We start from the raw sequence: 56,459 nt of genomic DNA, 5'->3' as shown, positions 1-56,459 counted from the left end.
GCGCCCGCAGGGCGGTGCGCAGCGCAGCGGAGCACGGGAGCGAAGCGCACCCCGGAGCAGCCCGACCCCGCGCGGTAAGGCCGCAAGGCCGGCGCACGGGGGCACGCCCTGAATTAAAAATTATTTGACTGTGGTAGGAATGTGATCGGGCATCAAAATTCAATGCGATATTGTAGGGTGAAGTTTCGCGGAGCTTCGGGGCGCACGAAGCGAATCATGTATTCGCGGTTTGTGAGGTTGTTTACGATAAAGGTAAACTGGCCATGACGGGGGGTGCGGTATCCGATACGCAGGTTGATGAAGTATTCGTTGCCGGTGTAGCCGGGTTTGTTGATCTGGTCGGCATAGCCGGGGAGAAAGGTGCGGAAGACTTCATCGATTCGCTCTACTTTGGAGAGGTAGCGGTAGTCGATGCCAAGGAGAAGGCCTCGCCAGGTGGCTTCGAGATCGAGTTTGATGAGGTGGCGGTTGCGGTATTTGAGCATGGCGTGGAGTAAGGGGTTTTCATTGGTGTAAAGGGAAGTAGCGAAGCGGCTGAAGTAACGGAAGGGATTTCGGAGGGTGCTATCCAGATTGACGTCGACAGGGAGGGAGTAGGTGTAGCCTGCAAGTGTGCGAATAAAGAGCTGGTCGGTCAGGTGGCCTTCGGATGTCCAGGAGAGTTCGAGGCCGGCATTTCGGGCGAAGGCGACGTTTTGGGCTTGAAATCCAAGGTAACTTACGATGGTATCAAGGGGTATCTGATTGGGGGGTACGGTATCCCATCTGGGTGGGAGATAAAGTCCAAAGGTGATTTCGACCAGGTCTTTGTATTCGAGCCAAAAGAGGGAGAAGTCGAAGTAATGACGCCAGGTATTGATGGTAAGTTGTTTTTTGAGACCGATTTCGGCATTCCAGCCGTATTCGGGGCGTAGGTTCAGGTTTGGAAAGATGGGAACGGCTTCGCGACCTGCAGTGGAGATGAAGATTTCGGTGATGGTGGGGAACCGGAAGCCCTGGCCAAAGTTGGCTCTGACGAAGAGCGTTGGGTCGACCTGATAATTGGCTCCTGCCCGAAATACAGGTATTCGGCGGCTTTCGATGCCTGAGATGGAGAAATATTCGTATCGAAACCCTGTATTTAAGGCCCATCGCCCACGGAGGTGGTCAAGCTGGGCGAAGGCGGAAGCGTTTCGGCCGGTGTGGTTGCCGATGTTGTAAATTTCGAAGACGTCGAAGTACTGATAGTTGAAGCCTGTGGTAAGGCGTGTATACAAAGTGATGGGGATGTCCAGGGAGTAGTCGATGTTAAAGAGATTGGTTTTGAGATTGTCGCGGTAATTTTTAAACTGGAGACGGTACCAACGTGTGGCCAGACGGTGGCGGATGCCCGAACGAGTCAGGTAAATGGCCTCTGGAGTAATATGCCACTGCTGGCGTACGATGCGTGTGGCGCCATCGGCGGAGGTAGCTGCAGGGTCAGCGCCGTTTAGGGGTACATAGAAGTTGGAATCGGCATCGTGCCATGCGAGGAAGTCTGCTTCGTCGGAGCCCATGATGGAGCTGTTCCATTGAAGAGTGAGACCTCGGCCATCGGGTCGGGTTCGATATCGGGTTTTGAAGGTGAGTCTGGACTGTGTCTGGTCGGTAAAGCGGATGAAGCCACGTGTGGTAAGCTGATTGATGCCTACTACATAGTCCAGTGGGCCTGAGGATTCGCCTGCTGTAGCAGAAATGCCCCATTCGCCAGGGCGCTGAGTCCACCACCATTTCTTACCGGGATCACGGGGGTTGTCTACCAGATTGTAAAAGGTTTGGATACGGGCTATGGGTTTTTCTTTTTCTGGCCAGAGGGTTTTGATATGGAGGGCACCGTTGAGGCCTCCGGCGCCATAGAGTACTGAAGCAGGGCCTTTGACCACTTCGAGGTTTTCGACCATTTCGATGGGGGCAAAATTCCAGCGCATATCTCCTCGGTCGGCGGTGAGGAGCGGCATTCCATCGACAATGACGAGCACACGGCTGCCTATGCCGTAGGCAAAGCCGCTGCCATTGCGGATGCTCATCTGACCGTCGATGACGGTAACTCCGGGCACTTTGTCAACGGCATCGTAAAGCCGGGTGGAGTTTACATTGAAGATCAATTCCTTTGGCAGTAGATCTACTTGTACGACTTCGCGTGTGATCGGTTTGCGTGCGCGGGTGGCCGTGATGGTGACATCGGGGAGATTTTCTATAAGTTGTTCAAGGGGTATAGTAATATATTGGACCGAGGTAGTTTGAAAACTGACGCGAACGCGACGGTTCTTAAAGCTTATATGATCAACAGAAAGAAGAAGTGATTTTTCAGGTGTGTGGTAGATATACTGACCTTTATCGTCGGTCATACCTGCGAGTCGACCATTAATTGTGATATCTGCCATACTTACTGGCTCACCAGACAGGGAGGAGAAGACTCGGATATGTAGGGTATTTTGCGCGAGGGTTGTCAAAAAGCTACAAAGGGAAAGATAGGTAAGTATAAGCAGTTGTTTCATTTGGATTGAATACACAAACAAATTTAATGGGTGGAATTTTAATTTTTGATTTCAAAAATTTTTATTTATTTTAGGTGTGCCTAACTTATTTTTGTTATCAAATTAAATTATGATTTTTTGAAAACGAAAACTATTCTTTTGTTATCGACTATATCAATTTTTATTGCTTATGCTCAGCCTGTTTTGGTAAACGGTTTAGTGACAGATGGAGCTTTACCGGTACAAGGAGCTGAAATTTCAATTGAAAAGCTGGGTTTAAAAGGCCAAAGTGACGCTAACGGGAAGTTTCAGCTACGGGTAAATGCAAGGGAATCTGACTTACAGATGACTGTTTCAAAACGGGGATATTTATCAGAAACTTTGATCTTTACTACACTTGAGCGTGATACGGTAGTAAATGTGACGCTTACCCGGTTAGGCGAGATGATTGATGAAGTGGTCGTCAGCGCAACGCTGCATCCAGTGAGCCGATCGAATGTAGTTGCTCCTGTAGAAGTAATTCACAGGAGATTGACTGAGCGAATTTCTACATCGCAGATTATGGATTTGTTGCCAGCACTACCGGGCATGAGGGTGCAATATAGTTGTAATGTATGTCAAGCTCCAGGACTTCAGCTGAATGGTTTGCCCGGGCCCTATACAATGTTGCTCATCGATGGACTGCCAATGATGGGTCCCTTGTCATCGACCTATGGTTTGTTTGCTCTTCCGACTTTTCTGATGAGCAGGGTAGAGGTTAGCAGAGGACCCGGGGCTGTGCTTTTTGGATCTGAAGCCATAGGTGGGCTTATCAACATTTTTACTCCTGATCCGGATGTGGCGCCCAGATTTCATTTGGAGCAGGAAGTAACTACTTGGGGGGAATTTTCCACACAGGCAATGGTTGCATACAGAAAAAATCGCTGGAGGATGCTAACTGGCGTCTCAACGCATTATTTTAACAACAGGGTAGACCACAATGGAGATGGTTTCATGGATCTTCCGTTGCAAAAGAGGCTATCAACTTTTTTCAAAGTAAAGTATTCGGACAGTTGGGATGGTTATTTTAGGTATTTTTATGAAGACAGGCTTGGTGGTCAGATGATCGGCCAACATCACAACAGAGTGGATGGGAAGGCCTATGTAGAGAGCATTTTCACTAACAGATTGGAATGGATAATGAAATACACATCTCCAAAGTACAAACCTCTATCAGTATGGTGGAGTGCTTCAACACATGATCAAAACAGTGTTTATGGAGACGAGGCTTTTCTGGCGAGACAATATCTTGCAAATGCGCAGCTACTATGGAGGGAGACAAAAGGCTTCATCAGCTACACTGGAGGGGCAGCTGCCAGATATCAATACTACAACGACAACACTACCGCCACCCTGCTATATACCGATGATAAAAAAGAGGAGGCTCCAGAAGTATTTCTTATGCCGGGATTGTTTGCAGATTTTAATTTTAAAAAGCAAATAACAGGATTAAATGCAGGGTTAAGGGCTGATTATCACCCAGTTCATGGTTTAATACCTACGTATCGAATGGGATTGATGGTAAAAGGTGGGAATCAATCATTCAGGGTTCAACATGGTACAGGTTTTAGGGTAGTCAATCTATTTGCAGAGGAACATGCTGCGCTGTCCGGGGCAAGGGAGGTGGTAGTAACATCGGCTCTAAAACCCGAACGCTCCATTGGTACTTCTGTGGAGTGGGAGTATGCAAAGCTGAATACTGATTATTCTGTTAGATTGACTACAGGGGCATTTTTCAATGTGTTTTCTAACAGGATATTACCAGACTACGATAGTGATCCTCAGAAGATTATTTTTGATAATCTCAGCGGAAGTTTTCATCAGGCGGGATTAAACATTAGATGTGAAACGAGCATAGGTAGTCATTGGTATTTGAGTGTGGGTGGTACGGTCCAGGATTTAGGAGTGATGGATGATGAGGAGGAGGAAGATGTGATTCCTCCTTTTGTGGAGAGGTATTCTATACAGACAATGACTGGATATAATAGCGGAAGGTGGAGGCTTGATGTGTCATCTTTTACCTATGGTCCTATGCGATTGCCCCTGGCCGGAGAATTGGATCCTAGGCCTGAATACTCTCCGGTATTTACTCACCTGAATGCCCAAATATCCTTCATAATCAATGATAGAAACCGCTTGACGATAGGAGGGCGAAATCTCTTGGACTTTGTTCCATGGCGAGGTTTGCCTTTTCTGATTTCTAGAGCCGATGATCCATTTGACAGCAGAGTGGTTTTTGACAATGATGGAAACCCACTGCCTACACCTGATAATCCTTATGCATTGACTTTTGATCCAGAATATGCATTTACTTCATTACAGGGTCGGAGGTTTTTTGTACAGTGGCACTACAGTTTTTGACCCGTTGGTAAAATTGTTTACCCCCATTGTCCTAAATCTGACATTTGTTCTACACGTATTTGTTTCTTCTGAAACGGGCAATAAAAACTCAAATGATAAGCGCGAAGCGCGATGACCGAATCTGACCTCACTACTTTTGATCCGTAAAGAGTATCCCCCCAGATAGGGTGACCGATATACGACAACTGTGCCCTAATCTGGTGGTATCGACCGGTAATTAGTTTTAATTCAAGGTCTGTGAAATCACGACCTCGACTTAAAACTTTATATGATAGTTTTATCTCAGCAGAGCCTTCAAAAGGTTGGGATGATATAATTGCTTTGAAATTCAAAGGATCTTTTCGGTGAAAATGGACCAAAACAGCCGAGGGAGTATGTATAATGCCTTCTACGCGGGCGCAATATTTTTTAGTGATGCGCCTTTTTTCGAAAAGTGGCTGTAAAATCCGGTGAGCATTCAGGCTTTTGGCCACCAGCAGCAATCCGGAAACAGGCCTGTCGAGACGATGGAGCGGATGTGGACCCCATTTTTTAAAAAATTCCGGTCTTTGCCGGCGTAACCAATCCATCAGACTTGGGTTTCCTCTGGAGTCGGGTTCGGTGTTGAGGCCGTGTTCCTTATCTATGATACAATAATGGTCGCATTCGTATACGATAGCGGGCATTTTAACGCTCTTTGGTAATGGAACGTATCCACTTGTACTCGGATAGGAACTCGCGCCCGATCACTCTGAACACTGAGTAGGCGGGCACTGCCACAATCATGCCGACAATACCAAACAGATTACCTGCAACCAGAATGACAAAAAAGATTTCCAGTGGATGTGCATTGACCGACTTGGAAAAAATAAGCGGTTGAAAAATAAAATTGTCGAGCAGCTGAACGACCGCAAACACCGATAGTACTTTGAGCAGGTGAAACTGCCAAACTTCTGCAGCCAGCAACCCCGGTGTAGTGCCGAAAGCGATCAATGTACCTATAGTGGCCCCAATTACCGGGCCTATGTATGGAATAATGTTGATCAAACCGGCAAAGAAGCCAATGATAAAGGCATTTTTGATATTGAAAACCGACATACCAAAGCTCACAATCAAGGTAATCAGGCTGATCTGCACGATGATGCCTATGAAATACCGGCGAAGCGAATATTTGATTTGAGCCAGTGCCCTGGACATTTTATCGCTGGAGCTATCGGGCGTAAATGCCAGGACAATACTGGAGGGTATATGCCTGTCTTTGAGAAGAAAAAAGGTGATAAAGGCAATGGAAAAAAGTGCGATCACTAGATTGCCCATGGCACTGACCAGCCCTGTGAGTGTGCCGGTTAGGTTTGTAATGTTGAAGTATTCTGAGAATTTTGACAGAATATACTCTCTGTTTGATTCATAGCCCACCGGTTTAATGCCAATTTCATCGGCCCAATTTTCAATGGTTTTGATTGGAGTTTCCAGGTTTTGGTAGATTTCAGCCATGCTGATATCGGAGATGGCATACAGCTCGGCGAGCAAAGGGGGTACGAAAATCAGAAACAACAAATAAAAGAAGAGAAAAACACTCAACAGACCGATAAGTGCCTTTAGCCAGTCGGGTAGGCTTTTTTGCCGGATTTTCACCCGGTCGAGAAATTCCATCAAAGGCGACAGTGCTATTGTAAGCGATACGGCTATGGCCAGATAGACCATCACCGGAAAGGAGAAGTACAGTACCAAAATCAAAATGAAGGCGAGAAGCCCCCCAATCAGTTGCTTGCGAGTAATTTTGGACATGGACTAGTCATTATTGGACCAAGAGTGAAAACAAAGCAAATAAAGGGACAAATCCCGATAAAAACCCTGCTATGACCTCTACGATGGTATGAGCGTTGATTTCCAAACGCGCCCATGCTATCAGTCCTATCGTCAATACCACAGATATCAGATACCAATGCGACCAACCGTAGAGCCTGGAGAGAACCAGTACTGCAGCCAACATGCCGGATAGAGCCGCCACGTGAGCACTGGCCTTGTAAAAGGGAATTTGTATGAGTAGAATCAGAATGACAATGCATGTCCCAATGAGAAAGAGGTATATGAGCTTGGCAGAGGAGACCCAGCGCACTGCTACAGCTGTGAAGTAATAAAAAACCGCTCCGATTACGTATGGTATTTTACGGTCTTCTCGTTTGTGCATGAAGAGGGAGCTGATTACTCCAAGCCGATAGAGTAAGACGGTCAATAGCCCGGGGAATATATACGTACCTGTGGCAATGGCTACCATCAGGTACATCGCCTGTGACCTTGTAATCGGTGCTGATGTTTGTGCAATTACAAGGGCTGCGAACAGCAAAGGGACCAATGCGGGATGCAGCACATAGGAAATCAGGTTGCCGAGGGTTTGTTTCAGTGATCGTGAGGTCATGGAGTACATCAAAGTTGTTTTCGGAGTCGGGCTACTGGTATACCGAGTTGCTCACGGTATTTGGCCACGGTGCGTCTGGCCAGGGGATATCCTTTTTCATTGAGGATTTTACAGAGCTGGTCGTCGGTATAGGGCTTTGATTTGTTTTCATCGGCGATGGCCTGCTCCATGATTTTTTTAATTTCTTTGGTTGATACTTCTTCTCCGTCGGAGGTGGTCATTCCTTCGCTGAAGAGTTCTTTGAGGAGAAAGGTGCCAAAGGGCGTCTGGACGTATTTGTTGCTGGCTACGCGGGAGATGGTGGAGATGTCGAGACCTACTTCGTCAGCTATATCTTTGAGTATCATCGGTCTGAGCTTGGTCCAGTCGCCAGTGAGAAAAAATTCCTTTTGATAGTTCATAATGGCAGACATGGTAATAAGGAGGGTCTGCTGGCGCTGCTGAATGGCGTCGATAAACCATTTGGCCGAGTCGAGTTTTTGCTTTACAAACATCAGAGCTTCCTTCTGGCTTTTATTGGTTTTGGCGCCCTCTTTATAGGCTTGAAGGAGTTCTTTGTATTCGCGGCTGATGTTGAGTTCGGGGGCATTTCGTTCGTTGAGGGTGAGCTCGAGCTTGTCGTTGTTGATGGTGATGATGAAATCGGGAATGATGCTGAGGTCCCGGTCGAGGGCGGTGTTGATTTGAAGTCCTGGTTTGGGGTTTAGCTGGCTGATTTCGGTGATGACGTCCTTGAGGGTGTCTTCATCGATGCCCAGGCGGTCGAGAAGTTTTTCGTAGTGTTTTTTGGCAAATTCGTCGAAGTGATTTTCCAGGATTTTGATGGCGAGCTTGACTTCCGGAGTTTGAGGCCGGCGCAAGAGTTGTAGGAGAAGGCATTCGCGAAGGTCTCTGGCGGCTATACCCGGTGGGTCGAGTTGTTGAACTTTTCGGAGTACCTGTTCGAGCTCAGAGGGTGAGATGCTTATGTTTTTGGTAAAGAGAAGATCGTCGCTGAGGCTTTCGAGATCGCGTCTGAGGTAGCCGTCGTCATCGAGATTGCCGATGATGTATTCGCCGGCTATCCGCCAGGTATCGGGAAGTCGGAGCATGCCGAGCTGATGGATGAGGTTTTCGTAAAAGGTTTCTGAGCTCACGACTGGTGCCTGATATTCTTCGTCGTCTGCGCTGTAGTTGTTGGCTTTTAGCTTGTAGTCGGGTGTGTCTTCGCTTAGCAGGGATTCGTATTCGTCGAAGTCTTCGATACTGGTGATTTCGGGCTGGTCGATCAGGACTCCGTCTTCATCGTATTCGTCTTCAGGGGATTCGTTGTCCGGTAGGTCTGCTTCATATATTTCCTCATTATTGTTGTTGGCTTCTTCGAGAGCGGGATTTTCTTCGATTTCCTGTTTGATGCGCTCTTCTAGCATGGCGACTGGCAGCTGAATCAGCTTCATGAGCTGAATCTGCTGTGGGGAAAGTTTTTGAAGGAGTTTCTGACTTAATCCCTGTTTGAGCACGTTTTTTAGGTTTTGTGGGCCAATTTACAATTGGGCGACGAATCGGATGGCTTGATATTTGCTTGTTGCGGGGCCTTTTTCAGGAATGAGCTGGTTTTTTACTTGTTGCCAATGCATTATTGTGTGGGGTGTGTGAGGAGGCTTTCTGTTAGAGGCTTTGGATGTGCATTTTGAGGCGGGTCTATTTCGGGGTATTTGAATCGGGCAGGGATGTGAATTTTCTGCAAAGGCTGTAGTGTGGTCTTTTTTCCGGATATGGCACGCCTGAATTTGCGTTTTCGGTCGTGTATCGAGGATGGTTTACAGATACGAATGGGCCGGAGGCGTGTGCACCTCCGGCCTTCGCGTGAGGGATGCGGAGGGCGCCCGAAAGGGCGGTGCGCAGCACGGGAGCGAAGCGTACCCCGCAGCAGCCCGACCCCGCGCGGTAAGGCCAGCCACAGATGGCCGGCGCGCGGGGGCACGCCCTGATGAAATTTTTTTTGGATTTGCCGCTGTGGACCTTGTCATCGGTGATTTCCTAAGGATTTGGGCCCAATAGCCGATACCTCCCGATGTGGGCGATGTGCGCGGACTTTCTGCCGAAGGTTTACAGAAGCAATGGTAGTCTGTGTGGCACTTGGCGCATCGGAAGTACCTTTACAGCCAGAAAAATCATCAACACCTGCTTACCTGAAGATGAGCGACGAGGAACTACTCAATGGCGAGCCTGATCCGCAGATGGAAGGCCACGTAGCCAAAGTCAGCAAAGTTTCCGGCATGTACCGGGAGTATTTTCTGGATTATGCCTCGTATGTGATTCTGGAGCGAGCCGTGCCGGCCATGTACGACGGCCTGAAACCGGTCCAACGTCGCATACTCCATTCCATGTACGAGATGCACGATGGCCGCTACCACAAGGTGGCAAACATCATCGGCAACACGATGAAATACCACCCCCATGGGGATGCCTCCATAGGCGATGCCCTGGTACAACTCGGTCAAAAAGACCTGCTCATCGACTGCCAGGGCAACTGGGGAAACATTCTGACCGGAGACTCAGCCGCAGCCCCGCGCTACATCGAAGCCCGGCTTACAAAATTTGCCCTGGATGTAGTCTTTTCGCCTAAAATCACGCAATGGCAGTCCAGCTACGACGGCCGGGCCAAAGAGCCGGTGTTCTTCCCGGTAAAATTTCCCCTCTTACTCGCACAGGGAGTCGAAGGCATCGCCGTAGGCCTGAGTACCAAAATCCTGCCCCACAACTTCAATGAGCTCATCGATGGCTGCATCCGCATACTCAACGGCCAGAACGTCACCATTTACCCGGATTTTCCCACGGGAGGTATAGCCGATGTAAGCAATTACAACGACGGCCAGCGGGGCGGACGCGTAAGGGTACGGGCCAAAATCAACGCTATCGACAAAAAGACACTGGTCATCTCAGAAATACCTTTTGGCACCACCACAGGCTCCCTGATCGACTCCATCCTCAAAGCCAACGACAAAGGCAAAATCAAAATCCGAAAAATAGAAGACAATACAGCCGAAAATGTAGAAATCGTCATCCACCTCCCCCCCGGCCTGTCGCCCGACAAAACCATCGATGCTCTCTATGCCTTTACCGACTGCGAGGTCAGCATCTCCCCGATCGCCTGTGTCATTTACCAGGACAAGCCTCTCTTTATGGGAGTCAGCGAGATGCTCCGGGAATCCGCGTTCCTGACCCGGGAATTGCTCAAAGCAGAGCTCAACGTAAAACTCAATGAACTGCGCGAAGCATGGCACTTTGCCTCCCTGGAGAAAATCTTTATCGAGCACAAAATCTATCGACTCATCGAAGATGCCGAAACCTGGGAGCAAGTCATCTCCAGCATCCGCATCGGGCTCAAACCACACATCGGCCACCTGCTCCGCCCCGTGACAGAAGAGGATATCGTACGTCTGACCGAAATCAAAATCAAACGCATCTCCAAATACGACTCCGACAAAGCCAACGACCACATCCAGGCCCTGGAAGGCCAAATCGCCGAAGTAGAGCAAAACCTGGCCAACCTGACCGACTACACCATCCGCTGGTTTGAGTACCTCAAAGAAAAATACGGAAAAGGACGCGAACGCAAAACCGAACTGCGCCTCTTCGACGAAATACAGGCACAAACCGTAGCCATTGCCAACGAAAAACTTTACATCAACCGCCAGGAAGGCTTCATCGGCACCAGCCTCAAAAAAGATGAATACATCTGCGATTGCTCCGATATCGACGACATCATCGTTTTCCGGCGCGACGGCAAGATGATGGTCGTCAAAGTCGACCAGAAAGTGTTTGTCGGACCGGACATCATCCACGCAGCCGTTTTCAAAAAAGGCGACCGACGCACGATCTACAACCTCATCTATCGCGACGGCTCCAAAGGTCCCTCCTATATGAAACGCTTCTATGTAGACTCCATCATCCGCGGCAACGAATACGACATCACACAAGGCAAACCAGGCAGCGAAATCCTCCACCTGACCGCCAACCCCAACGGCGAAGCTGAAGTCGTATCCGTATACCTCAAACCCATCTCCAAACTCAAAAAACTGCGCTTTGACATCGACTTTGCCACCCTCGCCATCAAAGGTCGCAACGCCCGCGGAAACCTTGTCACCAAATACCCCATCAAAAAAATCGAACTCAAAGAAAAAGGCCTCAGCACACTGGCACCCCGCAAAATCTGGCTCGACACCTCCATCATGCGACTCAATACCGAAGGCCGCGGCCAACTGCTCGGCACCTTCAAGGGCGACGACCTCATCATACAGGTCACCAAAACAGGTACCTACCGCCTCACTACCACCGACCTGAGCACCCACTTCGACGACGACGCACTTCACATCCGAAAATTCAACCCCCAGGAAATCATCACCTGCGTCTATTGGGACCACACCCGGAAGCGCTACTTCGTAAAACGCTTCCACCCCGAAAAATCCGATCGACGCGAATCCTTCATCCCCGAAGGCCATGGAAATCAGCCCGAACTCATCACCTTCCAGCCCAACCCCGTTGTACTTCTGGAATTCGATGAAGTAAAAGGCAATGCCCGTCCCCCCGAAGAAGTCAACCTCGCCGAATTCATCTCCGTAAAAGGCATGAAAACCATCGGCAACCAACTCACCACACACCCCGTCAGGCAAATCACCCTCCTCCACCCCCACGAACCGGCTCCCGAAGAAACAACCCCGGCAGACTTCACCGACATCGACATCGACCTATCCACAGAAGAAGCCCGGCAAATCACCCTCTTTGACCTGCTCGACCAAAATCCAGAAAAAGACAACCCCAACCAATAATGTAATTTTCTCTCATTGGGCGCCCCCTCGGCCGCTTGCGGCAAGCGGCCGGGGGCCGGTCTGCGGCTCCTATTCCCCTTGCAGGCAGGCGTGGCACATCGGGCTGCGGTGGCTTGCTACCGCTCCGCCTCCTCGCCCGTGAGCCACACGGCCCGCCTGCTGCGGCTCATATCCGCCTCCGCCCTGGCGCACAGCACCCCGGCGGAGTTGATCAGATCCCACCTGCTGCTCTAAAACCAATTGCTAAACTGACCAATCCGAACAAAAAGAAACATTTCACAGCGAAATCAGCCCCCCGTCACTTCTGAACCCGGGTCAGCCGCCTCAGCGCCTCCATTTGGTCTCTTTCAAGCTGTCGCCTGAGCGCATTCAGATCATTAAACTTTTTCTCAGGCCTGATTCTGCTTACAAATTCTATCCGAAGCACCTGATTGTAAATGTTGCCATGAAAATCAAAAATGTGCACCTCTATAGTTTTAAATCCTCCCGTCACTACAGTCGGGCGATGTCCTATATTGCACATACCCATCAGCTTAGTTCCCGGGTCCGATACAAAGGAAACCATCACAGCATATACTCCATCACCGGGGATAAGCTTATGTGGGTTTTCGTTGAGGATATTGGCCGTCGGAAAACCGATTTTCTCCCCTATCTGCCTGCCTTTCACCACCATGCCCGTAATGGCGTAGGGGTAGCCAAGCCATTGATTGGCAGTATCCACATCACCCTGAAGCAGAGTCTTTCGCACTTTGGTCGAGCTCACCACCACACCATGTATCGCTTGGGCAGAGAGGCTCTCCACCGAAAATCCATAGAGCTGTCCCAAATGCACCAGATGTTCATAGGAACCTTCCCTGTTGCGACCAAAGTGATGGTCATGGCCGATCACCAATGCACGGGCTTTGACTTTTTGCACCAGGTATTTGCGCACAAACTCCTCTCCACTCGTCTTTGAAAACTCTATCGAAAACGGATGAAAAATCAGATTCTGTAACCCGGCCTTTCGCAGCAGCTCGATTTTTTCGTCTTCGTCGTTGAGGAGCTTAATGTCAGCTTCCGGTTGCAGCACCAACCTGGGATGCGGCTTGAAGGTAATCAGCACACTTTCACCTCCTTCCGCCATAGCTGCAACCTCATTCAATCGGCTGATGATAGACCGGTGCCCGATGTGCACGCCATCAAAGGTGCCCATAGTCACCACCGGATACTGCGGAGCTGTAAACTCGTCAATGGAATAAAAAACCTTCAAACCCCGGTCTATTTAAACAAACCAAACAACTCAGCATTCACCCGATCCACAATTTCACCGAAATGCTCCTTGTTGTCGGCAAATTTATTTTTATCTACATCGATGATGAGCAGTTTGCCCTTGTTGTATCGGCTAATCCAGGCCTCATAGCGCTCATTCAATCTGCTCAGATAGTCGATGCGTATGTTGGTCTCATATTCGCGCCCACGTTTGTGGATTTGCTCTACCAACGTAGCTATCGAGGCCCTAAGGTAAATCAGCAGGTCCGGTGGCGCTATAAACTCCTCCATCAGCTGAAACAGCGACAGGTAGTTCTCAAAATCCCTTTTGGGCATCAGGCCCATGGCATGCAGATTGGGTGCGAAAATGTATGCATCTTCGTAGATGGTGCGATCCTGAATTACATGCTTGCCACTTTTGCGTATTTCGATGATTTGCCGGAAACGACTGTTGAGAAAGTAAATCTGAAGATTAAAGGACCACCGCTGCATTTCGTTGTAAAAATCCTCCAGATACGGATTGTCCTCCACATCTTCATAATGAGCCTCCCACCTGAAATGCCTGCTGAGCATTTGGGTCAGGGTGGTTTTGCCCGAACCAATATTTCCGGCTATTGCTATATGCATACTGTACGAATTCCAGACCGGACAAACCTAAACTATTTCATCCAATCCACTGCACACATTCCCCGTAAAGTTTGCCGTCTTTGGTCACTCCGTAGTACTTTGCGATTGAATGATTCTGACTCTCTGAATCATAGCGTCTATTTCCGAACGAAATTCCCGGTCATTGGTCATTTGCCTTGCCAGATTGAGCTGCACGATGGCCTGGTCGTATTCACGGGCCAAGGTAAGCGCTCCTGCCAGACCTATACGGGCATTCATATCATCCTTGATGCCTATCACCTCACGCATGATGCGAGCTGCGATCTGCCCCCATTCCGGCGTGTTGCGAGCTTCCAGCAGTTCATTGGCAGTAGCGACCAGTGCTTCTCGTCTGCTCTGAGCCGACGAATCCTTTAGCTCGGTCATTAGCGTTTCAAAAAATTTTTCCGGCTGATTGGTGTCAAAATAATACAGTTTGCGAATCTGAAGCCCCGTCTTTCGGGCTTGATTGTTGTCAGTGGCTACCAGCGGCACCAATTGCTCAATCAGCATGTCCACAACTTCCTCTGAACTATCTCTCACTGCCCTTCGCAAGCTCGCATTCAGCGAAGCTTCATAAAAAGACTGTCTGTCAAACAAACTGGTATCCAGCAGATTCCACTTGTTTCGTACTCTGGCAAAGAGCGGATCACTCAAATCAAGACCAAAGACACTGATCCACATTAGCCCAGCTGTATCGCTCAGCAATGTTTCACCGAATTTTCGCACGTAGTCATCAAAAATAGGCCGTGAAGCCTCCACTCCATGATTGTCCACTTCTATAAGGAGCAGCTCGTTAAAACCCTTTACCGACAGACCTCCGGCCACATAAGCACTCTGAAGCTGAGGATATAGCATTAGCCGTATGGCTGCCTTCTGTGCGGCATTGGCCATCGCCTCCCTGTCCTGAGCACCGTCCAGCCTCAGGAGCAGATTCTCATTGGCGCTCATAAACAAATGTACCGGATATCCGGGCAGATTGTAATGTCTGATCCACAATTGACCAAACTGCGAATCTCCATCGATTTGCACTGGAATAAACTGCTTGTTCAGTTCCCTTATCAGCGTCCTGTCGCGGAGCACTACCTGATTCATGTTTTGGCAGATCTGACTCCATTCGCTGCATACCTGCACAAAGATTCCCATACCACTGTTGCCGGCCATTCGCAACACATTTTCCCATTGATTGATGTTTCTCGCCCTGATCCAATCTAAGCGTTGGGCAGCCACAAAGACCACTTGACACACAAAAATCAATATAGTAGTCGCGATATGCCGGATAGAAATCATGGTGCTGAAATCATTAAGTCTTTAAACTGATACAATTCGGGTTTTTCACCAAATCGGTTTTCAAAATTTTTCAACCGAACATCCTCATCGGTTTCCATGCCCAAAGGTATTAACCGCGAATCAGGTTTGGTGATAAATTTTATCTCTTTTACTTTGTTTTCTGCAAAAAGTATCAGCAAATTGCTGCAATCAGCCCGGTTTACACCTATAAAAGTACCGTCCTCTTCCTTTACATAGTAGACCGTCTGCCCGTTGCCGATTACAAGGACTTTGCTGAGTTTTCTATCTTCAAAATTCCCTTTTAAATCCCTTCCTCTGATTTGATTGTAAAAAGTATCGCTTTCTATAGCCAGTATAAATGCATTTTCAAAGACAAAGAGCGAATCCGGCTGATTCCCACTCATGGTAATGCTGATTAGCCCACCGGTAATTTGCGTCGTATCGCTCCACAGTACCGGCCTTCCATACAAGTGAAAAGCACTATCTGCCGAAGTGTAGTAGAGCGAGTCGGCTTTGCCCTGCAAATCCTTTCTGTACAGCCTCATATCTCGATACACATACATCTGCCTATGGCCCGAGCTGTCCACCTTTACCGTCCTGATTGTATCCCCACTGATGTAGAGGGTATCCGGCTCCGAATAGCTGAGAAACAGTGGCCTACCCGTCACCGTCACCACTTCATCCCCTTTGCCTTTGTAGACCCCTTCCTGGCCGTACACGGTAAATTTTTCAGCCGTATCCGTAATTGCTATATTTCCCCTCGAATATCCAATCTCAAGTCTCTGATGGTAGTAGAGACTGTCCCCCCTTAGCTCTATGTTTTTTTGCTTTACTACCGCATTGTGGTTAAACATGGCCTCATCCGTCACAGTGTTGTAGCGGCCGTTTTCACAATATATCTGCCCGCTGTCCGAATAGATATGAGTAGGCCCGATAAAATGCGCCACCCTCGATGTAGTGAAGTATTGGAGCGTATCGCACTCCATACGGTAGCGCGGATTGAGCAGTTCCACATTTTTTTTAAACGAAAACATCCTCGGACCGGCATAGTACATACCGATTTGCGACTTTAGGACATTTTCGTCATTCGTAATGGTACCTCCCGTAGTATAGTAAGCAGTATTGATATTGCGGTCCAGTTCCAGGCGCTGGGTCGTAAGGGTCATCTCCGGATCGCGCAGCACCACATCGCCCTTTGCCCTGGCTACGCGCGTATTGCCATCGTATTCCATCGCATGGGCCGTCATCGTCAGCGTATCGCCCTGATTGAGCCGAATGTTTCCAAAAGCCTTGATTACATTGCTGTTGAGATACCTCACCGCACTGTCACAATACATCCTCGCCCCCTCGTGTTCGAAGACCACATTCCCCCCCAGATAGCTCACATCACGAGTGCCTGTCACCCGGTTCGAATTCACAATTCGTATCAACTTACCCGCCTGTGCCCTCAATTCACCCCCCATCGACCATAAAACCAAACACACAAACCCAAAACCCCGAAGCACCTTGCCCGCCCCCATCATCTGAAAATCCTGAAATGAATCCCCAATTCCACCAGCCACCCTCTCAGCATAGCCTCCGGAATATTCCGACCAAACGGATTATTCGACTTCACAAAATCCCTGAAAGGATACGACGACGACACAAAACTCACATCCAGAGCCAGCCGCACCTCACCGAAATTGTACCCCACCCCCACATACGGAGCATACAGCGGAATCAAAGGCCTGAACAAATCCTCCATAAAAAACACCAGATTATCCTTCTGATAGAAGAGCTCTCCGCTCATCGGTCTTTGATGACCTGCCGTACCCCCCGGAGCCCACACCACTGTCTCAGCATCTCCCTTAGGCGAGAAGAGCAAGGTCATCACTACACCAGCCCGCATATGCCATTCCGAAAACTCATACCCATACCCCACCCGTACAGGCAGTGCAAAAAATTTCGTCCTCGCCGTCAGCTCCACCCGCTCAGCTCCATCCCCAAAGTCGGCCCGATAACCAATAAACCAGTCACCAAGCCCCACAGTACCCTCCAGAAATCCAAAATTCAACCGGTGATACCGCACACCCCCCTCCAGCGTGTAGGCCAGCGTCCTCGACACAGGCTCCACATAATCCCCCAGCACTATCGGAGCAAACTCCGAAAAAAAATCAGGCCTCCCCGACATCGTACCCGGCTCCAGACCCCGGTGTGCATTTACAAAGTTGCCAAACGAAAAACCCAAATACGACTCCAGTAGCGATTTCTGGCCGTGCAATCCCAAAGCCCAGCCCAAAGCCCATATTAACAGTACTTTTCTTATCCTCATCAACTTAACTAACGAATTAAAACACCCAAAATTTTGGCAAATGTAGCACCACAGCTCCGAGGCCATCCATACGAGCCCCTTTCCACTTAATCCCAACCCCCTCCACAACCTTTTACATCATCAGGGCGTGCCCCCGCCCGTCGGCCACCTTGCGGTGGCCTTACCGTGCGGGGTCGGGCTGCTCCGGGGTACGCTTTGCTCCCGTGCTCCGCTGCGCTGCGCACCGCCCTGCGGGCGCCCTCCGCATCCCTCACGCAAAATACCCCCATCAAAATCCCAATCCCTAACCACCGGACAAACACTCCACCCCTCACATCCGCATCCATCTGATACCCTTCACCACACCCGCCTACCCACCAAGAAATCCCGCATCACATCTGCAGCACTTCCCCTCCACATCAAAACTCCGATTTTCCTTTGAAATACCTTCATATCCCTTAGGTTTGCATGCCGATAACCACTACACGCACATGTACAGAACCCATCATTGCAACGAACTGACAATTAACCACATAAACCAACAAGTCACCCTTGCTGGCTGGGTACAGCGCATCCGGAAGCTGGGAGCCATCACCTTTATAGACCTCAGAGACAGATACGGAATTACACAACTGGCCTTCTACGAAGACGCAGATAAAGAAACCTTTGACCAGGCCAACCAACTGGGCAGAGAATTCGTCATACAAGCCACAGGCACCGTACGGGAAAGGGCCAGCAAAAACCCCAACCTCCCTACAGGCGACATAGAAGTCGTCCCCCATCGCCTCACCGTACTCAACCCCAGCAAAGTCCCCCCCTTCACCATCGAAGACGAAACCGACGGAGGCGAAGAGCTCCGAATGAAATACCGCTACCTGGACCTCCGCCGATCCCCCCTCAAAAACAACCTCCTCCACCGCTACCGCGTAGGTATGGAAGTCAGAAAATACCTGGACTCCCTCGGCTTCGTCGATATCGAAACACCATTTCTCATCAAATCCACCCCCGAAGGAGCAAGAGATTTTGTAGTACCCTCCCGAATGCATCCGGGCCACTTCTATGCATTGCCTCAAAGCCCGCAAACCTTCAAACAACTGCTCATGGTAGCCGGCTTCGACCGCTACTATCAAATCGTCCGCTGCTTCCGCGACGAAGACCTCCGGGCCGACCGCCAACCTGAATTCACCCAAATCGACTGCGAGATGGCCTTCGTGGAGCAAGAAGACATCCTGCAGACCTTCGAAGGTCTGCTCAGGCATTTGCTCCGCGAAATCAAAGGCATCGACACCGGCCCCTTCCCGCGAATCAGCTACCACGACGCCATGCGCCTCTACGGAAGCGATAAGCCCGACATCCGGTTCGGCATGCAGTTTATCGACCTTACCCGGTCCGCCAAAGGCAGCGAATTCAAAGTATTTGAAGAAGCCGAACTCATCCTCGCCATCAACGCCGAAAAATGCGCCCATTTCACCCGTAAACAAATTGACCAACTCGCCGAATACGTAAAAAGACCCCAAATCGGCGCCAGTGGACTGGCCTGGATTAAGTGGGACGAAAACGGTCTGAAATCCTCCTTCGACAAGTTTTTCACACCCGAAAAACTCACCCACCTGGCACATACAGCGGGCATGCAACAGGGCGACCTGCTGCTCATCATGGCAGGCCCGGCCGGTAAAACCCGGAAAGCCCTCCACGAGCTGCGCATGCATCTCGGTCAAACACTTGGACTCCGAAATCCAGACCAGTTTGCTCCACTTTGGGTCCTCGATTTTCCCCTCCTGGAATGGGATGAAGAAACCCGTCGTTGGCATGCCATGCACCACCCCTTCACTGCGCCAAAACCAGAAGACATACACCTGCTCGATTCAGACCCAGGAAGTGTACGTGCTAATGCCTACGATCTGGTACTCAATGGCAACGAAATCGGCGGAGGCTCCATAAGAATTTTCGACAAAGCACTTCAAAACAAAATGTTTAAGCTCCTGGGTTTCAGCGAAGAAAAAGCCCGGGAGCAATTCGGCTTTCTGATGAATGCCTTCGAATACGGAGCCCCCCCTCACGGCGGCATTGCCTTTGGCTTTGACAGGCTTGTAGCCCTTCTGGGCGGCCAGGAAACCATACGCGATTTCATCGCCTTCCCAAAAAACAACTCCGGCCGCGACCTGATGATCGATGCCCCTTCGTACATCGATGACCAGCAACTCCATGAACTCCATATCACCCTAAAATATGCTCAATAATGAAACAACTCAAAACATTCCTTAGCATCAGTGCACTGCTGGCCATAAGCGGATGCGAACTATTGCAATCTACTGGAGGTCTCCCTGGTCTCAATCCACTACCCCCCACAGAACAGGAAGTAACCCTCGGACTTAAAAACGCCCTCGAAGTTGGCATTCACAATGCAGTAAAGCTCACCTCCGAAACCGGCGGATTTTTCAACAATCCCCTCATCCGCATTCCCTTTCCACCAGAAGCTGTCCGAATGGAACGAACTCTCAGAGACATTGGACTGGGAAATCAGGTAGACCAATTTGTCCGAACTATGAATACCGCGGCTGAGGAAGCCTCCAAAAGAGCCACCCCTATCTTTGTGAATGCCATACGCCAGATGACCTTCACCGATGTAATGAACATCTGGAGAAGCGATAGTACTGCTGCCACACAATTTTTACAACGTACCACCAGTGACGCCCTGAGAGCTGAGTTCAAACCCGTAATCAAATCTGCTATTGAACAGGTAGAGCTCACAGCCTTGTGGAATCCGCTCGCCTCCGCATACAACAGCATACCCTTTGTCACACCCGTCAATCCAAATCTTGAAGACTTTATCACCGACCGTGCCCTGCAGGGACTTTTTTCCATGATCGCTCTCGAAGAAGCTTCCATAAGACGCGATCCGGCTGCACGGGTCAACGACATCCTCCGCAGAGTATTTGGCTGGCTCGATAATGAAAAGAAAAGCTAATAGAACCCTCCGTTCAAAATTCACTGCCTTTCAGGGGATCATGCTGCCTTTCAGACTGCTGTGGCGGCTGTGGTTTTACCTTTCCATCTTCATCGCCATAGCTGCTGTATTTCCCTTCATTCTGGTTTTCTCACTTAAACCAGCATGGTACAGATACTTCTTCCGATTTGAGCGTATCTGGGCCTATATCGTCCTGCTGTTGATGGGCTTTATCCCCGTTGTGAAAAACCGACACCTCATCCGTGCCGACCGACAATACATCATCACAGCCAATCACACCAGCATGATCGATATCATGATGACCCTCATCGCCGTGCCCAACGTATTTCTCTTTATCGGAAAAAAGGAACTGGCCTCCTATCCTCTCTTCGGCTACTTCTATCGCCGGACCAACATCCTTGTGGACCGGAAAAGCTACTCCAGTAAAAAATTCGTCTATTGGAAAGCCGCTGAAAAAATCGCCGAGGGCTATTCCGTGTGCATCTACCCTGAAGGTGGAGTACCCAACGAAGACGTTGAACTTGCCCCTTTCAAAATCGGCGCCTTCAAACTGGCCGTCGAAACCTCTACAGACATCTTGCCCATAAGCTTCCCCGACAACAAAAAGCATTTCTCCTACAACTTCCTGAAAGGACATCCGGGAATACTCAGAGCCATAATACACCCCCCTATCGAGGTATCCAAACTGCCTTTTGTGACCGCAGAAGAACTTCGCGACAAGACCTATTCCATCATTTTATCCGGCCTGCCTGGGCGCTGATCGCAGCAGCCACCACTCTTCACAGCAATTTCTGCGCGTTAATCCCATTTACCTGGCACGGCTTCACATACCTTTGCACCCCGATTTCACCAAAAGCCTGAAAAGTTGAAAAAACCCAAAAGATATCTGGTCACCGCTGCCTTACCGTATGCCAATGGACCTGTACACATCGGCCACCTGGCGGGTTGCTACCTGCCGGCAGATATATATGTCAGATACCTGCGCCTTCAAGGCGAAGACGTAAAATTTATCTGCGGCAGCGACGAGCACGGCGTCCCCATCACCATCAAAGCCCGAAAAGAAGGCCTCACTCCACAGCAGGTGGTCGATACCTATCATCACCTGATGAAAAAAGCCTTTGAAGACTTCAGTATATCATTTGACATATATTCCCGAACCTCCTCTCCTCACCACCATCATACTGCATCAGAATTTTTCAAAACATTGTACCAAAAAGGAGTCTTTACCGAAGAGGTTACCCAGCAATACTACGACGAGCAGGCCCAGCAGTTTCTGGCCGACCGATACATCATCGGTACCTGTCCAAAATGCGGATTTGGCAATGCCTACGGCGATCAATGCGAAAACTGCGGTTCATCGCTCAATCCTACAGACCTTATCGAGCCCCGCTCTGCTCTTTCCGGGTCCAGGCCTGTGATGCGCACCACCCGCAACTGGTATTTGCCATTGGATAAACTCCAACCCGCCATCGAGCACTACATCGAAACCATCAAAGACCAGCTTAAACCCAATGTGTACGGACAGGTAAAAGCATGGCTCCAGCAAGGACTCGCCCCGCGGGCTATGACAAGAGATTTGGACTGGGGTGTCCCCGTACCTCTTGAACAGGCTAAAGGAAAAGTACTTTACGTGTGGTTTGATGCCCCCATAGGCTACATCTCAGCCACTCAGGAACTGCTGCCTGACCAGTGGCAGAACTATTGGCAAGACCCTGATACCGCCCTGATTCATTTCATCGGTAAGGACAATATCGTCTTTCACTGCATCATCTTCCCGGCCATGCTGATGGCACATGGCGGTTATGTATTGCCGGCCAATGTCCCTGCCAATGAGTTTCTCAATCTGGAAGGTGACAAAATATCCACCTCCAGAAATTGGGCCATCTGGCTGCACGAATATCTGACTGAATTGCCGGGCCGCGAGAGCGAACTCCGCTATGTGCTCACCTCTATAGCCCCGGAAACATCCGACTCAGAATTCACCTGGAAAGATTACCAGGCAAGAATCAACAATGAGCTCGTTGCCATTCCAGGAAATTTGGCCAACCGGGTACTTACCTTAATGCAGAAATATTACAACGGAATCATTCCCCAAGACATCTGTGAATATACCCAAGCTGATGAATTAAGGTCGGCCACACAAAAAGCCTATGAAGAAATAGACCGCAACATCAGAGCGTTCAAATTGAGAAATGCCCTGCAAGAATGGATGGATCTGGCAAGATTTGGCAACAAATACCTCACCGAAAGCGAACCCTGGAAACTCTTCCAGGAAAACCCGGAAAAAACATGTGAAATCCTGTCCAACAGCCTGGTGCTTTTGGGCCATCTGGCCAAGCTGATGCTCCCATTTATGCCTCGTGCAGGGCAACAATTGCTACACATGCTTGGAAAGTCGACTATCGAGCAACTCCATACGCCCATCTCATGGAAATCGGGAGAGCAGCTCCCCAAACCCAGTTTGCTGTTCCGAAAACTGGAAGATTCTGAAATCGAGCCACAAATAACCCGATTGGAACACATCAGACAACAGCAGCCAACAAAGCCAACCTATACCCTTCCACCCCTTAAAGACCTGGTTGCTTACGAAGACTTTCAAAAGCTCGATTTGCGCATTGCTACAGTACTGGCTGCTCAAAAGGTACCGAAAGCAGACAAACTTCTTCAGCTCACCCTCGATACTGGCATTGACCGGCGAACGGTAATTTCCGGCGTGGCACAATATTACCAGCCTGAGCAACTGATTGGTAAGCAAGTATTGCTACTGGCCAATTTGGCTCCCCGCAAAATCCGCGGAATCGAAAGCCATGGGATGATTCTCTTTGCCGAAGACAACTCCGGCAGGCTGGTTACCGTAGAACCATCAGAGGATGTGCAAAATGGCAGCACCGTATCCTAGATCAAGGTAACGGCTTGATCAGTAAAACCTTCTAAAGCCCTTCTGGTCTTGCGAATACAGCGATTACGTAGATAACGAAAGCGCCTTGCTGACTTCCATGGATTCCATCATCGCCTGAAAGTCAACAGGCTCATCTACCAACTCATCTGTTAAGGCTATATCCAATACTTCGCCCATTCTCGAAACATAGTGAAATCTGATGCCCTCGATGTATTCAGGCTCTATTTCAGCAATATCTTTCTGATTGTCCTTGCAGAGGATTATGTCTGTGATGCCGGAGCGTTTGGCAGCTAATATTTTTTCTTTTATTCCACCCACTGGAAGTACCTTGCCTCTCAGGGTAATCTCTCCGGTCATTGCGATATTTTTCTTCACTTTTCGCTGAGTTAACAGAGAGGTAAGAGCCGTGAGCATGGTCACACCGGCTGAAGGACCATCTTTTGGCGTAGCCCCTTCTGGCACATGGATATGTATGTCAAATTTTGAAAAAATCCGGGAATCAATCGAAAACGTATGAGCATTGGCCTTTATCCAGGCCAGGGCGATGATGGCTGATTCTTTCATTACTTCGCCCAGATTACCTGTCACAGTCAGTTTGCCACTTCCGGGATAGATGGTGCTTTCGATAAAGAGAATGTCACCACCCACAGGTGTCCATGCCAGTCCGGTGACCACACCGGCTACTGTATTGTCTTCAGCCATATCTCTGTCGTATCTGGTAGGTCCTAGGATTTCACGGACGGTTTCCCAATTCATCCTCACATCGTACGGCTGTTGCTCAGCTTTTTTACGGGCTATATTTCTCACCAGTTTGGCGATGGTCTTCTCCAGATTTCTGACGCCGGATTCCCTGGTGTAGGAATCTATCATTTTTTCGATTACAGATTTGGTGAGCCTCAGGTCGTCCTTTGTCAGTCCATGCTCTTTGAGTTGTTTTGGAATGAGGTGTCTTTGCGCTATTTCATATTTTTCCTCTAGTGTGTAGCCATTGATTTCGATAATTTCCATTCGGTCGCGCAGTGCCGGCTGAATGGTGGTCAGGTCATTAGCTGTAGCAATGAACAGCACTTTCGACAGGTCGTACCCCAACTCCAGGTAGTTGTCGTAAAACTCTTTGTTTTGCTCCGGGTCGAGCACCTCGAGCATGGCTGATGACGGGTCCCCTTGCATGCCAAAGGACAACTTGTCGATTTCGTCAAGGACAAAAACAGGGTTGTCGTAACCTACTTTTTTCAGATTTTGAATGATGCGGCCGGGCATGGCACCGATGTAAGTTTTGCGGTGGCCTCGAATCTCGGCTTCATCGCGCAACCCACCCAGGGATATGCGTGCGTACTTTCGGCCCAATGCCTCGGCTATGCTTCTTCCTAAAGATGTTTTTCCAACGCCGGGAGGCCCATAAAAACAAAGGATCGGAGCTTTCAGGTCGCCCTTTAGCTTAAGGACAGCTAGATATTCTATGATTCTGTCTTTTACTTTGTTGAGTCCGTAGTGGTCTCTGTCCAAAATTCGCCTGGCTCTCTTCAGGTCAAAATTGTCTTTGCTGATTTCGCCCCATGGCAAATCGAGCATCAGCTCAATGTAATTTCGCTGTATGCTGTATTCCGGCATCTGAGGATTGGCCCTTTGCAGCTTGGCGATTTCTTTCTCGAAGTGCTTAGCTACCTCTTCGTTCCACTTTTTCTTTTTCGCTCTGGCCTTAAACTCTTCGATCTCCTTTTCAGTAGTTACTCCTCCCAGCTCTTCTTGTATGGTCTTCATTTGCTGGTAGAGAAAGTACTCACGCTGCTGCTGGTCGAATTCGGTTTTTACCTTGTTTTGAATCTGGTTTTTCATCTCCAACATCTGCATTTCATTAATCAGATGTTTTAGCACCATGTTGGCGCGTTTGGAGAGTTCAACCTCTTCCAGCAGAGCTTGTTTCTGTTCAATGTTGATGTTGAGATTGGAAGAGATAAAATTGACCAGAAAAGTCTCACTTTCAATGTTTTTGACAGCAAAGGCAGCTTCTGAGGGCAGGTTGGGAGACTCCTGAATGATCTTTATTGCAGTTTCCTTTATGCTGTCAATCAATACTTTAAATCTTTGTGATTGCTTTTTGGGCAAGACTTCTTCTCTGCCAATGACTTTGGCTTTGAGATAGGGCTCGGTTGCAATCCATTCGGAAACTTCAAATCTCTTTTTGCCTTGGATGATTATGGTCACATTTCCATCCGGCATTTTAAACATGCGAATGATGCGCGCCACCGTTCCGACTTGGTACAAGTCTTCGGGCTTGGGATCCTCTATACTTCCATCCTTCTGGGCGATTACGCCTATAGTGCGTGTACTGTTGTAGGCGTTGTTGATGAGTTTTATGGATTTATCGCGACCTGCTGATATCGGTATTACGACTCCGGGAAAAAGAACAGTATTACGAATCGGTAATATTGGCAGTTCTTCAGGAATTTTTTCAGTAGATAACTCCTGCTCATCCTCCGGTGTCATCAAGGGGATATAATCCGCCTCGTCACCACTAAATGTGCTGAAATTCAATGATTTTTCAAATCCAATTTCTTCTCCAAACATGCTGTTATCTTCAAAATTTGCTCAAGGGGTATTCATGTGCGCAATTAGCAAGCCAATTCATCGATACTCTTTTGTCTGCTCATATACATGTGTCAATATGTCGGATTCTATCGGATTGAGGGTTTTTCCTCTTCTAGCCATGACTCGAGAGGCAGTTTCCAGGGCTTTTTCGAGTTTGTAAGTGGTAAGACCTTGCGCACCACCCCATGAAAAGGAAGGTATGAAATTTCTTGGAAATCCTGAGCCGAAGATATTTGCACTTACTCCTACTACTGTACCGGTATTAAACATTGTATTGATGCCGCACTTTGAGTGGTCGCCCATAAAAAGACCACAAAATTGAAGGCCGGTACGCTCAAAACTACCTGTGGCGTAGTTCCAGAGTTTTACTTCTTCGTAATTGTTTTTTAGGTTGCTGTTGTTGGAGTCGGCCCCTATGTTGCACCATTCGCCAAGCACACTGTTGCCAAGGAAACCTTCATGGCCTTTGTTGGAGTATCCAAATAAAACGGAATTATTCACCTCCCCACCAACCTTACAATATGGACCTACTGTGGTAGGGCCGTAAATCTTTGCCCCCATGTTAAGCTGGGAATGTTCACACAGGGCAAGTGCTCCGCGCACAGTTGCCCCTTCCATCACCGTCGCATCCTTACCGATATAAATTGGACCTGTTTTGGTGTTGAATACAGCACATTCGGCCCATACTCCTTCCTCAACAAATATGTTGTCCCCTATAATTTTATTGGTCGGACTGAGCTCGGCTGAAGTCCTTCCTTTTGTAATGAGGTTAAAGTCGTTTTGAAGTTCCGTACCATTGTACTGAAAGATATGCCATAGCTTTTCGATTGAGGTAAGATGGTCTTTAAACTCTTTCTTTGAGTGTACCGAGCCTGGCTCTGGCATTTCTGCTTCGGGATCAATTTCTATGCAGCTGGCAATCAAATTTCCCTGGTGCCTAATCCCTTCTCCTGGTTTGAGATCTGCTATCGCCTGTACAAATGCATCGGTAGGACACACATTGGCCGATACAAGTACACTTACTGGCTTTTTGACCAAAGGATACTTAGCCGACAAATAGTTGGATGTAAGGTATGACACATCAAATCCGCGTTTCTGATATTTTTCGGCTATGGTAAGTATTCCGATTCTAAGTTCTGATACAGGCCTCGTGAAGGTAAAGGGTTTTAAGTGGTCGGATTCCGGGCCGTCTTTGAGTATTATGTTCATCGTTTGTGTCTATTCAACAATTATGGGCACAAAGTAAAATGGACATTTACTACTGCCGATGCAAATTTTCCCGCACTCATCTGAAAGTTTTTATATCGCATGTATTTCTTCAAAAAATTGTGCTTTTTGTGCTTTAGCTGTCTGCCACTGAAATTTAACCATCGCTGACGAGCATCAGAAGCTTCTTATCAGGACCCCATGCTAAAAGTGAATTCTCCGGCTCCTTTTGAATAAATTCTTCACACATGAATACAGAAGTAAGGATTTGATATATTGACAGAAAAATTCTATGTAGCGACATTGGATGAGATAGCATTTTGTCCCGTACGATTTTGTTTTGGTAAGTATCTCAAAGAGAAACTCCTGATTTTTTCTTTGTAGGGCTGACTGGGCTTGCCTGATGAGCATAAATCTGTTTTGCCGCTGTATCTATTTGCGAAATTCCTCTGAATGCAGTATCAGTCTCGGGCTGTTAAACGTCCAAAAATTGTGAAACACCGGATTAAAGCGCACAATGCAGGAAATTGGATAAAAAGTCGCCTTCACAAGTTGAGAAGGCGACCCTTTCGCAAATTCATTTTCAAAATTCTGTTGATCAAGTATTGGATTACTCTTGATTTCTCTTTTTCACCATGGTAAGAATGGTGGCTGCGGCCACGGTATCGCCAGTTTCATCATACACATCCACGTAAAATTTTACGATGCCTCGTGCGATGTCGTCGGGACTACGTTTTTCCTGACTGATTTTTTCTTTCACGGTTAGTTTTACGCCAATGGTAGCTCCGGGATACACCGGCTTGGTGAATCTGCACTCTTCGATGCCATAGTTCAGGAGCACAGGACCTTTTTTTGGATCTACAAAGAGGCCTGCAGCCTTTGATAAAACAAAGTATCCATGTGCAACCCTTCGTTCGAAGAGAGTACCTTCCAGTGAAGTAGCGTCCATATGAGCGTAAAAGTTGTCCCCGCTCAGATTGGCAAAATTTACAATGTCAGCCTCTGTGACGGTATGTTTGTGGGTATATACCGTATCGCCTATTTTCAGGTCTTCAAAATATTGTCTGAAAAGGTGCGGAACGGCCTCAGGTCTGCTGGCACCGGGTTGATATATTTGGGTTATTTCAGTGATGGTATCCGGATGTCCTTGTATGGCAGTGCGCTGCAGGTAGTGATACACTCCGCGAATTCCGCCCATTTCTTCGCCACCTCCGGCTCTTCCGGGCCCTCCATGTGTGAGCATGGGCATTGGGGAACCGTGTCCGGTGCTTTCCTTGGCACACCGGCGGTTGAGCACGAGTATTCGGCCATTTAAATGAGCTGCTTCAAGGGTAAAGTAAGAGGCTTCCCGATCGTCGTTGGTAACGATGGATGTCACCAGCGAACCTTTTCCCATAGCTACCAATTCCACGGCCTCTTCTAAGGATTTGTAGGGCATAATGGTCGAAACCGGTCCAAAAGGTTCTACTTCATGGACAGCAGTTTTTCGGAAGGGATCCGAATTGCGGAAAATTTTTGGTGCAACAAAAGCGCCTCTTTCCATATCGGCCTCTATGAGTTCCATTTCGCGATCACCGTCAAAGACCACATCCATTTCGTCAGCTAGCACCTCGAGATGTTTCTGTAGTCTTTCTCTTTGTATGTGGGTTGCAAGTGCTCCCATTCGTACTCCCTCTGCCCTGGGATTTCCCATTCGCGTAGAGCGCAGTCTGTCTGCCAGGGCTTTCTCCACTGCTTCCATCAGATGTTCAGGCACTATTATTCTTCGCACAGCCGTACATTTTTGTCCGGCTTTTACTGTGATTTCGCGGTGGATTTCTTTGATGAAGAGGTCAAATTCAGGGTCATTGGGCGTTACGGTTTCTCCGAGTACTGAAGCATTAAGCGAATCCGCCTCAAGGTTGAAGGGCACTGATTCTTCCAGCAGATGAGGCAGAGCCTTGAGTTTTTTACCTGTAGCAGCTGAACCTGTAAAAGTGACTACGTCGCCGTTTCGGACCGGGTCCAGAATACCCCTTCCAGGCCCCGTGACCAACTGTAAAGATCCCTCGGGCAGAATTTGTGAATCGACAATATGTCGCACTACCAGCTCAGTCAGGTAGCTGGTGTATTCACTAGGTTTGACAACGGCCGGCATTCCGGCTAGCAGATTGACCGCTATTTTCTCCAGCATGCCCCATACCGGAAAGTTGAAAGCATTGATGTGCACAGCGATTCCTCTTTTAGGCACCATGATGTGGTGCCCTATAAATGAGCCACCTTTTGAAAGATGAACGGTCTGACCATCTACATGAAAAGGTTTATCCGGAAATTGCCTGCGAAGGCTGGCATATGAGAACAAATTGCCAATTCCACCCTCTATGTCAATCCAGGAATCAGACCGGGTTGCACCGGTGGCATAGCTGAGTTCGTAGAAAACTTCTTTGCGCTCAGTAAGGTACAATGCAAGGTTTTTGAGCATCTGACCTCTTTCCCTGAAAGTCATCTTTCGAAGTGCAGTACCACCCTTTTTCCTTCCGTATTCGAGTATGGATGCATAATCAAGTCCGACCGAGGAGACTTCCGCGATAGGTTCACCTGTCACAGCATTTCGCGCCACATATTCCACATCAGGGCATGATATCCATTGCCCCATTACATAATTTTCAACTTTTCTCATTCCGTTGGATTTTGGCTGTGAAAATATAGAAGATTCAATGATTATGGGCGTTGGTAGTCTTTATACATTTGCCGGCGTGAACCAGGTTAATCCATCCCACGGCGATTGGTATTTTTATATCTGTGCTGCCGGATTTGTGCTTCTTGCTATCCAAAAGGTGCTGACTGAAAAAAGTATTGGCTTTTATTTCAAGATTTTTTACGAATTTGATCTGGAAAAGGTCCAGGAAGACGTAAACAGAATTCACCTTCAAAATTTTGCAATACTATATTTTAACTATTTGATTACATTCACTATAAGTATTCTTCTTATCTTGAATATTTTCTTCGGAACAGTCGGTTTTGGACTTAATTTTTTCAGCTTTGTGAAATTATTTCTGGGGTTACTCATTTTACTTGTCAGCAAGCACCTGATGCATCAGGTATTTCTATCGCTGTTCACTTCTTCAGTATATGCTTCATTGTTTACTAAAAATTTTGAAATCAGCAATTCATTTATAGGTATATTCCTTTTGCCTTTGCTTTTCATTGGCTATTATACGATGGATAGTGTCTCAGTAATTGTTTGGATTGCACTTGCGTTGAGCACCGTATTTTATTTGTTTAATCTGGCAAAACTTGCCTGGTTTATGGGAAAGTTCTCAAGGTTATCAGCGATGTTTATTTTGATTTACCTTTGCAGCGTCGAAATATTACCTGTCGTCTGGATTACCGCCTGGCTCAGCAATAAGGTGTAGAATTGTAAATATTTACAGCATTGAAAATTAAAAGCATACTCATTTCGCAGCCGGACCCGGGAAATGAACCCTCCCCTTTTAAAGACCTGGCTGAAAAGTACAAAGTAAAAGTTGATTTCAGACCTTTTATCGAAGTAAAGGGAGTAGATATTACTGAGTTTAGGAGATCAAAGATTAACCTGGCAGACTACCAATCGATTATTTTTACCAGCAAGAATGCTGTAGATCATTTTTTCCGCATTGCGGAGGAGTGCAGATATTCCATCCCCGACAACCTGAAGTATTTTTGTGTGACAGAAAGTATAGCGCACTACCTTCAAAAGTACGTCACATATCGCAAGAGAAAAATTTATTTTGGAAAAAACTCAGTGGGGGATTTGCTTCCGATGATGAAGAAGCACAAAGAAGATAAATACCTACTTCCGTCTTCAGATATTCTCAAGCCTGAGATTCCTACCATTCTGGAAGGTGCCAAAATCGATTATAAAAGAGCCATTCTGTACAAAACAGTTTCATCTGACCTGTCGGACTTAAAAGACGTGACCTATGATGTATTGGTGTTCTTTTCTCCACAAGGCATCCAATCACTGTTTGAAAACTTCCCTGATTTTCAGCAAAACGAAAAGAAAATTGCCGGATTTGGAACTACTACCCAGAAAGCAATCCGGGACCGAGGTCTCAGGTTAGACATTCCGGCACCCACACCCGAGCATCCAAGCATGGCTATGGCTCTCGAAGATTTCATTAAAAAAACCAACAAAGGGAAGTAATCGCAACTACTGAAGATGAGCTCTTATGTACGCCTAATCAACCGGGGTAAAATTGCAGAAATCGAATTCTTCAACCCGGCTGGCAACTCACTGCCCTCTGCAATGCTAGAGGATTTGACTTCAAGATTTGAAGATCTTCAGCAGTTATCAGATGTAAGCGTGGTTATCTTGAAAAGCGGAGGAGAAAAAGCTTTTTGCGGAGGAGCCAGTTTTGATGAACTCATTCAAATCAGCAATTTGGAAGAAGGCAAAAAGTTTTTTTCCGGTTTTGCCAAGGTCATAAACGCCATGAGAAAAGCCCCTCAAATCATCATTGGCAGAATACACGGCAAATCAGTAGGTGGTGGAATCGGATTGGCCTGTGCGTGTGACTACACTCTTGGAACCGTACATTCTTCAATAAAATTGTCTGAGCTGGCCGTAGGTATTGGTCCTTTTGTAGTAGGGCCGGCCATTGAACGAAAGGCAGGAAGAGCTGCTTTTGTAGAATTAGCCCTTCAGCCTGCTGAATGGAAATCCGCTCAATGGGCATTTCAGAAAGGTATTTTTCAATATCTGGCTGAATCCATTTCCGAACTGGATCAAAAAATAGACGAACTGGCTGGGCAGCTGGTAGAATACAATCCAGAAGCACTTGCAGAACTCAAAAAAATCTTTTGGCAAAATACCGAAGACTGGGACACCCTATTACTTCAAAGAGCAGAGATAAGCGGAAAGTTGGTATTAAGTGATTTCACGAAAGCATTTATAGTAAAATTCAAAAACAAACAATGAAGAATTTAATCTTAATTGGATTTCTAACAAACCAATTCTTTACTACTTTTGGTCAGCAGATTGAAGATGTTTTCAGAACCGTAGACAAAAAAGGAAGGCCAGAAAATGCGTCGGAGCAATGGCTGATTGATGGACTATACAATCTGTCCATAGCACAGACCACGCTTACTAATTGGGCAGCGGGAGGGAACAACAACTTCAATATAAGTGGGGTACTCAGACAGCGTGCGATTAAGCAATTTAACGGTTGGAATTGGTTTAATCTGCTCGAAGCCAATCTGGGCTACAACTTTCAGGAAAATCTTACCGTAAAAACAGACGACCGCCTCGAGTTTACCACAAGGCTCGACAAAAGTATCGGTGCCTCCAAATGGAATGTTTCCCTTTTTGTAAATTTCAGAACTCAGTTTGCCGATGGATTCAGAGCTCCCACTGATTCCATCCGTATATCTACTTTTATGGCACCGGCATATTTATCTTATGGAATTGGTATGACAAATACTGGTATCAAAGATTTGTCTGTTTACATTTCACCTATTCAGGTAAAACAAACATTTGTGTTGGACGATTCACTCTTTGAGCGCAATCAGTTTTTTGACAAAACCATACCCAACATTACCCAGTTTTCAACCGGAGGCCTTAGAACAGAAATGGGTGCTTTTTTTGAGGCGATCTTCAAAAAAAAGTTACAGGAAAATGTTGAAATATTCTCCAGACTCAATCTCTTCTCCAACTATCTGGACCGACCTCAAAACATTGACGTAAACTGGGATAACATTATTGTGTTTAAAATTTACAAATACCTGTCGGTAAACTTTCAGTTGCAAATGATTTATGATGACGATGTGCTGGTAAAAGACACAAGTGGCGATGGAGTGGCCAATGCACCGGCACTTCAGCTTCGTCAAATTTTAGGCTTGGGTTTTGCATACTCGTTTTCAAACAAAAAATCATCCAATTGATACGGGAAAAACTGAAAAAAAAATGGCTGACCCACGCCATCACCGGGCTGATGCTCAACGGTCTAGGTCTGAGCTTACTCGGAGAGGCCATTCTTCAAAAAAGTACGGGTGAAAGCTTCTTGTGGATTTTTACAGGTACCGTAGCCCTTTCGTTGATAAATGCAGGCATCAGCTACGTAGGTACTGCCGTAAAATACAGGGTGCACTTAGACAATGCCATTGAATACAAAAGGACCAGGAATCGCAAAGGACCCGGGGAGTAAACGGATTGGCCTCAGTCAAATTCTGTTTCTGCCTATTCTGATGAGTGCCATGTTCACAGGTAGCGGGCAGGATTTTTCCCGCTGGATTGAAGCCCGATATGCCGTTGTTTATTCCGATGTTTTACCCACAAATTATGCGGAGTTAACTGCCATTTCTCGAGAGCTTACCGGTCTACTTACCCGGTACTACAAAAACGAATATGCTGCGGGATTTTACAGAAAACACTCCCCTCGCCAGGTTCAGGCCATAGCTTTCTTTAAGGCTCAGCATCGCCAGATCAACGATACAGCGCTGGCTTTGGCCTCGCTGCTCACAGGTTTTTATACACACTATTTGGATAAATATGACCTGGCAGGGCCTTGCAAATTGTCAATTTTAGAAGCCATTGATTGCCAATTGATGCTCGATGCTTTAGTGGACGAAAGGCGAGATCTCATCAAAAGCCTGCTCTGTCTTAGTTTTAAGATTTCGAACCCTCAGTACTTAGACCAGAAACTTCAACAGATAGTGTTTCAAGAAGAAGAAACCAGAGAGGTCCATTACGATGCTTATACAGCTTTTCAATTGGCCTTGAGATATTTTTCGGGAATAGAACCGGGAGCTGTGGCTAAGTCCGAAGTAGATACCGTGGTTTTTCCATACGCATTCTCCTTGGAGCAATGGATAGAGTCCCGGGAAGAGTTGCGAAAGACCGAATTTCTCAATACCTCCCTGAAAACGGATATTGTCCCTGCCCGGTTTCCTCTTCTGGTTCATTTGGCCGTTCATTTGACCAAATCACCTACGCCTGTAGAAAAGAAAATGCCACAGCCATCATCTACAACTCATTCTACAAGATATATTGTGAGGCGCGGTGACACACTGACGGCTATAGCCAGAAAATTTGGCACAACTGTAGAAGCACTTAAATATGCTAACCAGTTGAAATCTGACAGGATAACAGAGGGACAAAGCTTAGTAATACCTCAAAGATAAGAGCTAATACCACCCTCGCCTAATACGTTGTAACACTGCATTAAAATCGGGATTGAATAAAAACCTCACCTTAGGCAAATATCCTGTATTCGCCCCCACCCGTTGCTGCGATGTGAAAACCGGTAAATAGAGCTCTACAAAATCGGTAATAAATGCCAATCGGATTCCTGTACCATACGCCATCCTTCCATCTGCCCAACCAGCATCGGCATACATCCCCAAAAATTTCCAAAATGGAATACTTACATTTATAGAACCCATCCACCTGCTGGCATACACTCCGGTGGCAGCCCTGAAACCTCCATCGGTGATAAACATTTGCTGACTCCATATACCCGCGCTATCGCTCCGGCCATAAAAGAGGTAATCAAAATTGTAGTCGAGCGTGCCCGAGAGTCCAAAGTTGTAAAATGCATTGGCTGAAGGAAGATTATTTTTTAAAAATTGGCCATAGAACAGTCTCAAAATCAGCCATCTTCTGTTAGGAAGCATCCAGCGCTGATCCCATTCGCCAAAAACCTTTACAAATGCCGATGATTTTTCAAAGTTTGCCTTTACTATGGTTGGTTTTAAAATGGATGTATATTCCATTGTGTGGTTAAGGCTAAATACACCATAACTTGCATTGCTGATATCTACCGGAAGATCTTCATAATCGGGAGGTAACTCACGCCTGACGTCTACAAATCGCAGACGAGTAATGTGAAAATACATAGAGCGTGGATTGGACTTTCGCCACCAGAAGCGCACTGTAGGCGACCATCTGGTGAAAGCAAGATCCTGGTCGTAGTGAAAGTATTTGAAATACACGCCCGCCCTAATCATATGAAAAAATCCTGAATGAATGGGATAATTGGCCGTAAAATTTGCTATTCCGGTCAACTTACCGGTGCCGGTTGAAAACTGTGGGCTTATCTGATATTCGTATTTTTTAAGCAGAAGGCCTGAATTGTACACAGAAATTCCCAACAAAATTCTGTCGTAAGCATTAAAGTTGAGCATTGGATACCAGTAGATCTGGTTTTTAAAAGGTTCTTCCAGTCCGGTATAAAATTGGAATTTTACCGGCTCAAGACGTCGTAAAATTCCAGCTGTGCGCATTTGATTGTTGTGGTGATTGATTTCCGGGGTTTCTGCCCGGGCATCGATGATGATTCGATCAAATACTTCAGTGTGAACGGGTATTTTCCTGGTTCCATGATGCCCCTCAAACCATTGAGTGATGAAGATCTCTCCATCCTTAATACCTGAGATAGGAATCGGAGCTTTTATCTGTCCTCGATTTTTTACAGTGATTACCTGGGTATAATTGCATCTTCTTATCTGAAGCAGTTCATAATCAAGAATGGTGTTTTTTGTGTAAAAATCAACTGTAAACCAGTCCAATGGACGATGGTGATTTTCACTTAAGTGCCTGTGAAAAGCTTCCGGAGTGATAATGTGTCCCTGCTCAAATGCTTCATACATGAGCTTATTAAACTTAAACTCACCCAGATATCCCTTCAAGTGAAACAGAGCAGAAACGTATTTGGCTACCCCCGATCCATCCAGATGCAGTCTCGATGAGCGGGCATAATCGTCGTTTAATGGCTGCGATAATCCCTGTCGCTCGGTAAACAGAAATATTAACTGGTTCTGATACCAATACGGAATGCTGTCGAGACCAAATATGCGACCTGGTAATGTATTGGCTAGTGGACCTAGAAGTTTCAGTTCGGGATATTGTGTCTTGAGAAAATCATATTTCAAAAATTCAGACAAACCTTTGTAAAAAATCGGATACTTCCATCGGTTTGTAATAGTCCGGCCTTTCACAAATGACTCCATCCAGATTTCTGCCAATGAGGATGGTAAATACTGGAGATTGGTGGGTATTTTTATGGCTATCCAGTGGCCATTGGGATATATTGCATTTCGTACATCTGTTAGGTCCGCAATTTTTAAATACGGTATTTGCCTAATTTTATAAGTTTCTTTTATATAGTTTCTCAGTTCATCTGCCTTAACGGCCACTTCTGTCATTTTCCCTATATTTGGAATCTGAGCATATATTTCGGTTGAGGGGTTGCTCTTGGTTGGAGGTAGTTTTACCAAATTACTGGAAAGTAAAAAGTTGAAATGATCAAGTTGAGAAGTTGTGACCGACCAGCGAATGTGATCCCCTAAAAATTCTGATTCAACACTACCGGGTGCTATGAGGTTGTATTTATTGTCTGTTTCGATAGTTGCAATGTAATGGGCTGCTGGCAATGAAAGGTACAAGTGCTGATTAAGAGGTGTTAAGATATTCGAATCGATAGGTTGAGGGTAAAAAAACTGAAAGAGTAAATCACCACCCGGGAGTACTGCCGATATAGGAAAGGAATGAGACAATACGCGAATTGTATACGTAAAAGCAACTGTATCGGACGTGCCTTCCACTATACCAAAAACCTCCGAATATGTAGGATGCCTTATAATGCGTGTTACATCCGTAAAAACAGGTAATTCAAATGCTTGTTTGTCTTTAAAGAAATGCAATTCGGGGTTTTGGTATTCATCCTGCTCTCGGGAAAAAAAGGATTTTTTATCGGCCAATGCAGCAGGCATGTAATAGAACCAGAGGGTATCTGCCTTTGGCAGGTTTTTCCAAAGAACGCGAATGTGTGCTGTATTGGATCGATGATCGACTCTTACCGATAAGCTGCACTTTGGGACATCAACCGCATAAACAAGAGAGCTGGTTAAAAGGAAAATAAAAGGCGCTAAGTATTTATTCAAAAAATTCAATAAAAGGGTATTGTAAGCCAAGGAGACTAAGGTCTATACGCGTTCCAAAACAACGGCATATCCCTGACCTACGCCAATGCACATGGTCACAAGGGCGTATCGGGCCCCTGTCAGCGCGAGTTGGAGGGCTGCTGAAAACACAATACGAGCGCCCGTCATGCCGAGGGGATGTCCCAAGGCGATAGCACCGCCGTTGGGGTTGATTCTCGGATCGTCGTCAGCCAGATTCATCTGTCGGGTACAGGCCAAGACTTGTGCAGCGAAAGCTTCATTGATTTCGATGATGTCCATTTGGTCCAGCGTGAGCCCCGCTTTTTTAAGAGCGATTTCAGAGGCTTTTACGGGTCCGATTCCCATAATACGCGGCTCAACGCCGGTGACTCCCATGCTCACTATTCGGGCCATCGGCTCGATGGAATGCGCCTCACAATAGGTTTCTGAAGCTATGAATAGTGCAGCGGCACCATCGTTCAGTCCAGAGGAATTTCCGGCAGTCACAGTGCCATTTTTCCGAAAGGCAGGTTTGAGTGATGCCAGAATTTCCGGAGTGGTATCTGGCTTGATAAATTCATCATCAGTCACATGAAGTGGCTCGCCTTTTTTGCGAGGGATGATCACCGGCGTAATTTCTTTTGCCAAGCGCCCGTTTTTTAGGGCTGCAGCTGCTTTCATCTGGCTGCGGTAGGCAAAGAGATCTTGGTCCTCACGGCTTATACGATACAGTTCAACGAGATTTTCGGCAGTCTCTCCCATGGCTTCGGTTCCATAGAGTTGCTGCATTTTAGGGTTGATAAATCGCCAGCCAAAGGAGCTGTCGTAGAGTTGGCTATCGGTACCATACGCTTTAGTAGGCTTGCTGATTACATATGGGGCCCGGGTCATGTGCTCAATTCCCCCGGCTATTAACAGGCTTGCATCACCCGATTTGATGGCTCTCATGGCATGGACAATGGCTGCCATACCGCTGGCGCAAAGGCGATTGACAGTTTCACCCGGTATGCCCACGGGCAATCCCGCAAGGAGCAATGCCATGCGGGCAATATTTCGGTTGTCTTCCCCTGCCTGATTGGCGCAGCCCATAATTACATCGTCAATGTCAGATGGGTTGATATCGGGTCTTTTTCTTACGATTTCTGCGATGACATGAGCTGCTAGATCGTCGGTTCTTATATCCGCCAGCGCTCCGCCAAATTTTCCGATCGGACTACGTAGTCCATCCAGTATGTATGCCTGATCCATTTTGTTTTGTCTCAAACTAATTCAATTTGTCGGATTTCATTCAGTATTTCATAGACCTCATCGAGAGAGTCAGAAGTCAATAGCCTAATTTTAAGAGGTTTGAAGTTTTGGAGTCCTTTAAAGTAATTGGCATAGTGACTTCTCATTTCGATAAGTCCGAGCCGAGGTCCTTTCCAGCGAATGCTGAATTGGAGGTGCTCCAGACAAGCTTCCACGCGCTCGTCAACTGTAGGGGGTGACAACAACTGGCCTGTTTTCAGATAGTGTTTTACTTCTCTGAAGATAAAAGGATTACCAATAGCTGCTCTGCCAATCATAATGCCATCTACACCATATTTGTTTTTGTATTCAAGAGCTTTTTGCGGAGAGTCAATATCGCCATTTCCAAAGACCGGGATGTGCATTCTGGGGTTTTCCTTCACTTTGGCTATCAGAGTCCAGTCGGCGGCACCTTTGTACATCTGAGTCCTTGTACGCCCGTGAATGGTAAGCGCTTTAATACCGGTATCTTGCAACCGCTCGGCAACTTCCACTATATTTTTGCTGTTTTCGTCCCAGCCAAGGCGGGTTTTAACTGTTACCGGAAGGGATGTACTTTTTACGACGGCCTTGGTAAGTCGCTCCATTAGAGGAATATCTTTGAGTACGGCAGCGCCTGCACCTTTGCACACTACTTTTTTTACCGGGCAGCCAAAATTGATATCTACAAGGTCAGGGCCTGTAGCATCTACTATTTCGGTGGCCATGGCAAGTGCCTCCTCGTCTCCGCCAAATAGCTGAATGCCAATAGGACGTTCGTAATCGAAAATATCGAGTTTTGCCCGGCTTTTAATGGCATGCCGGATCAATCCCTCTGAGCTGATGAATTCGGTATACATCAGATCGGCTCCAAATTTTTTACATACTTTGCGAAACGGCGGATCGCTCACATCTTCCATGGGAGCCAGGAGGATGGGAAATTCAGCTAACTCGATATTTCCGATTTTCACCATTCGATAAACACAATGTGGGCAAAGATAAGATTGTAAAACGGCACCTGCGGCTCAGGGAAATCTACCGTGGAAAAGGTATGCGAAAAGTGCATAGGGTGCGGGGAAATCGCTTGAATTTTTCAGGAGATTCTGATCTAAGTCGGCTGTTAAACTATAAGCAAGCGTTTTTTTGTAATGTATTTTTTGCGCCTGTAACTGATAGTCCCGGTGGGGTGGACCACGGCGACTGACTTCTCTCTAGGCAATGTACGGCTTGTGATGTAATTTTTTTTTTGTGAGGACCTGCTGCATGAATAGAAAGTTATCGCGGGTGCAGGTGAGGGAGAGCTGGATGCTTTGTGCAATCTCATGGAACAGTTTCCAGAGGTCAACAATGGCTACATCCGTCAGAAAATCTTCGCGGCAGGCAGACTCTGCATGATCCGGCTGCCGCTAGCCTTCTGATTGGAGAGCTGTTATCCGCGGAAGCCGAACGGAGCCCGCGGGCGTCTACCAGGGCCATCGGCCGGTGTGGGGTGGGGGCCTGTATCCGGAGAGTGTGCCGGCGGAAGGCAGAAGGCCTGAGGACTGCGCAGAGGGGTGAGAAGTGAAAAATGAAAAATGAAAAGGGAAAAGGGAAAAGGGAAAAGGGAAAAGTGAGGGAGGTGGTTCAGGAGCTTTGAAAGGGCAGGGACGAAATGGAATGGGAAGGTGTGGTCAACGGGGCCAGGAAAGGACCGGAAATGGACGGGAATGCGGAGATTGCCGGGCATGCTGAACTATGCGAACCGGTGGCTTTAACACAGGGAGGTCCGATGCAGTGGCCGATTTGCGGAGGTAAAGAGCAGCCGGAAGAACAGCGCATGCGTGCTATGGAAGCCTGCAGGAAGACGGGGAGGCGGAGGATTGTGAGGCAGCTGAAGGCTGCAACTTCGGGCTGAGGAGCCGGATGGGTCCTTTGCGGGCCGGGATGGGGGCTAGTGCGTGAGGGATGCGGAGGGCGCCCGCAGGGCGGTGCGCAGCGCAGCGAAGCACGGGAGCGAAGCGCACCCCGCAGCAGCCCGACCCCGCGCGGTAAGGCCACCAGGCCGGCGCGCGGGGGCACGCCCTGAATTAAATATGCTGCCGGCAATCAGCGCATTGGCACTTCGATAGCGAGAAGTTCTGTAGCAGGTAAGACGTGAAGGGAGAGGGAGCTGAAATCGGTGACTTCGATGGAATCGCGACGGCTGAGGGTGTGATTTTCCAGCTTTGCGGAGCCTTCTACGGCCATGAGATAAAGTCCGTGACCGGGGATGTGTGGTGTGTAGGATGTATTGGTGGGTTCGGCACCTGATCGGTATATAGAGATAAACGCTTTCTGATGAATCCAAAGGGCTGAGGAGGTGTAGTCTTTTGGACCGACGAGAAGTGTCCAGTGTTCGGGTTTAATTTGGTCGGTGAAGGACTTTTGGTCATAGCGTGGGGCGACATTGTGACGGTCGGGAAATATCCAAATTTGGAAAAGGGTGACCGGCTGGGAATAGGGGTTGATTTCGCTGTGGTAGATGCCTGTGCCGGCACTCATGACCTGCACTTCGCCGGCGTGGACGGTAGCGGTATGGCCCATGCTATCGCGATGGCGAAGTCCTCCCGATGTAGGGATGGTGATGATTTCCATATTGTCGTGGGGGTGCATGCCAAAGCCCATGTTGGCTTCGATGTAGTCGTCGTTAAGTACGCGGAGCATGCCGAAATGGATGCGCCTGGGGTTGTAGTAGTTGGAAAAGCTGAAACTGTAATGAGTTTTTAGCCAGCCCAGGTCGGCGTGGCCACGTTGTTCAGCTTTGAGAAGATTGATGTGCATACGGGTGATATTTTTGTTTTAATTTGAAACAAATGTATATACATTAATCAATAAAGACAATAGAAAAAAGCTATGGTGAAAAGACAAATCACCGCTGGTGCGGTGATTTGCTGCGTTTGTCTGCACTTTACACAGATGAAAAAAGAGGATGGAGGTGTCAATCAGTCGTCGAGGTCGACGCCTATGGTGAGGCTCATAAGGGGCATGTTGGGCAGATTGGCTTGGCTGCGGAAGTAGGAGTTGAATTCATAGGAGGCGGTCGCTGTGAAACCTTTGAATCCGAGTATTGCGCGAGCACCGGCGTAGAGGGGATTGACGTGGTAGCTTGCTTTGGTAATGGTGTTTCGCTCCATGTTGTTAGCGCCGGTGAGGTCGCGCACGTAGGTACTGTTGGCAAACCGCCAGCCACCAAATACACCAAGGCCAAAGTATAGATGACGCGTGTAGCCTCTTCGGGAAGAGAGGACGAAGAGCATAGGTGCTTCCAGGCTCTGGCTGCGCAGGCGGCTACGTGTAGCTGTGGAGTTGGGGTCTATTTGAAATTCTGTACCAGTTGGTGTAACGGCTACCCGAGTGTCTGTGTTGAGACCGAAAGCCGTCCACCGGTACTGAAGCCCGTAAAGGAGACCGGATGGGGAATTGGGTGAAAATCTTCTAAAGCCATGCACCCCTATGGAAAAGGTCCATGAGCGGAGCAGATCGGCGTCCAGTACGGAGTTGTCGCCAAGTTGGTTGATTCCTGTGGAGAAATGGAAAGCAGTAGCTGAGCGATTGCTGCTTTTAGGAAATTTCATGATGGTAACACTGTCTTTTTGAATTTTAAAGCCTGGCATTTCGATGGTGATTTCAGGGGCGTCGTTTGCAGAATGTGGGACACCAACAATGCTTTCGAGCTGACTTAACTCTCTGTCGAGATTTTGGAGTTGGAGGTCGAATTGTTCGAAGTGTTTGTCGAGGGCTTTTTTCCAATTGTTTTTGCTTTTGATGGTGATGCTCATGCTGCTGTCGAGGACAGATTGCAGCCTTGCAATCAGGGAGTCGGATTGTCGCACGACTCTGAGATCCTGATCTGGCAATTCGTGGATGCGATTCAGCATTTTTTCTGACCGAATGGCGAATTTCTGGGCGTTTTGGGTGATGTTTCTTACGATTTCATCCAAATCTTTTTCGCTGATTTTTCGAATGTCTGGCGTGGAAATAGAGATTTTGGTACCATCTACTTCAATTTGAATGTTTACCATGGGGATTGAATCGGTTTTTTGGGTCTGACCCAAAAGTTGTGCACTGGTGAGGACAACGCTGGAAATAAATAATGGAATTAACTTTCTCATCTTTTTGAATTATTGGTTTTTGGATTGGTTTGATTGAAAGCGTTCGGAGAATTGATGTGTGAGGTTTCTGCTGGCATCGGCCAGATTGAAATCGAGAATTTCTCTTTTAACGGTGGTAAAGGTTTGTTCTACTTCGTCAATTAATGGTGAATGAAATTGGAACTTTTGATTGATGACAGGGATGCGGATTGCGATGTTTCGCTGTTTTAGATGCCGGGTAGAGTAATGGTTAATTTGTTCGAAAAGGCCGCTGCTGATAACGTAAATTTCAGACACTGTCTCCGGGATGACTGGTGCAGGGTCCTGGGTGGCCGCCTCTAGGATAGTGGGCTCAAGAGCGACGAGAGCGGTGGTGTCCTCTGGCTGGCGTGAAGGGGCTTCTTCAAGGACACCGGCATCGTTGGGTCTTGTGAAGGATTGCTTCTGTGTGGAAATGTTTGCTAAAGTTGATGATGGTTTTGTTTGTAAGGTATGTGGCCGATTGGTGGGGGAAGAGGTGACTGGAGCGGATGTATCAGAATCGGAATTGAATTCGGAAATCACAAAGTCTGAATCATCACTGGTAAGAGGCGATTGCGACCTTGTGAAGACTGCCTTGAAGACAAGGGCTGTGGTCAGTACTACTGCACATGCAGCGGCTATTCTTACCAGAAGAATGGAATATCGGGTTGGTTTTTTAGTGGCTTTGCGGAGAAAGATTTCTTTGGATTTTTCTGCTGGTTTTAGCTGGTGATTTTGCAGTTTTTCTCTGAAAAGCTGATCAATTCTGTTCATTGGAAATGTTTTTTTGTGAATTGGATTGCAGTTTTTTCTGTAGCAATACTCTGGCTCTGCTCAACTGGGATTTGGAGGTGTTTTCGCTGATGCCGAGCATTTCGGCAATTTCACGATGGCTGTACCCTTCGATGGCAAAAAGGTTAAATACCGTTCGGTAACCCGGAGGAAGCTCAGAAATGAGTTGAAGCAGGTAGTCGGTTTCAAATTCTATTTGCGGCAGGTCAGAATCCTCATCAGCAAGGTAGCTAATGGGCACAATTTTAAAGGTCAATGTTGATTTGAGTAGGTTCAGACAGTGGTTTATGGAGATTCGACGTATCCAAGCTTCCATAGAGGATTCGTTTTTCAGGTCAGCGATGTGTTCGAGTGCTTTGAGCAGAACTTGTATCATGGCATCTTCAGCTTCGTAGGGGTCAGCGAGATAGCGCCTGCAGATGGCCAACACTTTGCCGGAGAACTTGTTGTAAAAATGTTCTTGAGCTTTTCGTTGTCCTTTTTTTAGGTTTTCGAACAGGTCGCTATCAGACATGGTAGTATTTGATATAGGATTTTAATTTCAGAATTCACTAAAAAGACAGTAATATGTTGCGCAAGGTTGCATGGGAGAAAAATTATTTAAACAAAAGGGCGATAAATGGGTACTAGTTGCAAAAAGTTGGGTGTGAAATTTTTCATAAAAGGCCAAAAGGGGTATATTGGGAGGAAAATTGCTATATATTTGCAGCCCGTTTGAGGAGCTTATACAGCAACCGACTCGGTAGCTCAGCAGGTAGAGCACAACACTTTTAATGTTGGGGTCCTGGGTTCGAGCCCCAGCCGAGTCACCAAGACTACGCCCAGGTGTTGAAATTGGTAGCCAAGCCACTTTGAGGGGGTGGTGCCCGTTCGGGCGTGCTGGTTCGAGTCCAGTCCTGGGCACATACATAAGGAACAGACCTCTGCATATTTAACGGCAGAGGTTTTTTTGTTTAAGGTCGGAATGGGCAGAAAATCTGATTGATGCTCGTGACATCTTTAAGTAAAATCGCCATATAATTAAAAATTGTCATTTGTTTAATTGCTGAAAAAAAATATTTTTGCTGCTCATCAACACTTCATTGTCATGCAGGAGAAAGAACACATGGAAAAAGACGAAATTTATTCCAAAGTACTAAGAGCAGGAAGCAGAACTTATTTTTTTGATGTAAGAGCTACTAAGGCGAATGACTACTACCTGACAATCACAGAAAGCAAAAAGCTGACTGACGGTGGAGAAGTTTTTTACAAAAAGCACAAAATTTATTTGTACAAAGAAGACTTTAATGCATTTAAAGATTTGCTGGATGAAATCACCCAATTTATCATCAACGAAAAGGGTGAAGAGGTAATATCGGAGAGGCATGATCCAAATTTTAACAAGGGTAGCTTCACTTCATCCGAAGGAACAAGTCAATCTATAGACTTCAACGATTTGTAAAGAATTACATATTCAATATATTCTTTTAATCGGAATGACCATTAATCAGAATCCTGATAATGGTCATTTTTATTTTGTTAAGGCTGGAAGTTGCTTTACATAAAATTCCATGACGATGAAAAACTATCAGAGTTGGTTTGGTGCTGTCATCATCACAGTGGCTCTTGTACTAGCATGGCTGATCTATGAAAAAATACTTGGAGCCGGCAGCAACTTTGTAGGGGGTGTCAATTCCGGAGAGCCTGTAAAGGGCAATTATCTGGGAGTGATGTACAAGGGCGGACCGCTGGTGGTGGTATTGATTGCCTTTCAAATTATCTTACTGGCCTATGCTGCAGAGCGGTTGCTGACGCTGAGGCGAGCCTATGGCAGGATCAAAACCCAGGCATTTGTGATGCAAGTACGCAATCTGCTCAAACAGGGAAAATGGGTTGAAATGATTGCACTATGCGATGCGCAAAGAGGTTCGCTCGGCAATGTGGTAAAATCGGCACTTTCAGCTTTTAAGACGTGGAGCGATTCTCATCCGGAAGCTTCACAGGCTGAAAAAATAGCCTGGATAGAAACTGAGTTGGAAGAAGCTACGCAACTGGAGATACCCATATTGCAGAAAAATATGGTCGTAATTTCTACACTGGCTCAAATATCTACTCTTATCGGTTTACTGGGCACGGTGACGGGAATGATTATAGCCTTTGCATCAATGGCAAGAGTAGGCGCACCTGATGCCGTGGGACTGGCCAATGGTATTTCGCAGGCACTGGTCACAACTGCACTGGGTATTCCTACGGCTGCTTTAGGAATAGTGCTCTACAATTACCTGGCCAATGAAATTGAGCAAATTATTTACTCAATAGATGAGGTGAATTTCACCATAGCTCAATATTTCAAGCTTCAAAAGGTTTGACTATGGCTATAGAAAAAGCTAGACCACGAATCGTGAAGCTGGATATGAATCCGATGGTGGACATGGCATTTCTGCTGGTAACTTTTTTTATGCTTTCCACATCGTTCAGACTGGAAGAGCCTACAGAAGTTGTACTACCGCCAGCTACGGCGGATGTACCCATGCCTGAGACCAGTGTGATGACCATATACATAAACAGGCAAGGTCAGATATTTTTCGGCATTGATGGCAAATTTTCAAAAAAAGCGCTGCTAAACCACATTGGCCAGCGGTATCAACTTGAATTTACCTCTGAACAGGTAGAAAATTTTGCTTTACTCAGTGGTTTTGGGGTGTCTGTGGCTGAATTACCAAAACTGCTCAGTGACAAAGAGCGAATGAGGGTATATCCAATGAAAGGTATACCTGTCGATAGCCTTTCCAATGAACTTTCGGACTGGATAGTGTATTCGCGTGTGGTAAATCCTGCCATCCGGGTGGCTGTAAAAGCTGACAAAGGAACCGAATACAAGTACATCAGACGAGTAATCAACACTTTGCTGGAAAATAAAATACTGAGGTTCAATCTGTTGACCGAAAAACTACCATCTAAAAACAAGCAATGAAACAGACAACCTCCAAAAAAGCTGAAAGGTGGAGAAAAAAGCTGACGGGTTCCGGAGTAGACCTGGATATGAATCCCATGGTGGATATGGCTTTTTTGCTGCTGACCTTTTTTATGCTTACTACCACTCTGACGCGCCCTTTTGCTCTGGAGCTGATCATGCCGGCTGAGGAAGATGCCACAGCTGACCAGGAGAAACCGGCCATCAAAGCATCGAGGGTTTTGGTATTGATTCCCTATCGTTCTGACACGGTGCTCTACTATCAAGGGCTACCTGATACTGACCTTAAAGTGCTCCATATGGCTAATGCTGTCGCAGCAGAGGATTTTTTTGAACGCTTTAAATCTTCTGTATCCGATCCTGTTGTTTTTGTAAAGCCTACCGATGACGCTCCTTATGAAATAGTGGTAACGACCATTGACCAGCTGAATAACCAGGAGCTCAATCGTTATGCGCTTGACCAACTCAACGAAGCAGAAGTACATCTAATCAGAAGGTATGAAGGAACCAGAAGATCGTGAGCTTTGGTCTCAATGGCTCTATCACGGAAAGAACAAATCATACGGCAGCTATGTGGAGCGCCGAAAAATTGCATACAGGGAGTGGGCTGGTCTGCTGATTTCCAGCACCCTTGTATTGTTGGTATATGGCACTCCTCTGCTTATATATCGCTACTATGAGCGGATGGAAAAAAATAAAATTGAAGTGGAACAATTTACGGTAGTGTCGTATTCACAACTAATGCAGCCTCCTCCAATTGAAATGATCAATCAGCCACAGCAACTGATTGAAAAAACAACAGAAGTAAGTACTATAAAATTTGTAAAACCTGAGGTAAAAAAAGACGAAGAAGTAGCCGAAGAAGTTTATATGCCTACGCAAGAAGAGTTTCATCAAGCAAATCCCGGGACTGAAACTGTACAAGGTATCGATAGCGTGGTGATCGAGCAGGTAAATGTGAAGGTACAAGAGGAACCCCAGGATGTCTTGTTTGCCGTGGTAGAGGTAAAGCCCGAGTTTCCAGGCGGAAAAGAAGCGTTGATGAGGTATCTGGCATCTTCTCTAAAATACCCCCAACTAGCCCGGGAACTCAATATACAGGGGGTAGTGATTGTGCAGTTTACAGTGGACTTCACCGGTCGCATCCGGGATGTGGAGGTCGCGCGGGGCATAGGAGGTGGGTGCGACGAGGAGGCTGTGCGTGTGATACAGAATATGCCTGCCTGGACTCCCGGCCGTCAGAACAACAGACCAGTAAATGTGCGCTATGCCTTGCCCATCCGCTTTGCAATACAGGACTATTGATTTACGGGTCTGGCAGGAATACCTACTACTGTAGTGTCTGGTGCTACGTCTCGGGTTACAACTGCTCCTGCTCCTATCTTAGCCCTGTCACCGATATGCACTCCATTGAGTACTACGGCTCCTGTTCCAATCATCACTTCAGTTCCTACAACTACTTGTCCTGAAATGTGAACGCCCGGCATTAGACTGCAGAAATCTCCAATCACTGCATCATGACCGATGGTACAATTGAGGTTGATAAGCACATGGCACCCAATCAGGATATCGGTGGTGAGCACCGTACCCGGGCAAATCACTGTACCTTTTCCTATCTCTATTCCCTGACGGTCGATTGCCTGTGCCAATGGATGCACCAGTACAGGGTACTCTGGACGAAATGCTGAAAAGCGCCTTTCGAGCATATTTTTCAGGGAGGGACTGCCAACTGAAAGCAATAAAGCATACGTATGATTGAGGGATAGCTCCAACGGATTCAACACCGGAAAATCTCGATGTATCGAAGTCAGCGGGTGATCGTCGAGAAAGCCTGCGAAATCATAATGAGTATGTACATCGGGGGTTGTAAGTACATATTGGAAAATTTCTTTTCCAAGTCCGCCGGCTCCAAATATGTATAGTGGTTTTCTCATTTAGTGAACCATCTGAACTGCAAATAAATTTAATGCAGTGGAAAATACACAGCAGAAGTTGTGAAGCATCTTAAATTACCCACTGAACTGATAACTTAGGACTGGCTGATGAGTCTACTTTGAAGAGGACTGATTTGTTTTAAGTGTCTGTACGGGAATGGACGGATGTTTTTACTGTTTTAGCGAGTGTAATATTCAGCGGTGTTCAAGAGAAGGGTTATCGGAGGTTATGTGGATGGAGGTTGGCTTTACGTGTTCAATGTAGTGATTACGAGTATTCGTTTTATGGGTTTGCCAACTATCAATACCATGATGAATAATATAGTGATGGGGGTATCGACAAGTAGCGATTGATTAGATTTCGGCGAAGGTTGCTTATGTAGTACTTATCTGTGGGATTTTTTGTGGTATTTCAGGATGATTGAATGTAGGGGACAATTGTTCAGATTGATTTTTCAGCAGCTTTTTGCTGAATGGATTGGTTGGGTGATGTAGTGCAGGGATTGTCGGAGAGGATTCTCTTGAGGGATTTTAGGATGTGATGATTTTTGGACGGGATACGAAAGTCCTTCCAAAAAAAGGTGTGAGGAAGAAAGCCCGGATGGTGGTGAGGAGTCCTTTTGATGGGGTTGTTTTGTGTGAGGTAATTTGCATTGGTGGTGCTGGTTGAGGAATGGATTTTATGGTTTGCAAATTTTAGTATGGTATGATGTGTATAATGCTTTGGCCGGAGAATGGGAGAGGCCTCGGCGGTGGGAATGCGCCAGGGCGGAGGCGGATATGAGCTGCAGCGGGCGGGCTATGTGGCACACGGGCGAGGAGGCGGAGCGGGAGCGAGCCACCGCAGCCCGATGTGCCACGCCCGATCCGCAAAGGGAATAGGAGCCGCAGACCGGCCCCCGGCCGATGGACTACAGCGGCCGGGGGAGGCGCCCAATTGAATAAATTTCAAGATTTGATAATAAGCTCCAGGATTTGGTGACCACAGAGGGTGCCGGTCAGATGCATACCGGGTGCCACCGGGCCGACGCCTGCGGGTGTACCGGTGAAGATGAGGTCGCCTTTTTTGAGGGTAAAGTAGCGGCTGATGTGGGCGATGAGTTGGTCGATGGAGTGCAGCATGTGAGCTGAGTGGCCGGATTGGCGTAGCTGGCCGTTGATATGGAGCTGGAAGTCGAGCTGGTCGGTGGGTGGGAGTTGTTCTTTAGGGATAAATTTTCCTATGACAGCGGCTCCGTCGAAGCCTTTGGCTTTTTCCCAGGGGAGGCCTTTGGCTTTGAGTTGGTTTTGGAGGTCGCGTGCGGTAAAGTCGATGCCAAGTGTGATGGTAGAGTAGTAGGTATGGGCGAATTCGGGGGCGATGTGCTTGCCTACACGGTCGATGCGGACGACGATTTCGCATTCGTAGTGGAGGTCGGTGGTGAAGGTGGGGATATAGTAGTACCGGTGGGGATAGATGGCGCTGTCGGGTTTGATGAAGAGTACGGGTTCGGCGGGGACTTCGTTGCCGAGTTCGCGGGCGTGGTCGGCATAGTTGCGTCCTACGCAGACGATTTTCATTTTTGGTTGATTTTGCTGAGTCTGTAGGCTGTGAGGACTTTTTTGGTATACAGGGGGAATTCGGCATTGAGTATCCAGGAGTAGTAGCCGGGGTCGCGTTCGAAGACTTCTTCGAGGGTTTGCCCTTTGTATTTGCCGAAGTTGAATGTTTCTTTTCCGTCGGCGTTGTAGATGATGAAACCGGCGAGGTCGGCGTTTTGGTTTTTGGTGGAGAACTGGCTCAGGAATCCGATATCGTTTTGGAGCTCTTGGTAGCGCTGGAGCTGTGCTTTGAGAATTTCGTACGTGGCGGTGACGTCGGCTTCGGCGGAGTGGGCGTTTTCGAGCTCGCGATTGCAGTAGAAGCGATAGGCCGCTGCGAGGTTTCGGGGTTCCATGCGGTGGAAGATGTTTTGGACATCGACGAAGCGTCTTTTGGACAGGTCGAAGTCTATGCCTGCACGGAGCATTTCTTCGGCGAGCATGGGGATGTCAAATTTGTTGGAGTTGTAGCCCGCCAGATCGGCATTGCCGAGAAAGTGGTTGATTTCGCCGGCTACGTCTTTAAAGCTGGGTTTGTCGGAGACCATTTCGTCGGTGATGCCGTGAATTTTTGAGACTTCAGGAGGGATGGGGATGCCGGGATTGACCAGCCAGGTGCGCAGATGGGTGGATTGGTCAGGCATGACCTTGAGAATGGAGATTTCGATGATGCGATCGCGTATGTAATGGGTGCCGGTGGTTTCCAGGTCGAAAAAGGCCAAAGGTTTATGGAGGGATAATTGCATTTGGGGGTGAGATTAGAATTCGCGGTTGATGTCGAACTGCTCCAGGTAATCGGCAACTCTGCGTACAAAGCTGCCTCCCAGTGCTCCATCCACTACGCGATGGTCATAAGAATGTGAGAGAAACATCATATGGCGTATGGCGATGACGTCGCCCTGTGGGGTTTCGAGTACGGCGGGTTTCTTGCGGATGGCGCCTACGGCCATGATGGCTACCTGGGGTTGATTGATGACGGGTGTGCCGAGAACATTGCCGAACGTGCCCACATTGCTGATGGTATAGGTGCCTCCTTTGATGTCGTCGGGTTTGAGTTGGTTGTTTCGTGCGCGGTTGGCCAGGTCGTTTACGATGCGTGCGAGTCCGACGAGGTTGTATTGGTCGGCATTTTTTATGACGGGGACTATGAGGTTGCCGCTGGGCAGTGCAGTGGCCATGCCAATATTGATGTCGCGATGGCGGATGATTTTGTAACCGTCGACGGAAATGTTAATCATCGGAAAGTCCTTTATGGCTCTGACGATGGCCTCAATGAAGATAGGGGTAAAGGTGAGTTTTTCGCCGGTTTTCTTTTCGAAATCTTTTTTGACGCGCTCGCGCCACAGGACGATGTTGGTGACGTCTGCTTCTACGAAACTGGTGACGTGTGGTGCTACATGCTTGCTCATGACCATATGGTCGGCGATGAGTCGGCGCATGCGGTCCATTTCAATGATTTCGTCGCCCGGCATGGGTTCGATGACGGGCGGCTTGATGGCGGGCATGGCTGAGGCCGCGGGTGCTGAGGCAGCATAAGTTGCCTGGGCTTGCTGAGTGGCGGATGATGCTGAGACGGCAGCCTGCTCCGGAGTGGCAGTAGCTGGGGCTGCGGATTTACGTGTCTTTAGGTAGGAGAGAATGTCGTTTTTGGTGACGCGTCCTTCGGCTCCGGTGCCGGGTATGCTGTCGAGCTCGGCCTGGGAAATTCCTTCATGTGCAGCAATGGAGCGCACGAGAGGCGAATAAAATCTGCCTGCGGTTGATTTAATGGCCGAAGGAGCTTCGGTGGTCTCTATAGCTTTCTGGACAAATTCTTCGGCTGCTGCAGCCGGCTCTGGTTGAGGTGTTGGAGCGGTGGAAGCGGCTGCTGTGGTCTGGTCCTGAGCCTGCGTATCGATAAGGGCTATCGGCTGACCTACTTTGACGACGTCGTTTTCGTTGAAGAGTTTTTTGACGAGGATGCCTTCCACGGGTGAGGGTACTTCACTATCGACTTTGTCGGTTGCGATTTCGAGGACTGCTTCTTCCAGCTCGATGCGGTCACCTTCATTTTTCAGCCATTTAATGATGGTGGCTTCGGCCACGCTTTCTCCCATTTTGGGCATTACTAATTCGAAATGAGCCATACTTTCCCGTGGTTAACTGATTAATTGGGTGCGAAAATACAAAGTCGGGGGCTTTGGAGTTGTTAATCGAATGTTGAGTGGTGAACTATGATTTACTGATCGGTATCAGGATCGTATTCATACTCTTCCTGGTCGGGAGAGGTTATTTCAGGGAAGTATTTCACACTTTCGTCGGGGGGGAGTAATTCTACGTTTCTGAGTTTAGAGGAGATGGCTCTTGATCTTTTGCCTGCTACTTCGTCAATTTGATTGAGACCTGTCTGGATGTTTTTGCGGGCTTTATTGAGCAGATCGCCGAATTTTTCGAATTCAGTTTTTACGGCTCCGAGGAGTTTCCACACTTCGCTGCTTCGCTTTTGAATGGCAAGAGTGCGGAATCCTATTTGCAGGCTATTGAGCAGGGCTGCGAAGGTGGTGGGGCCGGAGATGATGACTTTGTGCTTGTCTCTGATTTGATCAACCAGGGCGCTGCGCCGGATGACCTCTGCGTAGATGCTTTCGAAGGGGAGGAAGAGGATCGCAAAATCAGTGGTGTTTGGCGGATAGATGTATTTTTCGCTGATGTCGCTGGCCATTTTCCGAATGGTATTTTCGAGGTTTCGGGAGGCGACTTCGATTTCATCGGGGTTTCCGCTTTCGTAAGCCGTAAGGAGCCTTTCAAAAGTTTCTTTGGGGAATTTGGCGTCGATTGGCAGATAGATGAAGCTACCATCGTCCTCGCTCTTGCCTGGTAATTTTATGGCAAATTCCACGGGTTCTGAGCTGCCGGGTTTGGTGCGGACATTTTTTTCGTATTGGGAGGGAGCCAGGATGTTTTCGAGCAACATGGCGAGCTGTACCTCCCCTACTCCGCCTCGGAGCTTTACGTTGCTGAGCACCTTTTTAAGCCCGCCCACATCGGCAGCGAGGCTTTGCATTTCGCCGAGGCCTTTTTGTACTTCGAGCAACTGCTTACCGACGGTTTCGAAGCTTTGCCCGAGTCTGTCGCTAAGGGTTTTATCGAGTTTTTCTTCTACGGTCTGGCGGATGGTTTCGAGTTTTTTTTCGGTGCTTTGCACGAGTTCGTTTTGTCGAGATTCGAGTTGAGCGAATTTTTCGCGCTGTACGTCATTGAAGGAGCGAACGTTTTTATCGAATACTTCCTGAAACTCTTTGAACGAATTGGTGAGCGCTTCTCTGAATTGCTGATTGTCTGATTTAGCCTGCTGGTTCAGCTGCTGGAGATTGGTCTCTACTTTGGAGCTGATTTTTTCGAGCTGCTGCTGCATGGTAAGGGTGAGTTCTGTGAGCTTGTTTTTTTGCTCATCGCCGAAGATTCGGAGAGTTTCTTTGATTTCGTTTCTGTTTTCGCTATGAGCTTTGTGGGTGGCCTGGGTGAGGGTTTCTATTTTTTCGAAGAGGGTTTTGTTGATATCTGTAAGGCTTTGAGCAGTCAGGTCTCGTATGTCTTTGAGGACTTCCTGAAGTTCGGATTTGAATCCGCGTATGCTTTCGGAGAGTTCTTTACGGTTGTCGGTTAGCGCGTTGGTGAGTTCAAGGCGCTGGCTTGAGAGGTCTTCTTTTAAGGACTTTTCGAGGCGTGTCAGGTTGTTTTCGAGGATCAGAAGCTTGTCGCCGAGGTTTTTCAAGACGGATTCAGCGACTGATTCAGTTGGTTTTTTGATCAGAGAAATGATGGCCAATACGACCAGCACGATGAGGAGAGCGATTTCTATGGATAAAGTCATGTCGATACCTGGTATGTTTGAGTAGTGGTAAATTGTAGTTTTCCGGAAAAAATTTTTCTTCACGAAAAAAAGCCGGATAGGTGCTTTAAGAGCTTTCTATCCGGTTGTTTCCGAATGAAGAGGAATATTAGAGGGTTCCTCTGAGTGCCTGCTCTCTTTCAATGGCTTCGAAGAGGGCTTTGAAATTTCCTTTTCCAAAGGATTGGGCTCCCTTTCGTTGGATGATTTCGAAGAACATGGTAGGTCTGTCCAACACCGGCTTGGTGAATAGTTGGAGCAGATAGCCTTCGTCGTCGCGGTCGATGAGGACTCCGAGTTGTTTCAATTCTTCGAGGTCTTCATCGATTTCACCTACGCGGTCGAGCACAGTATCGTAGTACGTAGGAGGTACATAGAGGAAGTCTACACCGCGTTTTTTAAGTTCCGAAACGGTGTGAATGATGTTGTTGGTAGCTACGGCGATGTGTTGTACACCTGCACCGTTGTAGAATTCGATGTATTCTTCGATTTGAGATTTTTTTCGGCCTACGGCTGGTTCGTTGATTGGGAATTTAATTCTGCCGTTGCCATTGGTCATTACTTTGGACATCAATGCGGTATATTCGGTGGAGATGTCTTTGTCATCGAATGATACCAGCTGTGTAAAGCCCATGACTTTGGCGTAAAAGTCCACCCATTTGTTCATTTCTCCCCATCCCACATTGCCTACTATGTGGTCCACATATTGGAGGCCTACTTCTGCGGGACGATAGTTTGGAGCCCACGACTTAAAACCGGGCAGAAAAGCTCCGTGATAGTTTTTTCTTTCGATAAAGTAGTGAAGCGTTTCACCATAGGTTTTGATGCCGGAGATGATCACTTCGCCATGTTCGTCGGTAAGTTTTTGGGGTTCGAGGGCGCTTTCTGCACCTCTTTGGGTAGTGGCCTGCCAGGAATAGGTGGCATCATCTACCCATAGGGCTATGACCTTGACTCCGTCGCCGTGCTTGTTGATGTGTTCATTGATGGGTCCTCCGGCTTGCAGTGGGGAGGTAAGTACAAGAGTGATTTTTCCCTGACGAAGGGCATAGCTCACCCTGTCGCGACTGCCTGTTTCAAGCCCTTTGTAGGCAAGGGGCTGAAAACCCCAGGCTGATTGATAATAGTGGGCTGCCTGCTTGGCATTGCCTACATAGAGTTCTATGTAATCAGTCCCATTAATGGGCAGGAAATCCTGGACGTCTTCGAAGATTTTGGGTATTTGAGTTTCGGTTTGCATGGTTTAAATATATTGGTTTGACAACATCAGAGTTAATTACTCCAGCCAACTGCGGTAGTAGTCCTCATTTTCGATGAGCAGAGCAGTATCTGTGAGTTTCAGAGGTTTGAAAGTGTCAATCATTACGGCCAGTTCTTTTGTTTCTTTCTGTCCAATGGAGCGCTCGATGGCTCCAGGATGCGGACCGTGAGGAATTCCGGCCGGATGCAAGCTGATGTATCCCTTTTCTACATGATTGCGACTCATAAAATCGCCATCGACATAATAGAGTACTTCATCTGAATCAATGTTGCTGTGGTTGTAAGGGGCTGGAATGGAGTCGGGATGGTAATCGTAGAGACGTGGGGCAAAGGTGCAGATGACAAAATTATGACCTTCGAAAGTCTGATGTACAGGAGGGGGTTGATGAATTCTGCCGGTAATGGGTTCGAAGTCGTGTGCCGAAAAGGCATAGGGATAAAAATATCCATCCCAGCCTACTACATCAAAAGGATGAGAGGCATAGATGATTTGATGCAGGTGATTTTGTTTTTTTATCTTAATGAGAAAATCTCCTGTTTCATCATAGGTTTCCAGTACTTGTGGTCTTCGGATGTCTCTTTCGCAGAAGGGAGAGTGTTCAAGCAGCTGGCCAAACTGATTTCGATAGCGCTTTGGTGTTACAATTGGGCTAAAGGACTCAATGATCAACAGCCGGTTGTCGGAGGTTTCGAATTGAATCTGGTAGATGGTTCCTCTGGGAATGACCAGATAATCGCCGTATGAGAAGGAAATATTGCCGAGAAAGGTACGCAACACCCCTGATCCTTTATGTACAAAGATCAACTCATCGGAGTCAGCATTTTTGTAAAAATACTCCTCCATAGAACTTGCAGGAGCTGCCAGGGCAATGTTCAAATCGTTGTTGAATAGCACAATTCTCCTGCTTTCCAGGAAATCATCATCAGGCTCAATGTCCCAACCGCGCAACATTCGGGATGTAACATTGTGAGCGACGGATGCTTTTGGAGTCAGATCAATGGCCTGGCGGATTTCTTTTACCATCGTTGGCCTATGATGATGGTACAGTAAGGAGCTGACCCCGGAGAAACCCTCTGTACCGAAGAGCTGCTCGTAGTAAAGGCTTCCGTCGGGCTTTCGAAACACGGTATGCCTTTTTCGGGGTATGATGCCTAAAGTGTGGTAAATGGGCATAATGACTTCTGTTTTTTCTGTTGTGAGCTGCAAAGTAAATTAAACAGAAGGATCAGAAGTATGAATTTTGTTAGTAACGGTAGATGTAAATCAGGCGGTTTTGAATTCTGCAGCTACAAACCTTTTGATAAGCTTTCGCAGGAAGCTCCTTTCCTTTGGTATTTCGCCGAGTACTACTTCCAGCTCTTCGATTTTTACTTTGTTGAGAAGCGTTCTGATTTCGGAATTTACGCTTCTGGAATATTCACTGAGCAGGAACTCATCTGCTTTTACCCAAGTGCGATTGGCCCTGGCTACGAGGATATGTAAATGAGCTTGCATGGAGAGGTTGATGGAGTACTGATTGTTCATCAGTGAAG

General features: G+C 47.4%; 44 protein-coding genes, 2 tRNA genes and 1 pseudogene (1 of these 47 cut by a window edge). 19 read left to right on the top strand and 28 right to left on the bottom strand.

Going from position 1 to position 56,459, the window contains the following annotated elements; genetic code table 11:
• Positions 1-152 precede the first annotated feature (152 nt).
• On the bottom strand, positions 153-2,516 hold the full coding sequence (locus DES35_RS07410; protein ID WP_114366247.1) for a TonB-dependent receptor: 2,364 nt from the start codon (positions 2,514-2,516) through the stop codon (positions 153-155).
• A gap of 117 nt (positions 2,517-2,633) precedes the next feature.
• On the opposite strand from DES35_RS07410, the gene DES35_RS07405 reads away from it, so the two are divergent.
• A complete protein-coding gene (locus tag DES35_RS07405) occupies positions 2,634-4,895 on the top strand; it encodes a TonB-dependent receptor (protein WP_114366246.1) in 2,262 nt (753 codons plus the stop codon).
• 17 nt (positions 4,896-4,912) lie between these two features.
• Here DES35_RS07405 and DES35_RS07400 read toward each other — a convergent pair whose 3' ends face one another.
• Genes DES35_RS07400 through rpoN form a run of 4 tightly spaced genes read right to left on the bottom strand, consistent with a single transcriptional unit; the run spans position 4,913 to position 8,792 of the window.
• Positions 4,913-5,560, bottom strand: a complete 648-nt coding sequence (locus DES35_RS07400; protein WP_037357559.1) for an RluA family pseudouridine synthase — start codon at positions 5,558-5,560, stop codon at positions 4,913-4,915.
• A 1-nt stretch (position 5,561) separates the two neighbouring features.
• Positions 5,562-6,662, bottom strand: coding sequence for an AI-2E family transporter (locus DES35_RS07395; RefSeq protein ID WP_037357557.1), 1,101 nt, complete (start codon positions 6,660-6,662; stop codon positions 5,562-5,564).
• Positions 6,663-6,672: 10 nt separating this feature from the next.
• The gene (locus DES35_RS07390) at positions 6,673-7,293 is read right to left on the bottom strand and encodes a hypothetical protein (protein ID WP_037357554.1); all 621 of its coding nucleotides are present in this window, start codon (positions 7,291-7,293) and stop codon (positions 6,673-6,675) included.
• Positions 7,294-7,301: 8 nt separating this feature from the next.
• Complete coding sequence (gene rpoN / locus DES35_RS07385; protein ID WP_037357552.1) at positions 7,302-8,792, bottom strand: RNA polymerase factor sigma-54; 1,491 nt, start codon at positions 8,790-8,792, stop codon at positions 7,302-7,304.
• Positions 8,793-9,470: 678 nt separating this feature from the next.
• On the opposite strand from rpoN, the gene DES35_RS07375 reads away from it, so the two are divergent.
• Complete coding sequence (locus DES35_RS07375) at positions 9,471-12,104, top strand: DNA gyrase/topoisomerase IV subunit A (protein ID WP_114366261.1); 2,634 nt, start codon at positions 9,471-9,473, stop codon at positions 12,102-12,104.
• Positions 12,105-12,402: 298 nt separating this feature from the next.
• Here the strand turns inward: DES35_RS07375 and DES35_RS07365 are convergent, their stop codons facing one another.
• The 5 genes from DES35_RS07365 to DES35_RS07345 form a co-directional block, all read right to left on the bottom strand.
• Positions 12,403-13,353 (bottom strand): bifunctional riboflavin kinase/FAD synthetase, encoded by a 951-nt coding sequence (locus tag DES35_RS07365; RefSeq protein WP_114366245.1) that lies wholly within the window; start codon positions 13,351-13,353, stop codon positions 12,403-12,405.
• A gap of 8 nt (positions 13,354-13,361) precedes the next feature.
• Positions 13,362-13,979, bottom strand: a complete 618-nt coding sequence (locus DES35_RS07360) for a deoxynucleoside kinase (protein WP_037357543.1) — start codon at positions 13,977-13,979, stop codon at positions 13,362-13,364.
• Between the two features lie 84 nt (positions 13,980-14,063).
• Positions 14,064-15,287, bottom strand: coding sequence for a thioredoxin family protein (locus tag DES35_RS07355; RefSeq protein ID WP_114366244.1), 1,224 nt, complete (start codon positions 15,285-15,287; stop codon positions 14,064-14,066).
• Positions 15,284-16,849, bottom strand: a complete 1,566-nt coding sequence (locus tag DES35_RS07350) for an OstA-like protein (RefSeq protein ID WP_125039422.1) — start codon at positions 16,847-16,849, stop codon at positions 15,284-15,286. Before DES35_RS07350 ends, DES35_RS07355 begins: the two co-directional genes overlap by 4 nt.
• Positions 16,807-17,598 carry a hypothetical protein gene (locus tag DES35_RS07345; RefSeq protein ID WP_114366242.1) on the bottom strand — a complete coding sequence of 264 codons (792 nt, stop codon included), beginning with the start codon at positions 17,596-17,598 and terminating at the stop codon, positions 16,807-16,809. Before DES35_RS07345 ends, DES35_RS07350 begins: the two co-directional genes overlap by 43 nt.
• Before the next feature lie 470 nt (positions 17,599-18,068).
• Between DES35_RS07345 and aspS the strand changes: the two genes are divergently transcribed.
• The 4 genes and pseudogenes from aspS to metG form a co-directional block, all read left to right on the top strand.
• A complete protein-coding gene (gene aspS, locus DES35_RS07335; RefSeq protein ID WP_114366240.1) occupies positions 18,069-19,817 on the top strand; it encodes an aspartate--tRNA ligase in 1,749 nt (582 codons plus the stop codon).
• The gene (locus DES35_RS07330) at positions 19,817-20,545 is read left to right on the top strand and encodes a DUF4197 domain-containing protein (protein ID WP_114366239.1); all 729 of its coding nucleotides are present in this window, start codon (positions 19,817-19,819) and stop codon (positions 20,543-20,545) included. The genes aspS and DES35_RS07330 overlap by 1 nt, the downstream gene beginning before the upstream one ends.
• Positions 20,529-21,305 (top strand): lysophospholipid acyltransferase family protein, encoded by a 777-nt coding sequence (locus DES35_RS07325; protein WP_244906332.1) that lies wholly within the window; start codon positions 20,529-20,531, stop codon positions 21,303-21,305. Before DES35_RS07330 ends, DES35_RS07325 begins: the two co-directional genes overlap by 17 nt.
• A gap of 96 nt (positions 21,306-21,401) precedes the next feature.
• Positions 21,402-23,444: pseudogene (metG, locus tag DES35_RS07320) on the top strand (methionine--tRNA ligase); the annotation flags it as partial.
• Between the two features lie 63 nt (positions 23,445-23,507).
• Here metG and lon read toward each other — a convergent pair.
• From lon to paaZ, 3 genes are all read right to left on the bottom strand, one after another.
• Positions 23,508-26,012 (bottom strand): endopeptidase La, encoded by a 2,505-nt coding sequence (gene lon, locus DES35_RS07315; protein WP_051889225.1) that lies wholly within the window; start codon positions 26,010-26,012, stop codon positions 23,508-23,510.
• 57 nt (positions 26,013-26,069) lie between these two features.
• Positions 26,070-27,242 carry a GlmU family protein gene (locus DES35_RS07310; protein WP_114366237.1) on the bottom strand — a complete coding sequence of 391 codons (1,173 nt, stop codon included), beginning with the start codon at positions 27,240-27,242 and terminating at the stop codon, positions 26,070-26,072.
• A gap of 607 nt (positions 27,243-27,849) precedes the next feature.
• Positions 27,850-29,898 (bottom strand): phenylacetic acid degradation bifunctional protein PaaZ, encoded by a 2,049-nt coding sequence (paaZ, locus tag DES35_RS07305; RefSeq protein ID WP_114366236.1) that lies wholly within the window; start codon positions 29,896-29,898, stop codon positions 27,850-27,852.
• Between the two features lie 43 nt (positions 29,899-29,941).
• On the opposite strand from paaZ, the gene DES35_RS07300 reads away from it, so the two are divergent.
• From DES35_RS07300 to DES35_RS11630, 6 genes are read left to right on the top strand one after another with little or no spacing between them, the layout of a single operon-like run.
• On the top strand, positions 29,942-30,634 hold the full coding sequence (locus DES35_RS07300) for a DUF4271 domain-containing protein (protein ID WP_211306545.1): 693 nt from the start codon (positions 29,942-29,944) through the stop codon (positions 30,632-30,634).
• A gap of 20 nt (positions 30,635-30,654) precedes the next feature.
• Positions 30,655-31,404 carry a uroporphyrinogen-III synthase gene (locus DES35_RS07295; RefSeq protein WP_037357522.1) on the top strand — a complete coding sequence of 250 codons (750 nt, stop codon included), beginning with the start codon at positions 30,655-30,657 and terminating at the stop codon, positions 31,402-31,404.
• Positions 31,405-31,419: 15 nt separating this feature from the next.
• Complete coding sequence (locus tag DES35_RS07290; RefSeq protein WP_037357520.1) at positions 31,420-32,178, top strand: enoyl-CoA hydratase/isomerase family protein; 759 nt, start codon at positions 31,420-31,422, stop codon at positions 32,176-32,178.
• Positions 32,175-33,140 carry a DUF3078 domain-containing protein gene (locus DES35_RS07285; protein WP_037357518.1) on the top strand — a complete coding sequence of 322 codons (966 nt, stop codon included), beginning with the start codon at positions 32,175-32,177 and terminating at the stop codon, positions 33,138-33,140. The genes DES35_RS07290 and DES35_RS07285 overlap by 4 nt, the downstream gene beginning before the upstream one ends.
• Positions 33,137-33,403, top strand: coding sequence for a hypothetical protein (locus tag DES35_RS07280; protein WP_037357516.1), 267 nt, complete (start codon positions 33,137-33,139; stop codon positions 33,401-33,403). Before DES35_RS07285 ends, DES35_RS07280 begins: the two co-directional genes overlap by 4 nt.
• A 40-nt stretch (positions 33,404-33,443) precedes the next feature.
• Positions 33,444-34,379, top strand: a complete 936-nt coding sequence (locus tag DES35_RS11630; RefSeq protein WP_211306544.1) for a LysM peptidoglycan-binding domain-containing protein — start codon at positions 33,444-33,446, stop codon at positions 34,377-34,379.
• Between the two features lie 3 nt (positions 34,380-34,382).
• On the opposite strand, the gene DES35_RS07270 is transcribed toward DES35_RS11630, so the two are convergent.
• The 7 genes from DES35_RS07270 to DES35_RS07230 form a co-directional block, all read right to left on the bottom strand.
• Positions 34,383-37,139 (bottom strand): hypothetical protein, encoded by a 2,757-nt coding sequence (locus tag DES35_RS07270; RefSeq protein WP_125039420.1) that lies wholly within the window; start codon positions 37,137-37,139, stop codon positions 34,383-34,385.
• Positions 37,140-37,181: 42 nt separating this feature from the next.
• Entirely contained in the window at positions 37,182-38,387 is a 1,206-nt protein-coding gene (locus DES35_RS07265) for a 3-oxoadipyl-CoA thiolase (RefSeq protein WP_114366258.1), read from the bottom strand.
• An 11-nt stretch (positions 38,388-38,398) separates the two neighbouring features.
• Entirely contained in the window at positions 38,399-39,379 is a 981-nt protein-coding gene (dusB, locus tag DES35_RS07260; protein WP_114366234.1) for a tRNA dihydrouridine synthase DusB, read from the bottom strand.
• A 1,111-nt stretch (positions 39,380-40,490) separates the two neighbouring features.
• Positions 40,491-41,204, bottom strand: a complete 714-nt coding sequence (locus DES35_RS07245; protein ID WP_114366233.1) for a pirin family protein — start codon at positions 41,202-41,204, stop codon at positions 40,491-40,493.
• A 161-nt stretch (positions 41,205-41,365) separates the two neighbouring features.
• Positions 41,366-42,535 carry a hypothetical protein gene (locus DES35_RS07240; RefSeq protein ID WP_125039419.1) on the bottom strand — a complete coding sequence of 390 codons (1,170 nt, stop codon included), beginning with the start codon at positions 42,533-42,535 and terminating at the stop codon, positions 41,366-41,368.
• Positions 42,536-42,544: 9 nt separating this feature from the next.
• A complete protein-coding gene (locus DES35_RS07235; protein ID WP_114366231.1) occupies positions 42,545-43,309 on the bottom strand; it encodes a hypothetical protein in 765 nt (254 codons plus the stop codon).
• Positions 43,296-43,841: an RNA polymerase sigma factor gene (locus DES35_RS07230; protein WP_114366230.1), complete on the bottom strand. Its 546-nt coding sequence runs from the start codon at positions 43,839-43,841 to the stop codon at positions 43,296-43,298. The genes DES35_RS07235 and DES35_RS07230 overlap by 14 nt, the downstream gene beginning before the upstream one ends.
• Before the next feature lie 222 nt (positions 43,842-44,063).
• Between DES35_RS07230 and DES35_RS07225 the strand changes: the two genes are divergently transcribed.
• The 7 genes from DES35_RS07225 (at position 44,064) to DES35_RS07195 (ending at position 47,585) form a co-directional block, all read left to right on the top strand.
• Positions 44,064-44,139: transfer RNA gene (locus DES35_RS07225), tRNA-Lys, on the top strand.
• 7 nt (positions 44,140-44,146) lie between these two features.
• Positions 44,147-44,230 (top strand) — tRNA-Leu (locus tag DES35_RS07220).
• Positions 44,231-44,414: 184 nt separating this feature from the next.
• A complete protein-coding gene (locus DES35_RS07215; protein ID WP_037357636.1) occupies positions 44,415-44,768 on the top strand; it encodes a PUR family DNA/RNA-binding protein in 354 nt (117 codons plus the stop codon).
• Positions 44,769-44,883: 115 nt separating this feature from the next.
• The gene (locus tag DES35_RS07210; protein WP_170125721.1) at positions 44,884-45,675 is read left to right on the top strand and encodes a MotA/TolQ/ExbB proton channel family protein; all 792 of its coding nucleotides are present in this window, start codon (positions 44,884-44,886) and stop codon (positions 45,673-45,675) included.
• 2 nt (positions 45,676-45,677) lie between these two features.
• Positions 45,678-46,280 (top strand): ExbD/TolR family protein, encoded by a 603-nt coding sequence (locus tag DES35_RS07205; protein ID WP_114366228.1) that lies wholly within the window; start codon positions 45,678-45,680, stop codon positions 46,278-46,280.
• A complete protein-coding gene (locus tag DES35_RS07200) occupies positions 46,277-46,801 on the top strand; it encodes a biopolymer transporter ExbD (RefSeq protein WP_114366227.1) in 525 nt (174 codons plus the stop codon). The genes DES35_RS07205 and DES35_RS07200 overlap by 4 nt, the downstream gene beginning before the upstream one ends.
• Entirely contained in the window at positions 46,779-47,585 is an 807-nt protein-coding gene (locus tag DES35_RS07195) for an energy transducer TonB (RefSeq protein ID WP_114366226.1), read from the top strand. The genes DES35_RS07200 and DES35_RS07195 overlap by 23 nt, the downstream gene beginning before the upstream one ends.
• Here the strand turns inward: DES35_RS07195 and DES35_RS07190 are convergent.
• The 8 genes from DES35_RS07190 to DES35_RS07150 form a co-directional block, all read right to left on the bottom strand.
• Positions 47,579-48,214 (bottom strand): acetyltransferase, encoded by a 636-nt coding sequence (locus DES35_RS07190; RefSeq protein WP_114366225.1) that lies wholly within the window; start codon positions 48,212-48,214, stop codon positions 47,579-47,581. The two genes, DES35_RS07195 and DES35_RS07190, sit on opposite strands and share 7 nt — an antisense overlap.
• Before the next feature lie 948 nt (positions 48,215-49,162).
• Positions 49,163-49,774, bottom strand: a complete 612-nt coding sequence (locus DES35_RS07180; protein ID WP_114366223.1) for a fumarylacetoacetate hydrolase family protein — start codon at positions 49,772-49,774, stop codon at positions 49,163-49,165.
• The gene (locus tag DES35_RS07175) at positions 49,771-50,541 is read right to left on the bottom strand and encodes a 3'-5' exonuclease (protein ID WP_114366222.1); all 771 of its coding nucleotides are present in this window, start codon (positions 50,539-50,541) and stop codon (positions 49,771-49,773) included. Before DES35_RS07175 ends, DES35_RS07180 begins: the two co-directional genes overlap by 4 nt.
• A gap of 12 nt (positions 50,542-50,553) precedes the next feature.
• Positions 50,554-51,921 (bottom strand): dihydrolipoamide acetyltransferase family protein, encoded by a 1,368-nt coding sequence (locus tag DES35_RS07170; RefSeq protein ID WP_114366221.1) that lies wholly within the window; start codon positions 51,919-51,921, stop codon positions 50,554-50,556.
• 92 nt (positions 51,922-52,013) lie between these two features.
• A complete protein-coding gene (gene rmuC, locus DES35_RS07165) occupies positions 52,014-53,711 on the bottom strand; it encodes a DNA recombination protein RmuC (RefSeq protein ID WP_244906331.1) in 1,698 nt (565 codons plus the stop codon).
• Between the two features lie 64 nt (positions 53,712-53,775).
• Positions 53,776-54,906, bottom strand: coding sequence for a 4-hydroxyphenylpyruvate dioxygenase (hppD, locus tag DES35_RS07160; protein WP_114366220.1), 1,131 nt, complete (start codon positions 54,904-54,906; stop codon positions 53,776-53,778).
• Positions 54,907-54,942: 36 nt separating this feature from the next.
• Positions 54,943-56,100 carry a homogentisate 1,2-dioxygenase gene (locus tag DES35_RS07155; RefSeq protein ID WP_037357485.1) on the bottom strand — a complete coding sequence of 386 codons (1,158 nt, stop codon included), beginning with the start codon at positions 56,098-56,100 and terminating at the stop codon, positions 54,943-54,945.
• Positions 56,101-56,190: 90 nt separating this feature from the next.
• Positions 56,191-56,459, bottom strand: partial view of a GumC family protein gene (locus DES35_RS07150; RefSeq protein ID WP_114366219.1) — the 3' end only. The gene runs 1,930 nt beyond the window's last position; the window shows 269 of its 2,199 coding nt (coding positions 1,931-2,199); its start codon lies off the right edge, out of view; it ends in the stop codon at positions 56,191-56,193.

The organism is Schleiferia thermophila (assembly GCF_003337435.1).
Classification (GTDB): Bacteria; Bacteroidota; Bacteroidia; order Flavobacteriales; family Schleiferiaceae; genus Schleiferia; species Schleiferia thermophila.
This window is presented reverse-complemented; position numbering and strand designations above follow the sequence as displayed.

Bases quoted from the DNA above. Each gene is read 5' to 3' on its own strand.
- DES35_RS07395 (WP_037357557.1), bottom strand. From the start codon at position 6,662: ATGTCCAAAATTACTCGCAAGCAACTGATTGGGGGGCTTCTCGCCTTC.
- DES35_RS07230 (WP_114366230.1), bottom strand. From the start codon at position 43,841: ATGTCTGATAGCGACCTGTTCGAAAACCTAAAAAAAGGACAACGAAAA.
- DES35_RS07410 (WP_114366247.1), bottom strand. From the start codon at position 2,516: ATGAAACAACTGCTTATACTTACCTATCTTTCCCTTTGTAGCTTTTTG.
- DES35_RS07175 (WP_114366222.1), bottom strand. From the start codon at position 50,541: ATGCAATTATCCCTCCATAAACCTTTGGCCTTTTTCGACCTGGAAACC.
- DES35_RS07240 (WP_125039419.1), bottom strand. From the start codon at position 42,535: ATGAGAAAGTTAATTCCATTATTTATTTCCAGCGTTGTCCTCACCAGT.
- DES35_RS07155 (WP_037357485.1), bottom strand. From the start codon at position 56,100: ATGCCCATTTACCACACTTTAGGCATCATACCCCGAAAAAGGCATACC.
- paaZ (WP_114366236.1), bottom strand. From the start codon at position 29,898: ATGAGAAAAGTTGAAAATTATGTAATGGGGCAATGGATATCATGCCCT.
- DES35_RS07245 (WP_114366233.1), bottom strand. From the start codon at position 41,204: ATGCACATCAATCTTCTCAAAGCTGAACAACGTGGCCACGCCGACCTG.
- DES35_RS07205 (WP_114366228.1), top strand. From the start codon at position 45,678: ATGGCTATAGAAAAAGCTAGACCACGAATCGTGAAGCTGGATATGAAT.
- DES35_RS07330 (WP_114366239.1), top strand. From the start codon at position 19,817: ATGAAACAACTCAAAACATTCCTTAGCATCAGTGCACTGCTGGCCATA.
- DES35_RS07170 (WP_114366221.1), bottom strand. From the start codon at position 51,921: ATGGCTCATTTCGAATTAGTAATGCCCAAAATGGGAGAAAGCGTGGCC.
- DES35_RS07355 (WP_114366244.1), bottom strand. From the start codon at position 15,287: ATGATTTCTATCCGGCATATCGCGACTACTATATTGATTTTTGTGTGT.
- DES35_RS07290 (WP_037357520.1), top strand. From the start codon at position 31,420: ATGAGCTCTTATGTACGCCTAATCAACCGGGGTAAAATTGCAGAAATC.
- DES35_RS07310 (WP_114366237.1), bottom strand. From the start codon at position 27,242: ATGAACATAATACTCAAAGACGGCCCGGAATCCGACCACTTAAAACCC.
- hppD (WP_114366220.1), bottom strand. From the start codon at position 54,906: ATGCAAACCGAAACTCAAATACCCAAAATCTTCGAAGACGTCCAGGAT.
- dusB (WP_114366234.1), bottom strand. From the start codon at position 39,379: ATGGTGAAAATCGGAAATATCGAGTTAGCTGAATTTCCCATCCTCCTG.
- DES35_RS11630 (WP_211306544.1), top strand. From the start codon at position 33,444: ATGAGTGCCATGTTCACAGGTAGCGGGCAGGATTTTTCCCGCTGGATT.
- DES35_RS07265 (WP_114366258.1), bottom strand. From the start codon at position 38,387: ATGGATCAGGCATACATACTGGATGGACTACGTAGTCCGATCGGAAAA.
- DES35_RS07375 (WP_114366261.1), top strand. From the start codon at position 9,471: ATGAGCGACGAGGAACTACTCAATGGCGAGCCTGATCCGCAGATGGAA.
- DES35_RS07390 (WP_037357554.1), bottom strand. From the start codon at position 7,293: ATGACCTCACGATCACTGAAACAAACCCTCGGCAACCTGATTTCCTAT.
- DES35_RS07195 (WP_114366226.1), top strand. From the start codon at position 46,779: ATGAAGGAACCAGAAGATCGTGAGCTTTGGTCTCAATGGCTCTATCAC.
- aspS (WP_114366240.1), top strand. From the start codon at position 18,069: ATGTACAGAACCCATCATTGCAACGAACTGACAATTAACCACATAAAC.
- DES35_RS07215 (WP_037357636.1), top strand. From the start codon at position 44,415: ATGCAGGAGAAAGAACACATGGAAAAAGACGAAATTTATTCCAAAGTA.
- DES35_RS07210 (WP_170125721.1), top strand. From the start codon at position 44,884: ATGAAAAACTATCAGAGTTGGTTTGGTGCTGTCATCATCACAGTGGCT.
- DES35_RS07235 (WP_114366231.1), bottom strand. From the start codon at position 43,309: ATGAACAGAATTGATCAGCTTTTCAGAGAAAAACTGCAAAATCACCAG.
- DES35_RS07345 (WP_114366242.1), bottom strand. From the start codon at position 17,598: ATGAGGATAAGAAAAGTACTGTTAATATGGGCTTTGGGCTGGGCTTTG.
- DES35_RS07285 (WP_037357518.1), top strand. From the start codon at position 32,175: ATGAAGAATTTAATCTTAATTGGATTTCTAACAAACCAATTCTTTACT.
- DES35_RS07360 (WP_037357543.1), bottom strand. From the start codon at position 13,979: ATGCATATAGCAATAGCCGGAAATATTGGTTCGGGCAAAACCACCCTG.
- DES35_RS07200 (WP_114366227.1), top strand. From the start codon at position 46,277: ATGAAACAGACAACCTCCAAAAAAGCTGAAAGGTGGAGAAAAAAGCTG.
- DES35_RS07180 (WP_114366223.1), bottom strand. From the start codon at position 49,774: ATGAAAATCGTCTGCGTAGGACGCAACTATGCCGACCACGCCCGCGAA.
- DES35_RS07190 (WP_114366225.1), bottom strand. From the start codon at position 48,214: ATGAGAAAACCACTATACATATTTGGAGCCGGCGGACTTGGAAAAGAA.
- DES35_RS07300 (WP_211306545.1), top strand. From the start codon at position 29,942: ATGGGCGTTGGTAGTCTTTATACATTTGCCGGCGTGAACCAGGTTAAT.
- DES35_RS07325 (WP_244906332.1), top strand. From the start codon at position 20,529: ATGAAAAGAAAAGCTAATAGAACCCTCCGTTCAAAATTCACTGCCTTT.
- DES35_RS07400 (WP_037357559.1), bottom strand. From the start codon at position 5,560: ATGCCCGCTATCGTATACGAATGCGACCATTATTGTATCATAGATAAG.
- lon (WP_051889225.1), bottom strand. From the start codon at position 26,012: ATGTTTGGAGAAGAAATTGGATTTGAAAAATCATTGAATTTCAGCACA.